This window comes from Paraburkholderia nodosa (assembly GCF_001718195.1).
In the GTDB taxonomy this organism is placed as follows: domain Bacteria; phylum Pseudomonadota; class Gammaproteobacteria; order Burkholderiales; family Burkholderiaceae; genus Paraburkholderia; species Paraburkholderia nodosa_A.
The window spans coordinates 113,511-163,488 of the sequence record NZ_MCNV01000017.1; the positions used below are offsets into that span (position 1 = coordinate 113,511).

39 protein-coding genes and 2 pseudogenes (1 of these 41 running past the window's edge) are annotated in these 49,978 nt (G+C 64.7%); 10 read left to right on the forward strand and 31 right to left on the reverse strand.

The window, feature by feature from the left end; genetic code table 11:
- The 9 genes from BFD71_RS25750 to BFD71_RS25790 all read right to left on the reverse strand — a co-directional run.
- A protein-coding gene (locus tag BFD71_RS25750; protein WP_069267141.1) for a hypothetical protein crosses the window boundary here: on the reverse strand, positions 1-151 show its start. It extends 443 nt beyond the left edge of the window; the window shows 151 of its 594 coding nt (coding positions 1-151); it begins with the start codon at positions 149-151; its stop codon lies off the left edge, out of view.
- Positions 148-714 carry a hypothetical protein gene (locus BFD71_RS25755; RefSeq protein ID WP_069267142.1) on the reverse strand — a complete coding sequence of 189 codons (567 nt, stop codon included), beginning with the start codon at positions 712-714 and terminating at the stop codon, positions 148-150. Before BFD71_RS25755 ends, BFD71_RS25750 begins: the two co-directional genes overlap by 4 nt.
- Positions 711-1,241 (reverse strand): hypothetical protein, encoded by a 531-nt coding sequence (locus BFD71_RS25760; protein WP_069267143.1) that lies wholly within the window; start codon positions 1,239-1,241, stop codon positions 711-713. Before BFD71_RS25760 ends, BFD71_RS25755 begins: the two co-directional genes overlap by 4 nt.
- Positions 1,238-2,128: a hypothetical protein gene (locus BFD71_RS25765; RefSeq protein ID WP_069267144.1), complete on the reverse strand. Its 891-nt coding sequence runs from the start codon at positions 2,126-2,128 to the stop codon at positions 1,238-1,240. The genes BFD71_RS25760 and BFD71_RS25765 overlap by 4 nt, the downstream gene beginning before the upstream one ends.
- Positions 2,109-3,833, reverse strand: coding sequence for a GspE/PulE family protein (locus BFD71_RS25770; RefSeq protein WP_069267145.1), 1,725 nt, complete (start codon positions 3,831-3,833; stop codon positions 2,109-2,111). Before BFD71_RS25770 ends, BFD71_RS25765 begins: the two co-directional genes overlap by 20 nt.
- Positions 3,834-3,851: 18 nt before the next feature.
- Complete coding sequence (locus tag BFD71_RS25775) at positions 3,852-5,051, reverse strand: type II secretion system F family protein (protein WP_069267146.1); 1,200 nt, start codon at positions 5,049-5,051, stop codon at positions 3,852-3,854.
- 55 nt (positions 5,052-5,106) lie between these two features.
- Positions 5,107-5,568 (reverse strand): type II secretion system major pseudopilin GspG, encoded by a 462-nt coding sequence (gene gspG, locus BFD71_RS25780; RefSeq protein WP_069267147.1) that lies wholly within the window; start codon positions 5,566-5,568, stop codon positions 5,107-5,109.
- A 189-nt stretch (positions 5,569-5,757) separates the two neighbouring features.
- Positions 5,758-6,426: a response regulator gene (locus BFD71_RS25785; protein WP_069267148.1), complete on the reverse strand. Its 669-nt coding sequence runs from the start codon at positions 6,424-6,426 to the stop codon at positions 5,758-5,760.
- 30 nt (positions 6,427-6,456) lie between these two features.
- Positions 6,457-7,080, reverse strand: coding sequence for an SCO family protein (locus BFD71_RS25790; RefSeq protein ID WP_069267149.1), 624 nt, complete (start codon positions 7,078-7,080; stop codon positions 6,457-6,459).
- A gap of 286 nt (positions 7,081-7,366) precedes the next feature.
- Between BFD71_RS25790 and BFD71_RS25795 the strand changes: the two genes are divergently transcribed.
- The gene (locus BFD71_RS25795; RefSeq protein ID WP_069267150.1) at positions 7,367-8,497 is read left to right on the forward strand and encodes an ATP-binding protein; all 1,131 of its coding nucleotides are present in this window, start codon (positions 7,367-7,369) and stop codon (positions 8,495-8,497) included.
- A gap of 17 nt (positions 8,498-8,514) precedes the next feature.
- Here the strand turns inward: BFD71_RS25795 and BFD71_RS25800 are convergent, their stop codons facing one another.
- Positions 8,515-9,294, reverse strand: a complete 780-nt coding sequence (locus BFD71_RS25800) for a response regulator (RefSeq protein WP_083245472.1) — start codon at positions 9,292-9,294, stop codon at positions 8,515-8,517.
- Between the two features lie 551 nt (positions 9,295-9,845).
- Between BFD71_RS25800 and BFD71_RS25805 the strand changes: the two genes are divergently transcribed.
- Entirely contained in the window at positions 9,846-10,478 is a 633-nt protein-coding gene (locus tag BFD71_RS25805) for a lytic transglycosylase domain-containing protein (protein WP_069267151.1), read from the forward strand.
- Positions 10,479-10,627: 149 nt separating this feature from the next.
- Here the strand turns inward: BFD71_RS25805 and BFD71_RS25810 are convergent, their stop codons facing one another.
- The 8 genes from BFD71_RS25810 to BFD71_RS25845 form a co-directional block, all read right to left on the reverse strand.
- Entirely contained in the window at positions 10,628-11,137 is a 510-nt protein-coding gene (locus tag BFD71_RS25810) for a DUF1269 domain-containing protein (protein WP_069267152.1), read from the reverse strand.
- A 66-nt stretch (positions 11,138-11,203) separates the two neighbouring features.
- The gene (locus BFD71_RS25815) at positions 11,204-12,916 is read right to left on the reverse strand and encodes a c-type cytochrome (protein ID WP_083245473.1); all 1,713 of its coding nucleotides are present in this window, start codon (positions 12,914-12,916) and stop codon (positions 11,204-11,206) included.
- Positions 12,917-12,918: 2 nt separating this feature from the next.
- Positions 12,919-13,755 carry a hypothetical protein gene (locus BFD71_RS25820; RefSeq protein ID WP_069267153.1) on the reverse strand — a complete coding sequence of 279 codons (837 nt, stop codon included), beginning with the start codon at positions 13,753-13,755 and terminating at the stop codon, positions 12,919-12,921.
- Positions 13,756-13,784: 29 nt separating this feature from the next.
- Positions 13,785-14,711: an outer membrane lipoprotein-sorting protein gene (locus BFD71_RS25825; RefSeq protein WP_069267154.1), complete on the reverse strand. Its 927-nt coding sequence runs from the start codon at positions 14,709-14,711 to the stop codon at positions 13,785-13,787.
- Between the two features lie 43 nt (positions 14,712-14,754).
- Complete coding sequence (locus tag BFD71_RS25830; RefSeq protein WP_069267155.1) at positions 14,755-15,249, reverse strand: hypothetical protein; 495 nt, start codon at positions 15,247-15,249, stop codon at positions 14,755-14,757.
- On the reverse strand, positions 15,246-23,513 hold the full coding sequence (locus BFD71_RS25835; RefSeq protein ID WP_176732960.1) for a choice-of-anchor Q domain-containing protein: 8,268 nt from the start codon (positions 23,511-23,513) through the stop codon (positions 15,246-15,248). Before BFD71_RS25835 ends, BFD71_RS25830 begins: the two co-directional genes overlap by 4 nt.
- Positions 23,514-23,530: 17 nt before the next feature.
- Complete coding sequence (locus BFD71_RS25840) at positions 23,531-25,147, reverse strand: multicopper oxidase domain-containing protein (RefSeq protein WP_083245474.1); 1,617 nt, start codon at positions 25,145-25,147, stop codon at positions 23,531-23,533.
- An 84-nt stretch (positions 25,148-25,231) separates the two neighbouring features.
- Positions 25,232-26,800, reverse strand: a complete 1,569-nt coding sequence (locus tag BFD71_RS25845) for a multicopper oxidase domain-containing protein (protein ID WP_069267156.1) — start codon at positions 26,798-26,800, stop codon at positions 25,232-25,234.
- A 512-nt stretch (positions 26,801-27,312) separates the two neighbouring features.
- Between BFD71_RS25845 and BFD71_RS25850 the strand changes: the two genes are divergently transcribed.
- Both BFD71_RS25850 and BFD71_RS25855 read left to right on the forward strand, forming a co-directional pair.
- Positions 27,313-28,164, forward strand: a complete 852-nt coding sequence (locus BFD71_RS25850; RefSeq protein ID WP_069267157.1) for a hypothetical protein — start codon at positions 27,313-27,315, stop codon at positions 28,162-28,164.
- Between the two features lie 243 nt (positions 28,165-28,407).
- Positions 28,408-29,853, forward strand: a complete 1,446-nt coding sequence (locus BFD71_RS25855; protein WP_069267158.1) for an MFS transporter — start codon at positions 28,408-28,410, stop codon at positions 29,851-29,853.
- A gap of 69 nt (positions 29,854-29,922) precedes the next feature.
- Here BFD71_RS25855 and BFD71_RS25860 read toward each other — a convergent pair whose 3' ends face one another.
- The 4 genes from BFD71_RS25860 to BFD71_RS25875 all read right to left on the reverse strand — a co-directional run bounded on the left by BFD71_RS25860 (position 29,923) and on the right by BFD71_RS25875 (position 33,603).
- On the reverse strand, positions 29,923-30,828 hold the full coding sequence (locus BFD71_RS25860; protein WP_069267159.1) for a LysR family transcriptional regulator: 906 nt from the start codon (positions 30,826-30,828) through the stop codon (positions 29,923-29,925).
- Positions 30,829-31,013: 185 nt separating this feature from the next.
- On the reverse strand, positions 31,014-31,406 hold the full coding sequence (locus BFD71_RS25865; protein ID WP_069267160.1) for a VOC family protein: 393 nt from the start codon (positions 31,404-31,406) through the stop codon (positions 31,014-31,016).
- A 13-nt stretch (positions 31,407-31,419) separates the two neighbouring features.
- Positions 31,420-32,397, reverse strand: a complete 978-nt coding sequence (locus tag BFD71_RS25870) for a hydroxymethylglutaryl-CoA lyase (protein WP_069267161.1) — start codon at positions 32,395-32,397, stop codon at positions 31,420-31,422.
- A 15-nt stretch (positions 32,398-32,412) separates the two neighbouring features.
- Positions 32,413-33,603, reverse strand: coding sequence for a CaiB/BaiF CoA transferase family protein (locus tag BFD71_RS25875; protein ID WP_069267162.1), 1,191 nt, complete (start codon positions 33,601-33,603; stop codon positions 32,413-32,415).
- 395 nt (positions 33,604-33,998) lie between these two features.
- On the opposite strand from BFD71_RS25875, the gene BFD71_RS25880 reads away from it, so the two are divergent.
- Positions 33,999-34,958 carry a D-2-hydroxyacid dehydrogenase gene (locus BFD71_RS25880; RefSeq protein WP_069267163.1) on the forward strand — a complete coding sequence of 320 codons (960 nt, stop codon included), beginning with the start codon at positions 33,999-34,001 and terminating at the stop codon, positions 34,956-34,958.
- Between the two features lie 45 nt (positions 34,959-35,003).
- On the opposite strand, the gene BFD71_RS25885 is transcribed toward BFD71_RS25880, so the two are convergent.
- From BFD71_RS25885 to BFD71_RS25895, 3 genes are all read right to left on the reverse strand, one after another.
- On the reverse strand, positions 35,004-35,252 hold the full coding sequence (locus BFD71_RS25885) for a hypothetical protein (protein ID WP_069267164.1): 249 nt from the start codon (positions 35,250-35,252) through the stop codon (positions 35,004-35,006).
- A 209-nt stretch (positions 35,253-35,461) separates the two neighbouring features.
- Positions 35,462-36,790 (reverse strand): MFS transporter, encoded by a 1,329-nt coding sequence (locus BFD71_RS25890; protein WP_069267165.1) that lies wholly within the window; start codon positions 36,788-36,790, stop codon positions 35,462-35,464.
- A gap of 99 nt (positions 36,791-36,889) precedes the next feature.
- Positions 36,890-38,527, reverse strand: a complete 1,638-nt coding sequence (locus tag BFD71_RS25895) for a gamma-glutamyltransferase family protein (protein WP_069267188.1) — start codon at positions 38,525-38,527, stop codon at positions 36,890-36,892.
- A gap of 154 nt (positions 38,528-38,681) precedes the next feature.
- Here BFD71_RS25895 and BFD71_RS25900 point away from each other — a divergent pair, with 154 nt between their 5' ends.
- Together BFD71_RS25900 and BFD71_RS42300 are read left to right on the forward strand one after the other, a co-directional pair.
- On the forward strand, positions 38,682-39,545 hold the full coding sequence (locus tag BFD71_RS25900; protein ID WP_069267166.1) for a LysR family transcriptional regulator: 864 nt from the start codon (positions 38,682-38,684) through the stop codon (positions 39,543-39,545).
- A gap of 253 nt (positions 39,546-39,798) precedes the next feature.
- Entirely contained in the window at positions 39,799-40,104 is a 306-nt protein-coding gene (locus BFD71_RS42300) for a hypothetical protein (protein ID WP_069267167.1), read from the forward strand.
- 221 nt (positions 40,105-40,325) lie between these two features.
- On the opposite strand, the gene tssJ is transcribed toward BFD71_RS42300, so the two are convergent.
- Positions 40,326-40,880 carry a type VI secretion system lipoprotein TssJ gene (gene tssJ, locus BFD71_RS25910; RefSeq protein ID WP_069267168.1) on the reverse strand — a complete coding sequence of 185 codons (555 nt, stop codon included), beginning with the start codon at positions 40,878-40,880 and terminating at the stop codon, positions 40,326-40,328.
- 311 nt (positions 40,881-41,191) lie between these two features.
- On the opposite strand from tssJ, the gene BFD71_RS25915 reads away from it, so the two are divergent.
- The 3 genes and pseudogenes from BFD71_RS25915 (at position 41,192) to BFD71_RS25925 (ending at position 45,201) form a co-directional block, all read left to right on the forward strand.
- On the forward strand, positions 41,192-42,808 hold the full coding sequence (locus BFD71_RS25915; RefSeq protein ID WP_083245475.1) for a phospholipase D family protein: 1,617 nt from the start codon (positions 41,192-41,194) through the stop codon (positions 42,806-42,808).
- Positions 42,809-42,935: 127 nt separating this feature from the next.
- Positions 42,936-44,035, forward strand: a pseudogene (locus BFD71_RS25920) (purine-cytosine permease family protein).
- A gap of 107 nt (positions 44,036-44,142) precedes the next feature.
- Complete coding sequence (locus tag BFD71_RS25925; RefSeq protein WP_069267170.1) at positions 44,143-45,201, forward strand: porin; 1,059 nt, start codon at positions 44,143-44,145, stop codon at positions 45,199-45,201.
- Between the two features lie 74 nt (positions 45,202-45,275).
- Here BFD71_RS25925 and hutG read toward each other — a convergent pair whose 3' ends face one another.
- From hutG to BFD71_RS25950, 5 genes and pseudogenes are all read right to left on the reverse strand, one after another.
- Positions 45,276-46,085: an N-formylglutamate deformylase gene (gene hutG / locus BFD71_RS25930; protein WP_069267171.1), complete on the reverse strand. Its 810-nt coding sequence runs from the start codon at positions 46,083-46,085 to the stop codon at positions 45,276-45,278.
- A 31-nt stretch (positions 46,086-46,116) separates the two neighbouring features.
- A complete protein-coding gene (locus BFD71_RS25935) occupies positions 46,117-47,535 on the reverse strand; it encodes a formimidoylglutamate deiminase (protein WP_069267189.1) in 1,419 nt (472 codons plus the stop codon).
- 14 nt (positions 47,536-47,549) lie between these two features.
- Positions 47,550-48,782 carry an imidazolonepropionase gene (gene hutI, locus BFD71_RS25940; RefSeq protein ID WP_069267172.1) on the reverse strand — a complete coding sequence of 411 codons (1,233 nt, stop codon included), beginning with the start codon at positions 48,780-48,782 and terminating at the stop codon, positions 47,550-47,552.
- Positions 48,782-49,471, reverse strand: a complete 690-nt coding sequence (locus BFD71_RS25945; RefSeq protein WP_083245476.1) for a HutD/Ves family protein — start codon at positions 49,469-49,471, stop codon at positions 48,782-48,784. The genes hutI and BFD71_RS25945 overlap by 1 nt, the downstream gene beginning before the upstream one ends.
- Positions 49,468-49,978: pseudogene (locus BFD71_RS25950) on the reverse strand (urocanate hydratase); the annotation flags it as partial. The gene BFD71_RS25945 and the pseudogene BFD71_RS25950, both read right to left, overlap by 4 nt.

The window sequence follows — 49,978 nt, forward strand, 5'->3', positions numbered from 1 at the left end:
GCCTCGCATGCATATCGATGCGACGCTGGCTGTCGAGCGCAACGACCTGCGCCGGCATCTGGCGCGCCGCGACCAGCACGCGATACCCTGCCCCGGCGGCCGCGATTGCGCAAAACACCAACAGCACACGCATGGGCAGAGCGGGTTTCATGGCTGGGCGCTCCGGTAAATCAGTTCGAAGCGCACCCGCGCATCGAGAATATTGCCGTCCACCGCGGGACGTTCGACATGGATTTCCCGCAGCGCTGCATTCGGCACGTTGTTGAGCACCAACGCGAGAAAATGCCGGATTGCGCTGTACTGATCCTTGACGGGCAGCATCACCTGGTAGCGTGTGAAGCGCGCGCCCGCGTCCGTGCTCACCTGATACTCGGCAGACCCGAGTGTCAGTTTGCTGCCGCGCGCCTGTTCGAAGATGGACGCGATATCATCCGCACTCTGCGAAAAGCGCGGAAACAGTTCGGGCAACGCCTCGAGCGCGACCGCATCGACCTGCGCATCGTGCTTGCCGATTGCATGACGCGTCTGGGCCGCCTCGACGACATGGGCCGGTGCCTGCATCTCCTTCGTATCGGCTTCCACGCTGGCAATCTCGGCGCACATGAGTACCGCCGCGCCAATCATCAGGATGCCGATCAATCCAGGCAGGCCGAACAGACGCCGCAGCTCGAATCGCAGTGTCAGTAGCCGGTCGCGCAACGGAGCCGCATTCATGACTTCCTCCAGACGGCGGTGATCTGGAAACGAACCGGCTTGCCCGGCACGTTGTTCTCCACCAGATGGTCGTTGAGTACCGCTTCGCGCAGCAACACGCTGGTCTGCAGATACTTCAGATAGGCAATCATCGCGTCGACATTCTTCGCTTCGGCGGTGATACGAATCTGGCTCTGCGCCGGGTTCTGGTCGATGCCGATCAGCGCGACGTCATGGTCCGGATAATCTTCCACGATCGAAAAGAGGTCCTGCCACGGTACGGTCAGTTCTCGCAGTATCGACAGGCTCTGCTTTTCCGCGAGCCTCGCAGCCAGCGTAGGCGGCGGCTTCACCGCGTGCCTTTGCGCGAACGTTCGATGGCGCACGGCGTCGAGCTGCGCCTGCACGCGATCGCTCTCGGCATAGGCACGCCAAAGCCGCGCGCCGCATCCGAGCAGCAGCAGAACGGCGACACACAGCAGGATCAGGCCGCTCGTCCCGGTGCGCGCACGCCGTCTGCCGAAGTCGATATCGAGGACCTGGATCATTGCGCATACTCCATGAGCCGGCGCGCGGGCGAGTTGTCCGTCGCCGGCTGTGCCGGCCGAACCGCGGCCGCAAAACGCGCTTCGAACGGCGCCGGGTCGGTGTCGTTGCCGAACAGATAGATCGTGCAGTCCTCTCGCTTGAGGCCCGCTCGCGTCGCCGAGCGTTCGAACAGTTGCTCGGCCAGTTCGGCAAGCCGTGACGCATTGTCCGCATCGCCGGGAAACAGGCGCTGCGCATCGTAGGCGGCCCAGCCGCGCCGCTCGATCATCACGGCCTGCATCAGTTCGTCTGCAACGAACATCAGCAGTGCGTCGCCGCCCGCTGCAACGTCGATGCAATTGAGCATTTCAGGCAGGCCCAGTTTCAGGCGCGCAATTCGCAGATGTGCGGACGCGCCGGCCTCATGAATGCCGTCATGAAGCGCGCGCGACATGGCGCTCGCAAACAGCGCACGTCCGCCCTGCTGCACGCAGAAGCGCACCAGCAGCGTGGCGCCGTCGACCCCATAGGTGTCGGTGAAATGGGCCAGCGCGACCTCTTCGAGCTCGCGCGCCCGCAGCGTGCGAAAGTCGCCGCGCAATATCGCGTGGATGCCCCAGAAGTCGTCCAGTACCACGTGTGCATTGCGCGTCGGTGCCTTCGTTGCGCGGGGCGCCTGACCATCCGCATCGGCGGCATCCGCGCCGGGCGTGGCGGCGAGCGCCGCGCGCAGCGCGTCGAGCAGACCCGCCTCTGTGCCGTACTGGTCATCGGGAATCGTGAAGCTGGCCGGCTCCGCAGGCGGCAGGTGCTTGCGCGGCCGCAGAAGTCCGGGCGCGCGTACCCCGACGACGATCTCGCGTGTGCCGACTCCGATCGCAACCGGACTATTCGACCATCGTGACACGATTGATCTCCTCGAGAGTCGTTTCGCCGCGCTTCACCAGATCGATCGCGGCGACGCGCAGTGTCTGCATGCCGTAGCGCATCGCCGCAGCCTTGATTTGACCGAGCGGTGCCCGCTCCGACAGCAGTTGCCGCAACTCGTCGTTCATGCGCAGTGCCTCGGCGATCGCACGCCGTCCCCGATAGCCGCTGCCTCGGCATGTGCCACAGCCGGCGCCGCGGCGAAAGAGGTAGCTGCCCGCAGCGTCCGGGTCGATGCCCGAGCGGATGAGCGTTTCCGTGTCCACCCTGTCTTCGGTCACGCAGTCCGGGCAGCATTGCCGCAACAGGCGCTGCGCGACCACGCCATTGAGCGCGGAGACGAAGCTGTAGGGATCGACCTCCATGTTGGTGAAACGGCCGATCACGTCGAACACGTTGTTCGCGTGGACGGTCGTGAATACCTGGTGCCCGGTCAGTGCCGCCTGCACGGCGATCTGCGCTGTCTCCGGATCGCGGATTTCCCCGACCATGATCTTGTCCGGGTCATGGCGAAGAATCGAGCGCAGCCCGCGGGCGAACGTGAGCCCTTTCGCCTCGTTGACCGGAATTTGCAGGATTTCGCCCAGCTGGTATTCGACCGGATCCTCGATCGTCACGATCTTCTCGAGGCCGTTGTTGATTTCCGTGAGGATCGCGTAGAGCGTCGTGGTCTTGCCGCTGCCGGTCGGACCCGTGACGAGCAGCATGCCGTACGGCATCGACGCGAGCTTGCGCATGAAGCGCGTATCGGCCTCCTGAAAACCGAGTGCCTCGAGCGTCAGACCGCCCGCCGATTGCGAAAGCTGATAGCGGTCGAGAATCCGCAGCACCGCATCCTCGCCGAACTGATTCGGCATGATCGAGACGCGGAAGTCGATTTCACGCCCCGCGTACTGCGCCTTGAAACGGCCGTCCTGCGGCACACGGCGCTCGGCGATATCGAGCTCGGAGATCACCTTCACGCGCGAGAGCACCTGGTCCGCGACGTCGCGTCCCTCGGCACGGCCGACCACGGCGAGCACGCCATCCACGCGGCACTTGATCATGAGCCCGTTGGCGCGGCATTCGAGGTGAATGTCGCTCGCCATCATCTTGAGCGCGTCGTAGATCGTCGAGTTGAGCAGCCTGACCACAGGACTGTCGTCGCTGCTGATGCCCTGCAGCGTCAACGCCAGTGAGGCCGGATCGACCGTCTTCTGGATCGGATCGTCGAACGCGAGGGAATCCATCGCGCGCACGTCCTTTTCGCGCACGGTCAGATACGCATTGATGTCTCCCGCGCTCGCGAGCGCCCAGCTATACGGGACGCCCGGCTGCGAGCGCATCCGATGCTCGACCCAGCCGCGCGTGCGCGCATCGAGCGGATCGGCAATCGCGAACAGCAGCCCGTGAGTGGTGTCGCGATCGCGGAAGCACACGCAGAGGCGAGTCGTCGCTTCGACGAACGAAATCACTTCGAAATCCGGCTCGAGCCGATTCAGCTCACGCATGCCGATCGACTTCATGCGGAACAGCGCGGCCAGTTGCACGCGCAGTTCGTCCGCGCTGAGCGCGGTTTGTGCCATCAGCTCCTCGAGCGCGCGAATGCCGGAACCATGCCGCTCGCCGAGCGCTCTCAGTGCGTCGCGCAGATCGGCGCGCGCTTCGGCTTGTGGGCCATCCGGCTGGGCGATGACGGTATCCACGTGCTTCCCCAATTCGGTTTACTGAATGCTCGACGCAATTTCGAAGATCGGCATGTACATCAGCACCACGATCCCGCCTATCACCACGCCGATGAAGATCATCATCGCGGGCTCGATCAAGCGCGAAATCAGATCGATCGTGCGCGATACCTGCGCTTCCTGGAACGCCGCGATGCGGTCGAGCACGGGCCCGAGACCGCCGGTCTTCTCGGCGACCGTCAACAGGCGGTACGCGATCGCGTTGGCGAGCCCCGCCTCCTGAAACGCATCCGAAACTTTCGCGCCGTTGCGCACCTGGTGCAGCGCGCCCGCGAGCGCCGTCTGGTCCGCTCGTCCAACCAGGCCCTGTGCGAGGTCGAAGGCCTTCACGGCGGGAATGCCGCCATCCACGAGCATGGCCGTCGTGCGATAGAACTGCGACTGACGAAACACGCGAAAGTGTTGCCCGATACCGGGCAGCGCCAGCATGCGATCGGCGATCCAGTTGCGCACGAACGGGCGGCGCAAGGCGAAGCCGGTCGCCACGGCCAGCACCGCGACGCTCACGGACAGCCCGGACCCATGCGCGTGCACCAACCCGCCCCAGGCCATCAGCATGCGCGACAGCAGCGGCAGCTCGCGCCCGCTGTGTTCGAGCAGGCTCGCGAAGCGCGGCACCACGAAACCGAGCAGGAAGAGGACGACCGCCGCGCCGACGAACAGCAGGACCGTCGGATAGATCGCCGCGGACACCACACGTGCACGCAACTCGTGGAGCGTCGCGCTGTTGCGCGAGTAACGCGTAAGGCTGTCGGCAAGGCCGCCGGTCTGCTCGCTCGCCTTCACGCACGCAACCAGAACCAGCGGGAAGATATGGCTTGCGTGCTCGAGCGCCGCGGACAGCGAGTGCCCCTCTTCGAGCTGACGCAAGAGGTCGCGATACACTTGCGCCGACGTCTCGCGGCGCTCGTTGCCGCCGAGCGTGCGCAACGCGTCGACGACGCCCACGCCCGCATCGAGCAGCGCGGCTAGCTCGCGCGCAAAGAGTTCGACGTTGAACCGGCCTCCGGGAAGCCCCAGCCGGTTCGCACGTTGCCGCCGGCCGCCCTCGGCGCGCACCGAGACGACGCGCAGACCGCGGGAACGCGCGAGTGCCGTGGCTGCCGCGGGCGTTTCGCTGTCGATGCGAAGCGTCTGGACCGAGCCATTCGTATCGAAGACACGCAGCACGTACTTCACGTCGACTCTCCTTGCAGACAACCCACCGGCGGCGCGACGACCGCGCCGCGCGCCCCTACCACGACGAGATCGTGACGTTCTCGCCCGTGCCGTCACCGCGTCCGTTCTTGCCGAGCGAAAACAGGTCGTAGTCGCCATGGTCGCCAGGCGAACGATACTGATACGGGCGATCCCACGGATCCACGGGCACCGCCTTCTGCAGATACGGCCCGCTCCAGCGCGTGGCATTCTGCGGCTTCTCCACGAGCGCCTCCAGGCCTTCTTCGGTCGTCGGATAAGCGCCGACGTCGAGCCGGTATTGATCCAGCGCCTGCCCGAGCGACACGATCTGCGCACGTGCGATCTTGACGTTCGACTTGCCGACCTGTTCGAAATATCGGGGCGCAACGAGACCGGCGAGCAAGCCGATGATGACCATCACGACGAGCAGTTCGAGCAGCGTGAAGCCGCGGCGCGCATACGTGCGCGCCGGTGCCGCACGACCGGCGCAACGCCGCGGCGCCTTTGACTCGGGCATCGGCACACCGTGTTGGATAGAGGTCGATTCGCTGTGCACGGCTCCCCCCCCTGTATCGACTCACCGCTTCAGCGCCGCTGAAGCCGTTCAATGCATTCTTGTTCAGGTCGATACGGGCAAGTAGTAGGGAGTGCCGTCCAAAGACATGGGTAAAGACCCTCCAGTTGCACGATCGCGTCTGGAGGGATTTCACACATGCTCGTCGTCGGGCAACGACAGCACGCCCATGTCGATCGCAATGCGCACAAGACCGTTCAGGTTCCGGATGCCGAGCTTGCGCATCAGGTTCGCACGATGCTTTTCGATGGTCTTGGGGCTGAGGCTCAGGCACTCGCCCACCTGGCGGTTGGTGTGCCCTTCTACCACGAGCCGCAGCACCGTGCGTTCGCGGCCCGTCAACGCGTTCCAGAGCTGCGCCTTGTGGGCGAAGTCTTCCTGCGATCCGTGCGCCCCTCCGCTGATCCGGTTGGCGCCGGGCACACGCTTGCCCTGCAACACGAAGCGCATTTCCCGCACCAGTTGATCGAACGACGCGTCCTTGACCACGTAGCCGTCGGCGCCCGCGGCGAACGCCTCGCGCACGTGGTCTTCGCTCCAGTGAACGGTGAGGACGATGATCCGGACGCGCGGGAACTCGCGCTTGATCGCGGTGATCGCATCGAAGCCACTGCCGCCGGGCATCGTCAGATCCATCAGGACCAGATCGGGCAGCGTCTCTCTCGCGAGGCGATGGGCTTCGAGCCCGCCGCTCGCCTCGCCGACGATGCAATAGTCGTCCAGTTCGGACACCATGCGGCAAAGTCCGCTGCGCAATAAATGCTGGTCCTCGGCAATCAGCACACGATGTCTTTTTTCCAATTTCGTCGCTCCTTGCGGGACACTGCAGGCCTAGTTGGAAGCGACGACATCGTGATAGGCGGCGAGCAGTTCAGAAGGCGTGGCAAAGCCGTCGATGCGCAGCCAGGGCTTGCCCGGTGCGGCGCGCAGGAAGGCAACCGGCGTGTGATTCATCTTGTCGCCCCGATAGACGTTGAACGCGCGCTGTGCCGCAATGCTCGCCTCGACCGTGCCGGTATAGTGCTGCCACTCGGGGCCGGCTTCGAACCTGGCCGCATAGGCCTTCAGGCGTGCGGGCGTGTCCTCTTCCGGGTCGATCGAGATCGAGACGATATGGACCTTGTTGCGATCGTCGCCCAGATCGTTCTGAAATTGCTCGAGCGTCTGGCTGGTCATCGGGCAGATCGTCGTGCAGGTGGTATAGATGAACGTGACGATCACCGGACGGCCGTCGTTCAACTCGTCGACGAGCGAAACGGTCTTGCCGTCGTCGCGCACGAGGTCCACCGAAGGCAGCGTGTATTGCCCGGTCGTGCGCGTCGTCATACCCGCCATCATGTGATGATGCATGTGAGGATCGGCGGCGGCGTCATCGGCCGGTGCGCTCCATGCCGCGGTTGCCGCGAGTGCCATGCCAGCCAGCACCCCAAGCCTTAATTTTGCAGTCCTGTTCATACCGGTCTCCAGAAGTGAGGAGAAAGGTCGCTTCTCGCGATGCGCAGGTCGCGGCGCTTTCACTCCCTTGCGAGCCCAGTGTCATGAATTTGCCAACGAGCGTCATGGGTGGAGGGACCCCAAACGACGGTAGGGTATGCCCGCTTGATGGAAAACCCGCACCGTGCAATGGGGGGGTCCCCATACTACGAGCCCGCACATTACCCGTTGCGGCCCGCACCGATCACGGCCTAAAATCCCGATATTCTTACGATCTGCTTATATCGACGCATCGGGGGGAGCTCCAATGGATGCGATTCAGCCTGGAGGACCGCAGGTAAGATTGCTCGATCTGATCGAAGCAATGCGCAAGCTTCGTCGTGCAGCCTGCGCCAGTCAGCCCGAAGCCGGCGTCGTCACCGATGCGCGCGGCGCAGCGCTTGCGATTCTCACGCCCGCTGGAATCTTCGTGTCGGCAAACCGCAGCGCGGCCGCACTGCTCGGCTACTCGAGCGCCGAACTCGTCGGCAAGCGTCTCGTCGATCTTGCGCCCGACGACGCTCATGCGGCGTTGACAGACGAATTGTCCGCCAGCGCGGCTCGCGAGTTTCATTCGTTCAAGGCCCTGCTCACTGGCCGAACCGGTCACCCAACGCGGCTTGCACTGCATCAGCAATGGGTGCCCGCGAAGACGATGAATTCGGGCGTCTTGCTGACGCTTTTCGAAGAACCGCTGATCATCGAGCCCGGGTCTGCCGACTCGGAGTTGCTCGACGCAAGCGAGCGGTTGTGCCAGACGTATCTGATGATAGGTCAGCAGAAAGAGCGCCAGCGGCTCGCTTCGGAGTTGCACGACGGCCTCGGCCAGGCGCTCACCCTCGTCAAGCTGATGACAGAGGACGCGCTGATGCGCATACGCCGCGGTCAGGTCGACGATGCGGTGCAGCTGCTGGATTCGACCGTATTCAGGATCCGCGAAACGATTGGCGACGTGCGGCAGATATGCGGTGAACTAAGGCCGCTCATGCTCGACAAACTGGGGCTGCCCGCGGCATTGGGTTCGCTGTGCCGGCGCATCGAACGCGGCACGGGGGCGATGTCGGTCGTGTTCGACTGCGATGTCGCGGATAAGGACGTGCCCGAGCATCTGAAAGCCGACATGTTCAGGGTGGCTCAGGAGGCGCTGAATAACGCCGTCAAGCATGCCGCGGCGACCGAAATCTCGCTCAGCCTGCGCAGCGATGCGGCCCGCCTGATGTTGACGATTCGGGACAACGGCATTGGCTACGAGAACCATCCATTCGCCACGGACGAAGCGTATACAACAGGGTTGGGACTCGTCGGCATGCAGCACCGTGTAGAGATGCACGGCGGCGCGTTTTCGATCGAGTCGTCCGCCGCAACCGGGACCCTCGTCTGCGCGACCTGGACGCGCTAGCGCCGCCCTCGCCGCATTCAGGTTCCCGTCTCGCCCAGCCTGCATTCGGGCTCTTCGCCGCCTGGCCCCGGGCCCGGCGCCGGATCGGCGCGTTCCGGCAAATGCTCGTCGTCCACATCCGGCTCAGCGCATTTGGCGGCGAGCGACGTCAGCAAACCCATGCTCATCGCAACGAGAACCAGTTCGGTCAGGTTGGCGATATGGAGCTTGTGCATCATGCTCGCGCGATACTTCTCGATCGTCTTGGGACTCAGGTTCAGATATTGTCCCACCTGACGGTTGGTGCGTCCTTCCGCGATCAGCTTCAGCACGCTGCGCTCGCGCGCCGTCAGCACATCCCACGCATGCTTCGGTGCGGGCGCTTCGCGGCCGCTGACGAACGAGTCGACCATAAACCCGTAGACGTCCGCACTCAGATGCTTCTTGCCCTGCATGACAGAGCGCATCGCGACCAGCAGTTCCTCGAACGAGACGTCCTTCAGCACGTAACCGTCGACGCCGGCACGCAACGCTTCCCGCACGTACTCCTCGTTTTGATGCACCGTGAGCGCGATGATCCGGATGCCCGGCGATCGCCGTTTGATTGTCGCGCTGGCGTCGATGCCGTTCATCCCCCGCATCGACAGATCCATCAGGATCAGTTGGGGGGCGAGTGTCATCGCCTGCTGGCAGGCCTCTTTGCCGTCACGCGCTTCGCCGACGACGTCGTAGTCGGCTTGCGCACACAGCATCGAACGTAGACCATTTCGCAGCAGATCGTGATCCTCTGCGATTACAACGCGACATTTCATGTTCACGTCTTGTCTCCCGGTACCCGTGCCCTCGGCCGTCTTCACCGCATTAACGCTTCGACGAAATACTTCCCTTCCACACAGCTTTCACTCTTTACATTCGAATTCCTAACTGTTAGCTTTGTGTTATTTTCGGGTTACTGTGTGTACCTGCCCTTCGCAAGGTTCACGCCACTTCGCGCAGAGCAAGCAACGGCGCGCATCTCCACTTGTTGGGACATTCCGGCCGCGCGTCGAGTGCCGAAAAATGTTTCATTTTCGAATCCTTTTTAAATCCCCAGAAGATTAGCTGCCGCAATGGATGGCAGGAAGCCGGTTCATTTTTATCATTGCGTGAAAATTGATCGATGATATTTGCATCCGGCGAGAAGAATCAAGGCGCCAGGCATGACTGCGGAGCGGCTGCCGTTGATTACCGTCCATTACCATTTATTTCGAATGTTAAGTTTCTGCAATGCGCTTTTTGAGCGCGCTTTCGCGTCACAAAGTGTAGGGAGGTGCCCCATTGCCGAGCCGTTTTTTCTTCCACCACAATTCAGGTGCAGGAGAAAACAACGATGCATTGCCACCCGTCATCCAGCTTCGGAAACGCGATCATTGCCGCATTCGCGATGCTCGGTGCGGTGTTGCCGGGACCGGCGTGCGCACAAATTTTCGGCACCGTCGACAGCAACGGCGCCATCGTTCTGACGAACGTGCGCGGCAAGCCGGGATTGAAGGTGATCGTTGCGGGCGAACCGCCAGGCGAACCCGGCGCCAGGCGCCGGTCGCGCAAGTCATCGGGCGGCGCCGACTCCCCCCTGTACGCGGACGTGATCGACGAAGCGAGCCGCTCCTTTCGCGTTCAACCCGAACTGCTTCGCGCGGTGATCGACATCGAGTCGGGATACAACCCGAAGGCGGTTTCGGACAAAGGCGCGCTGGGACTGATGCAGTTGATGCCCGATACCGCTGCGCGATTCTCGCACGGCGACATGTTCAATCCACGAGACAACGTGCTGGCCGGCGCCCGCTACCTTCGCTTTCTTCTCGACCTGTTCAAGGACGATGTGGAACTCGCGCTGGCCGCCTACAACGCCGGTGAAAACGCGGTGATTCGCGCCGGCTATCGCGTGCCGTCGCTGCCGGAAACGCGTCTGTACGTTCCGCGCGTGCTGGCGCGCTACAAGCAGCTCCTCGCGTCCAGTTGAGCCTGATTGCACGCCCCGGAGCATAGCGAACCGGCCGACTGGGGACCAGTTCAGCCGGCCGGACGCCCTCTGCGACGTAGAACGCGAACACTTGCAGCGGTGCTGCGTCCTACGCTCTCCCTCCGTTGTCTACCGCGTGCGGGCACACGTCACCGAAACAAGGCAATGGTCTTGTCCGATCCCTCGCCGTGCGCCTGTACATGGTGAAGCTCGATCATGTCCTCGATCTCCTCCACGCGCTCCTTCGGGACGTCGATCATCATCAAAAGCTCGCCGCGGAGGATCGCTTCTTCGAAGCGCTTCAAGCGCGTATTGCGCACCTCGACGCCGACCACGGCCGCTACCCCGGCGCCGAATCCTGCGCCCGAAAGTGCGAGGATCACCACTGTGCCGCCGGCAATCCGTACGTCTTCGGGCGGGCACACAAGCGCAATCAGCGCCACCAGCAGCCCGATCGCACAGCCCACTGCCGCGCCTCGAGCCAGCGAAGCAAGCAGATCGCTGCGTTGCGCGAGCGATGCCTGCGGCAAGCCGTCGAGCGACACATTCTCGTTGGCGATGACATGCATATGCCGCCACTCGACCCGATGCAAAAGCAGTTCGCCGGCGACCGCGCGCGCGCGCTGTGCGGTAGGCAGCAAAAGATAGACGCGTCGCATTTGAGCTTCCCGCTTTCCTTCGAAAGTGTGCAGATGCACGACACGCCCCGCAAAGCGCCATCGATCTCACGGCACGATCCAGTCCCCATCGGCGACGAGCTTGATGTGGTCCGGCCCGGCAAAGCGAACGATATAGCCGCCCTTGGACGCGAATGTCTGCCCCGGCGCCAGCGTCAGGCGCGGATAGTAGCCCGTCAGGATGCGGCGTTCGAGCATGTCCTGAACCCGCTCCACCAGATAGTCCCTCACGAACGCATCGACCATATGGCTCAGGGTCTCGGCGAGCAGACCGCAGGCGAGGTAGGTGTCCGCCTGCACCTGGGGAGCCACCATCGGTATCTGTCTGATCGAGAACCAGCCGAACGCATAGTCGACGCGCACGCGCCGCCCTTCCGGCAAATCGAACGGGTACGCAAGGCGCGTGACGCCGCGCCAGCTCGTCGGCAAGGGGATACTATCCAGCCCACCCATGAGGCCCGACATGAACACCGTATGCGTCGCTGGAGGGATCCGCGCGAGCGCCGCAATATCGGGCGGACGCAGCCACAACACAAGCACATCCGAGCGCGGTATGCCGTGCAGCGCACCTGCAATGCCCTCGCCCGGGGCGAGTGCGTGATTCGATACCGCAATGCCGTGAGCCGCCAGCGCCGTGGCGAGCGACTGCGCTCCGCGTTCGCCGTTGTCGCCGGTACGATAGACCTGCCAGACGTGTGTCGGCGCCTTCGCCTCTTTCGTGCCCTGCGCCTGCGGCGCGTCGGTTTCATCGACGATGCGCGCCGCAATCAGCTCCGACTCGAGCAGCACGCCCTTCGAGAAGTACACGGAATAGAAGTCGCGATCGTTTTCGATCGGCACCTCGACGTTGGGAAAGAGACACGGCACGGCCTCCTGCTCGCAGAAGTCGTGAATCGGCGCCCAGTTTTTGCCGCCGAGACCCGACAACACCGCGAACACCGGCTGCCGGGCCAGAAACTGCGTGAGTTGCCCGCGCCAGGTGTCCGGCGGACCTTTTAGCTCCCACACATGCAGTTCCCAGCGGCGATTGACCATGAACATCATCTTGCGCGACGAACGCAACGGCGGCACCGCACCGAGCGGAAAGACGTTCTTGTCGGCGAAGTAATGCGTGAGCACATCGAGCATGCCCGCGCGTTTCACCGGGTCGGCATCGGGGGTGATGATGGTCGCGAAGTGCAGCACGGTATCGGTGACACCCGTCGGCCTGCGCCGATCGAGCTGCTTCAGATAACCGATCAGCGCCTGCATATCGGCGTCGTTCAGCGCGTACTGCGGCATCAGGCTGCTGAGCGGCTTGCCTTCGGAGTCGATGCCTTCGCGAATCGCGCGGGCGACCGTCGCCTCGGTGTACGGTTCACGTTCGGCGCGCATCCCGGGAACGTACGGCAAGTCGCGATCCTCCGGAGTTTGCGTGCGCGGCTCGACGAGGTAGCGCCAGCTGATTGGCGGAATGCTGCTGTTGCCCTCCCGCGAGCCGAGGCCACTGCGTCGATGACAGTTCACACAGGCCGCGGCCGCGCCTTGCAGGTGCACGCCCCCGTCGTGCATCGCTTTGAGCGCTTCGCCCGAACCCAGTACGCCCTGCTGATAGAGCGCCTGCCCGGCGCTCGCCGTCGCGACCGGTGGGGCGGCAGGCGCGCAACGCGCCTCGCGCACAGGCACGATCAGCGCGGCGAGCAACGCGCATGGAGCCAACCATCGCGTCGCCCGCGACGGTGCCCGTGTGCGGCCTCTCGGCCCGCTTGCCGTGCGCTTCATGATCAGGGCGACGGATGTCCCGCGCCGGGCAGCGCCGGCGAGGCATCGACGTCGATCGAAACCGATTTGCGGTGCATCTGCGGCGGTGCGGGTCTCGTGAAGATGCCATCGTCCAGCGCCGGATTGAGCGACACCTTGTCGATGGTGAGCTTGTCCTTTTTGTCGGACGCCGGTGCCCCACTCTCGATCTCGAGCGGTATCTGCAGCCCCTCGACGCTCCTGAAGTCGCTGTAGTTCACGTCCACGACGACCGTCTGCCCACGCGGCGTGCGCACCTGGCGGTCGACCTGCACGTCGAGAAACGTTTGAGCGTCGATCCACACATGGCGGATCACACCGGAAGGCAGCTTTGCGGCAAGGCGATACGCATCGCGCCCGCCCACCTGATCCTTGCCCTCGAGCGTAACGGTGACGCCCTTCGCTTCATGGTCGATCAGGAGCCCGTCGATCACCTGCTCGTCGCGCGCGGACGTCGCCTCGTCCATCGAGTACGGCCGCGGCGTCGCGCTGCCCATGCCGTTCGGGCCCAGTTTCCAGCCTTGTTTACCGTCGAATACGCGCACGGACTTCTGGTTGTACACAGTGACCTCGAAGCGTGTCTTGTTCGGGCGTTTCATGGCGAGGACAAACGGCAGGTCCGGCGCGGGCGCATTGGCGCTATCCACGTGACCGGACCAGATCATGGTCTGGACTTTGCGCCACGCGTCGAGCCCGCCTCTCGCGTCGACGTTCTTCTGGACGATCTCATCGGCACTCAGATCGTGCGCGGGGATCTGCTCTCCCGCGAACACGACCGCGGCGACACTGCCGGCGAGCACCCATACTGCGACTGGTTTCATGGCCGTCAACCTCATGGGGCACCCAGCGGCTAATGGCTTGCGCTCTGGCGCGGGCCCGGGTGCGCCCCTGCATTTGCGCCTGGGTTCGCACTCGCCGCCGGACGCGGGCTCAGCGCTGGGTTCGCGCTGACGACCGGTGCGGGGTGCGTGACTTTCGCCACCGTGACCTGCGGCTTGGCAAACGCGGTGTCGTCCACCTGCGGGTTCAGCGCAACCTTATCGATGATCAGCTTGTGCGTGCCTCTTGCGCCGACGACAACCGTTTCGAGCGTATGCGGCATGACGAGGCCGCCCTCCTTGCGATAGTCGCGATAGAAGATCGCAACGTTGTGCATCTTGCCGTCGAGCTTGCGCGCATCGCCGTCGACCTTCAGTTCGAGAAAGCTGGCCGCATCGATCCATACGCGGCGCGACGTGCCGTCTTTCATCGTCAACTTGAGCACATACGCGCGGTGGCCCTCGACCATTTCCATGCCGAGCACGTCGATGCGCGTGCCTTTCGCCGCATAGTCCATGAGCGGCCCATCCAGTTCGGCCCACGACGCGGCCGCCTTGGCCTCCGCGGGCGTGTAGGGCTCCACTTCATTGCGGCCGAGGAACGGCCTGACCTTCCACCCTTGCGCGCCGTCGTAGACCTGGAATGCCGTCTGGTCGTTGAAGCGGACCTCGATACGGCTCTTGCGCGGGCGCTTGAGCGTCATCGTGAAAGGAAGTTTGGTGTTCTTCGTGCCGCCCGCCTCGAGCTGCCCCGACATCGTCATCGTGTTGACCGCGTGCCACGCCTGCAGGCCGCCGCGCGCGGCGACGTTGCGCTCGACGATCTGCGCGGCACTCACGTGCGCCGCGCCCGCAGTCTGGGCGCTCGCCGCAGAAGACCCCGCGAGCGCGAGGGGAGCACTTGCCGCGAGCGTCACCACCGACGCGGTCCGGATCGCCAGCGAAAGAAAGCGGTTCATGAGTCATCTCCTCTTCGTCTGCGCGTGAAAAGCGCTTGTGCATTCATTCGACTATCAGCCCGTCGATGTGGAACGACCCCACGAATACGTCGACGCGCTCCCCGGCCTTGATCAGACCGCCCTTGTTCGAGAACACCATCCAGTACTCCTGACCGGTTTCCAGCGGACCGCTCTGGCGCAGCGCCCCAACCTTGTCCATCACCGGGATTTCGAGCAATGCATGGCTCGTGCGTCCGAACATCACGGCTGTCGCGGTCTTTTCGCCGAGCGGCCGCGCGGCCACCGGGTCCGTCACACGATAGCTGAAGCGGATCAGGTTGCCCGACGCCGTGCGGCGCACGCTCAGGTGGTCGATGCCCTGCATCAGTTCGTAATAGCCCCGCGCGCGCTGCGGCAGGCTCGCCGGCGAGTACGGCGACTGCTTCGCCGCCGCGCTCGCACCGGCCTCGCCGACCGCCGGCTGAAGCGAGGCGGCGACGAGACAGATACTGCCGGCCAGCAGCACGACCCGCGGCGTCCGGCGCAGACGCTGGCTCATGGCAACGCTCCCAGTGTCTTCAGACCCGCCGGCGTCGTGACTGCGGGCGGCGTGCCTACCGGCAGCGCAGGCTGGCCCTGATTGCCCTGTGCGCCTCCGATGCCGGGCAGCCCTCCGCTGTTCGCGGCGTTTGGCAGGATCCCCTGCAACAATCCGAGCAGCGTCACCGGATCGTTGACGCCAAGCGCGAGCGGATACGGCTGCGAGGCGAACACGCCGGGCCTCACGAACTCGACTGCGCCGATGTCGTAGCCACCCAGCTGCGGCCGCGGCGTGCCGAAGATGTCACGATTCGGCGCACCCGCTGCCGTGGCATGGTTGACCGCCGGCGAGGTCCCCGGGATCGTGTAGTTGCCAAGCAGCGTGTTGCGTTGCGCGCCCGTGCGCGCCTCGTTGAACAGCGACAGCGGACCGTACGACATGTTGATCCAGTTGTTGCCCTCGTCCGGCGTCGCCGAAGGCAGCAGGCTGAACAACGGATTCGGCAGCACCGTGTCCGCAATGCCCGGGGGCACCGTGATGCCGATGCCACCCGCCTCCGGCGGCACGCGCGCACCGTTGCAGTACTGATGCACGACGTCCGGATTCGATCCGCTGTTGTTCGCGTTCGGATAATCGCCGGCGTCGGTCAGGATCGAGTACTGCGGGTTCATCGTCAGACCGGACCCATGGTTGGCGGCTCCGGTGTCGCCGAACGCGCCGATGTCCCAGTAGACCGCCTTCGGATCGCAGTAGCCCGTGGCGTGCCCGGCCTGATTCAGCGACGGATTGAGCGTGACCACGTTCTGCAGCCCCGCAATGCCCGGATCCAGTCCTCCCACCGTGATGTAGAACGTGCGGTTCTGCCAGAACAGGTCGTTCGTGAGCACCGGGTTCGAGAACGTCGTGCAGTCCGGGTGGCCCGCCGGGCATTTCACGTTCGGCCTCGTGAATGCCGCCACCAGGTTCTGCGTGTGGCGCGCGGTCTCGAGGCCGGCCGGCTCGTACTGCGACGTCGTGGTCGGCTGGCACGTCGTTTCCGAACCCGAGGTCGTGCAGTTCGGCGGCCCGACATTGGCCTGGGTCGCAGCGGAGGTGTTGAACAGCACACCGGCCGTCGCCGTCGAGTCGTTCGAGACGACCGTGTTGTTGATGAAGCTCACCGCCACGGCATCCTGCAGCGATACGCCGCCGCCCGCCCAGCCCGCCACGTTGTTCGCGATGATGTTGTTCGTCACCTTCACGCGATACCACCTGGAGCTGTCGTTCGGACTACGTTGCACGTCGGTGCCGTTGACGTTCTGCAGCCGCAGGCCGCCGCCCTTGCCGCTTTCCGCCGTGTTGCCGACGATCAGGTTGCCGTCGATCGTGATGTCCGGGCCCGCGCCGTCCGAGAGCTGCGGCGCGCAGTCGACGTCGGTGGCCGAGTTCTCGCAGAAGGTGCCGTCGGGCGGCACACCCTGAACGATCAGCCCGCCGCCGTACGTCGGCAGCGTCGGGTTGTTGCTCTGATTGAACAGGATCCAGTTGTGCGACAGGTCGCCGTTGTAGCTGAAGCCGAAGTGCGCGACGCCGCCGCCGTCACCGCTGCTGATGTTGCCGCATACCCAGTTGTAGTTGAACTTGTAGTAGTCGGCGCCCGAACAGAACGTCACTCCTCCTGCCGAAGACGGCGTGGTCGAGTTGATTTCGTCGCCGTACGAAGCGTTCGACGTGACCTGGTTGTTGTGCACGTTCACGTGGACGTTGTACTGGAACGGCAACTGGGTCGCGTTATTCGCCGCGATGTTACCGTCGGGCACCTCGACCTGGCCGACGATGATGCCGCCCGTGAGCGTTCCCGCGTTGGAGAAGACGCGGTTGTTCGATACCTCCGTGTAGTGGTTCCAGCCATGCAGGTAGATACCGCCGCCGCCTTGCGAGCTGTTCGTGAACGACATGCCGTCGATGCGCGACGGGTTGCACAGGAAGTTGCTCTGATAGGTATTGCAGTCCGCGGCGCTGTTGGTGAGCGGCGTGCAGATGCCGTTCGCGACGCAGTTCTGGTCCTGGGTCAGCACCCCGCCCACCAGCACGTCCTTCACGCCCTTGCCGAGCACGGTAATGGCCGCGCCTTCGTACGCGCCCATCAGCGTCGGCTCGATCAGCGTCTCCGCGAGGTTGCCGTTGAGGTTGAAATCCCAGCCGGAAGTCGGCTCGAACGGAATCCCGTCGATCTTGCGCTGCATCGAGGCGAGGCAACTGTACGCGCCGGTCGGATCGTACGGATTGCTCGCGGAGATCAGGCCGCCGTTCAGCGCATCGCCGAACAGGCACCCTATCTGCCTGCGCCACGGGTCGAGCTTGCCCGACGGATGCGGATTGGCGTCGACCGTCACGGACGTTGCCCCCACGCCTTGCAGCCGCACCGGCTTCCACATGAGCAGCATCTCCTTGTAAGTCCCGGGACCGACGACGATCATGTCGCCGGCGGTGGCATGGTCGATTGCGGTCTGGATTGCATTGCCCGCCGTGTTCTCGCCCCCCACGTAGGTGGGCGCCTTGCCGCCGATCGTCACGGTGACCGCATCGATCGAGCGCTTGCCGCTGGCTGCGGTGACGACGAGCTGGCCGCACTGGGTCGGCGTCGTCACGCCGCGCTGCTGCATCGTGCAGGCCGCATCGGGACCGAGCAGAGGCGGCACGACCACGGTGATCTTCGCGTCGCTCCACGACGTCACCGGCGCCGGGATGCCCGCGATCGTCACGACGCCCCGTTGCTGGCCGAAACCGTAGTTGCGCGTGATGAACTTCTGGTTGAACGGCGCGGCGGTGGCAGCTGGACCTGTGTACGCATGGTTCGGCACCTGCTGCCTGCCGACCGACGTGATCGTCAGTGTCTTCAAGGGTCCACTGACCCACGGGCCCGCGCCGCCGTTGCTGCCCGCGGACGTATTGCCGGCAATCGCGTCGCCCGTCACGGAGGCAATGCCCGGCGTGCCGTCCGGATAGGCGCAGTCCACCTGGTTATACCCGTCCGCGAAGGCCTGGACGGGCACCACCGGCGTATCCATGTACTGGGTCTGTCCGGGCATGAACGGAATCTCGTAGCAGAACTGGCTATATGCCGGGTTATAGAGCGGGTCCTTGATGGTCTGGCCGGAATGCGCCGGGTCGGGCTTGTACGGATCGTTCATGCAGGCGACCATCATCGTCGGCGCGTAGCCCGTCGGGTTCGGCGGGTTGACTTGCCAGGTCGAGTAGGTCAGCCCGTTGAAGATGCCCCACTGGTCGGAATAGGTGCGCGAGATTTCATTGCCCGCGAAGTCCTTGAACGACACCGGCACGTTTGGCACTGCGAACTTCTCGCCGAACTGCGGCGAATACGGATCGAACTCCGACGAGAAATCGTCCAGCATGAAGCCGGTGTAGTGTGCGGCGACGTGCGTCGAGCTGAAGATCCAGAACTTCGCCAGCACCGCGCTTTGGTCGGTGAGCTCCACCTCCTTGCGGTCGCACAGATTCCGCGAAGCCCCCGCGAACGGCGAGACTTCCTGCGAACCCGGGAACAGACTGATGTAGTCCGGCACGATCCGCAGTTCGCCGACACACGGCCAGAAGCGTTCGACGGAGCCGGTGTCGCCTTCGGCATGCGGGGTGGAGCCGAGATTCGAGGTCGGATTCTGCGGGTTGTTCCGGTTGTAAGTGGAGTTCATCGCCGCCTGGTCGGGCAGGATGAAGATGTCGCCGATGCCGCCGAACTGCTGCGTAACCGGTGCGATGTAGTTGTCGCCGATCAGGATGTTCTTGTCCTCCTCCTTCACCAGTTCGTAGCCCGGCGGCACGATGATCTCGACCACATACTTGCCGGGCGGCAGCATCTGCGTGCCGTCCTTCGTGGGATTGGCGCTGCAGATCGTGCAGTTGGTGCCGGTCGGCAGGCCGCTATGCGGATCGCGGCCCGTCACGCTCGGGAACTGGTACATGCCGTCGAACGGCGCCGGCTGCACCTGGTTGAACACGTGCATGCCGTCATAGCACTTGAACTGCGAGTTGTTCGGCAGCGCTCGCTGCTGCGGGTCGAGCCAGTTCGGCGTGTTCCGCAGCGTGTAGAAGTACGGATCGCTGGTGCTCTGGCCCGGACAGTTCATGTTCGGCACGCCGTCCGAACGGAACCCCTGGGCCCAGTCGTCCCAACTCGCGGTCTTCGTCGTGTCGACGAGCTTCAGGCTCGTGGAGCCGTCCGCCGCAACGCCTTCCTGATACAGGTTCACCGTGACGTTCGGCACGTTGGGCGTCCACTTCGTGTGAATCAGCAACGTGGGATCGTCGAACGGGCGCGTGGAGGCATAGACGACTTCGCCGTGGATGCCGCCGTTCTCATTCGCCGCGTAGGGCGTCTTGCCGAACTCGACGAACGAGCTCTGGCCCGAGAAGCCCTGCCAGCCCATCGTGGTCACCCACGGCGGATCGACCCGGCCGGTCGAGGGATTCGAGCCCGAGCGGTCGTTGCAGTCCGCGTCGTTGCAGTACACCGCGCCCGGCACCCGCAGGTTCGTGGGCAGATGGACCGATTCCAGCGTGTTCGCGAAGTTCGCGGCGATCGTCGACTTGCCGCCGCCCGGCGTGCCGTCCGGCGGACCGCCCGCGTCATAGACGACGTGCACGCCGCTCTGCTTGAAGCGCGTCAGGTCGGTATCGACGACGTACCAGTTGAACAACGGGAACTCTTCGTTGAACGACGCATAGCCGCTCCCGTCCGTGACGTTGAAATCCGAATAGCTGCCGTCGCGGAAGCGAATGTTGGTCGACAATAGCGCGAGACCTGGCTTGCTCGGGTCCCCCACGCCGTTGCCGTTCGTGTCGAGGAAGGTCCGCGTATAGAGATTCGTCTGCCACTGAAGCACCGCGATATCTCCCGCGTCCGTCACCGTACCGCCGCCGAGCGTCACGGCCGATGCGAGCCCGTCGACGATCTGGTCGTTCCACTGGTCGAACACCGTGATTCGGGTTATGCCGGCAGGCAGGCCCGTGAAGCTGAACGTGCCGTCCGCGTTGCACTTGGTGAACGCGTAGTCTTCACCGTCCGGATCGCCCACGCTCACGTAGCATTGCGTGAAGCTCAACGGCTTGCGCGACTGGCTGCCATAGAGGTGCTCGTCGGGCGGACGGCTGTAGTGCAGGTTCGTCACCCGGCCCTTGAGCCCGTTGTTGCAGCTCGAGGTGGCGCACAGCAAAGGCAGCCGCGCGTTGATGATCTTCGGATTCGCAAAGCCGATCGACACGTGGAAGCCCGCCGGACCGAATTCCTGGAAGTACGCAGGGCCGCCGATCTTGATGAACGAGTCGTGGGCCTTCTCGCCGTCCAGCGTGTTCGTCTGCAGCCATTCCTCGCCTCGCGCGATGCGGTCAGCAGCGGGCGTCGCGATGATGCCGTACCGGCCCGGCATCAGGTTCGCAATGATGGCCTGACCAACGAGCGGCGACAGCGTCTTGCCATCCGACTCGTATTTCGGGCAGGTCGGGATCATGCCGACGAGGCCATCGGTCGATGTCGAAATCGGGCACGCGTTGAGCCCGCTGACCGGATCGATCGTGCCTTGCAGCGAGTTGGACAGCGGCATGTTGAACATGTCGTAGGTCATCTGGCCGGTCGGCTGGCCGCTGCCGCCCGCGTCGTCCCACAGCTTGATCTCGAAGCCGCCGAGTCCCGGTTCGCGCGCCGAGCCGAAGGTGTCGGTGCCGCCGCTCACGTCCACTTCGCCGTTCAGCGGTGCGTCGTCCTCGAACACGAACACGGAAACCTTCGCAGTCGGGAATGGCGATTCCTCCAGCAACACATTGACCGAAGTCTGCCCGGCCGCGATCGGTGCGCCGCCCATGCCGTTGCCGCATTTGCCCGTGCCCGGCGCGAAGTTCGCGACGCCCGGACAGTCTTTGGAAATGTCGAACTGCCGCTGCGCGCCCGAGGGGTTGGTCGGGTCGACCGGCTGCGGAACGCCGCCGCCGTTCGTGAACGAGTTGTACGCGTTGCCCGGCAGGATCGAAATGTAATAGCGCTTCTTCGGATCGAGCGCCACCTGCGACGGATCCACCGGCACCTGCTGCGCCGCCGTGGTCCGGCACACGCCGTTGCCGACGTCGCACACCGCCGGCAGGTGGGTCTGGCTGACCGGGTCGTAGACCGTCTGCCCCGCTTCGCACGCGGCGACGCCGACACAGCCTGCCGCCACCACCGGCATGTAACTCGTATGGAAGTTTGCACCGAGACTCGGCACAGGCAGCGGCGGACACGTCGCCGGACGCGTGGGCGAATTCACCTGGCACGCCGGATCGATCTGGAACGTGCGGTCTTCCTCGATGATCCAGCGGTAGTCGCTGATCTTCACCGGCGTCTTGCCCGGCTGCGTGCTGGGCGCATCGAGTACGTTGACGACGAGTCCGCTGCCGCCCTTGAACGTCACCGTCACGCTCGCCGTGTTGCTCGCCGTATTCTGCGCATTCACCGCCTTGTACTGGAACGTCACGCTCGCGGACGCCGCGCTGCCCATTGGCGCCGTTGCCGGGCTCGCCGTGAAGGAGCCGTCCGGATTCAGCGTGACAGAGCCGCCCGAAGGGGTGCCGACCAGCGTCGCGGTGAGCTGCAGGCCATTCGGATCGCTGGCGTACGTGAGCACACCGGGCTCGGAGATCTGCAGCCGCGAGGCGACGTTGCTTGTATAAGCGGCATTACCGGCCGTGGGCGGTCCGGACTGACACCCGTTGCCCGTCGTGCACGCAGTGAGCGTCACCGTCGCCGCGGCGTTCGGGTTGCCGTTCGCCTGGTACACGAAGCTGTCGGCCGTCGTGCCTTGACTCGGGGTGTAGACGAACGTGCCGTCCGGGTTCAGCGTGAGCGAGCCGCCAGTCGGTGGCGTCTTCACCTGCACGCCGTAGACGTTGGCGTCCTTCGCCGCCACGCCTCTAGCCGGGTCGGACACGGTCAGCGTCTTGCCGGGTACGAAGAAATAGGTGGAACCGGTGACCGAAGCGTTCGCCACGGCGGCCGCGGACGCCGCGGTGGAGTTGTTCACGCTGATGTAACCCTGCATGCCGCCGTCACGCGCGTTGTTCGTCGACAGACTCAGTTCGCGATCGAACACCGGCAGCGCGGAAGCGGCTGCGGCCGGCATGTTGACCAGCGCGTCATAGGTCTTGCCGGCCGCCATGAACACTTCCGACTGGATCCGCGGATTGCCGGGCAGCACGTTGCCGTCTTCGGCGATCAACGCGAAGCCGGAGACCGGGGTCGTGCCGGTTTGCGCGCCGACCACGGCCGGCACGTGCATGCGCAGACCCGCGTTGACGAAGCGAAGCATCACCGGCCCGGTGGTCGCTGCGCTCGTCGCGGCGAACGTCGAAGCGCCCGGATTGGTGCGGTCGAACGAGACGCCGTTGATCAGGTAGTAGCGCGGATCGTAGTTCACCGTGGGCGGATAGCAGGTGCCGAACGAGGTCGACTTCGAATCGCCGCAGCCGCCCGGCTGCCCGGACCAGGACAGGGTTTCGCTGAAGCCCGGGGTCGCAACCGCGGAGGCGACCGCGGTGTTCTGCACCGGATCGATTTCGCTCAGCACGAGCGGCACGTCGGTGTCGTAGCTGATGCCCGGATACGCCTGTGCAGGCGTCGTGCCGTTGGCCGCCGTTCTCACCACCAGCACGCCATAGAGCCCCATCGGCCCCTGGATCGATGGGTGCGTGCCCGACTCGATCAGATAGGTGCCGGGGTTCAGGTTGCTCCACGTGAGTGCAGTGGTGCTGCCGTGCGCGACTTCGGTCGCGAACGACTGCACGCGGGCCGCTTGCGTCGGCGGCGTGAACGTCGCCCCGCCGGGCGCGGCGGCGGCGGTCGGCCACGTGGTCGCGGTCTGGGTGGGGTGCGTCGGGCTCGGCATGCTCGTCGCCGTCGTGCCCAGACCGCCGCCCAGTTGCCCGACGATCACGAGCGAGGTCGGCACGGAGCCGGGCAGGCTGTTGTTGAGATTGATCGTGAGTGGCCCAGGCGGCACCGTGATGACGACGGGCGACCAGTTCGCCCCTGCCCCGGGGTTCGCCGCCGTACACGTGGCAGGCGCAGCGGCCGCCGTGCAGCCGTAACCCCACATCGGCACGGCCTGCCCGTCGGGCATCACGGCCGTGGTGGCCTTCGCAGTGAGATTGACGGATGCCTGGGCGAATGCCATCCCGCTCGCGCCCAGCAAAACGGAAGCGGCAATCGACGCCTTAAGCATACCTAACAGATTTGCCTTGAGTGTGGTGGATCTCATCGCCGTTCTCCCCGCCTCTAGTTCGATTCGTCGATCAGGAATGCTTGCGGATCAACGAGCATCATCATCATCATTCCGCCAGGGAAGATGTTGTTCGTGGTGATCTCACGTTCATTGTGCGAGTGCCACATGAATGCAAAGCCGGCTTCCGTTTGCGGTGGATTCACCGACGTGCCGCTTGGCGGCGTCGTGCCCGTGGGCGAAGTCGCGCGCATGGTCGCATCGGGGCCGAGATAGGGGCTGCCGCCGTACCAGAAGCCGTTGGTCAGCACGTGCGAGTCGGGCAGCGTCACCGGGCCGCCGCTTCCCACCTTGCCGAACGGATGGGTTTCGAGCGCCTTGTTGTGGTCCGCGCACCACTCGTAATAGTTCGGTGCCGTCGGATCCTGCGTGTAGTAGCCGTTTGCATCCGGGATACAGACGCTGCCGTCGCCGGGATAGTGCCCATAGACGTCCCAGTTGAGCCCCTTGCCCGTCCAGTAGAAGATCCCGTCCATCGCAAGGCCCGGTGTCGTCGTGGTCGTGAACAGCAGCGGGCCGGCGACCTTGGTCGCGTCGGACCTGGCGAGCAGCATGTTGCCGTCGCGCGCGAGCACGCGCACGTGATTGCCGTGCTCATGGAACGGATGCTGCCAGCGCCCCGTGCCGATGATCCGCAGCAGCACCATTTCGCCGGGGTGCATGTGCGGGTTGCCGTTGTATGGCTGATTCGGATATTGCGCCGCGTAGTTCGGGTCCATGTCGTCCGGCATCGAGCGTCCGTTGACCATGAAGTACGCTGGATGATACGGCTCCGTCTCGACCGTCATGCAGCCGGTCGGACTCGTGCAAGCGTTGCTGGCCTGTTGCTCCGCCTGTGCATGAATGCGCGGATCCATTTCGGAAAACTGAAACAGATACTCGCGGTCGTAGCACGCTGCGCTGTGGTTGTAGGCCGCCGCGGCATTGCGGAAGTCGGGCTGGCCGTCCAGCAGCTTGCGCGTCCCCTGGATCGGGTTGCAGCCGGTCGGCACGGCGAGCGTACCGGGCGACGACGTCGGCAACACGATGACCGCGCCATACATGCCCATTTCGATCTGCAGATCGCCCTGCGTGCCGCTGTAGTACGCGTGCGTGCCCGGCGTAGCGGCGATGAAGCTGTAGGTGACCGTGACGGTGTGGGACGCCTCTCGCGTGAGCAGGCCCTGCACGCCCGTCGGCGTGCCGGAGCAGAGCCTCGTCGTCGGGTCGATCGTCCCCATGCATACGTCAAACCCGGGAAAGAGAATCGACGTGTTGCCCGCCGCCGCCGGCAGATTGTTGGTGAGCGTCACCGTGACGATGTCGCCCTGGTTGACGATCAGCGTCGGGCCGGGAATCTGCATGGTCGGACAATTCGCACCGGCGATATTGGGCGGCGAAAATCCGGCCGGCGCCGTATTGCAGCCGTAGCCCCATGAATAGACGCTATTGCCGTCCGGCTGGGTGATGCGGCTCGCCTCGGCGCGCAGGTCGAAATGCGTGCCCGTGATGCCAGGCGCGGCCGCATGCACCTGCATGCAGAAGAGCGCCGCGAGCGCCGCCACGCCGAACCGTGCAAGCCGTCCGAGGCGCGCGAGGGTCGCGATCGCTATGCGGTAAGTGATGTGTCCCACGGCTCTTCTCCTAAGTGCAGGACTTCCTGGCCGGGTCCATGGCAGGGCAGCCATGAACCGTCTTTATCGCGTGCATGATGCGTCTCATAGCGTGCAGACCTTCGTCTTCGGATCCACCGACCTGCAGATGTGCACCTCGGTCATCAGTCCTCCGAAGTTTTCCTGGTCGTTCGCCAGATGGTCCAGATTCGGCGTGTACAGGTAGAAGACCTGCCCTGACTGATACTTTGTCGTGTCGGTGGCGTCGAGGATCAGGTCGAGCGACTCCCCGCCGCCGAGCGTGATCGAGTTCGTGTAGTAGGTCATGTCGTTGCCGGCCATGTCGCGCAGCAGCCGCGCATTGAGCGCGACCACGTGCATCGGAATGCCGAGCGAGGCGAGCGTCTGATATTCGGTGACGTCGAGGTCCGAGATGCGCAGCAGCACCTTGCCGCCGACAGGGATATTGATCAGCGACGGCAGCGGTTGCGAGAAGCGCGGCACGCCGTCCGACGCGGGCGTCGAAAGCGCATTCGGATTGACGGTGTCCGGATAGCTGCGGCCATTCAGCATGAAGAACTTGTCTTTCATGTCGGTGAAGGGCTCCGGATTGAACGTCATGCCGACGAAGTGGAAGTTCGGATCGAAGCCATGGATCTGCACCGGATACTCGACGTCATAGGCGGTCGAGCCATCGCCGTCGTTGTATGCGTAGAGCGTGGGCGTCCCGCTCAAATTGTTCACGTGCAGCACGCCGTTCTGTGGCGGCAGCGGCGTCGTGCAGAGAATGTCGGTGCCGCACCGCGTGCGCAGATCCTGCTGCTGCAAAACCAGCGACTGATACAGCGACTTGCCCGCGGGCACGCGGTTCTGACGCGGACGCACGAAGATCTGGCCGACCATGCCCATCTGCAGGTGCTCCGGGGGTGTGATGTGGCAGTGCCAGAAGTAGGTGCCCGCATCCGGCGCGAGGTAGTAGTACGTGAAGCTCGCGCCGATGTTGATCGCGACCGAGGCGTCCGGCACGCCGTCGTAGAACGAGGAGGCATTCGGATAGCCGTGAAAGTGCACCGTGTGCTTCTCGAACAGGTCGGGGCGCATGATCATGCCGACGTTCGTGAGCGTGAGGAAGAACTCGTCATCCTCGTCGATCGCCATCATCGGCGCGGGCTCGTTGCCGTTCATCACGCCGATGTCCATGATCGGCCGCGGGTCGACATGGCCCGTGAGCTGGCCGGGCGGCGTCGATTCCGGATCGGGCGTGAGACCGACCGCGCCGTTGTAGGTCGGATCCGTTCTCGGATCGCCGACGGTGTTGAACACCGAGGCGAACTGCGTGCCGGGCAATCCGGCCTTGATGTCGGCAAGACCGGACAACGGCCCGAACGCGAACAGATAGGTCTGCACGCCGTTGGCCATCGTCGCATAGCCGTCGCCACCCGAGATCTGCTGGCACTTGATGGCGCCGTTGACGACACCGGTCGATGCCGAGGTTTGGCCCGTGAAGGACGGTCCCGTGTACGGCGGTTCGCCGGCGCCCGCGGGCAGCGCCGACGGATGAGACGGCGTGGTCGGCGGGCATTGAACCATGAACGATTGGGAAAATGAGGGGATCGCAAACATCATGCATAGCAGGGCTGCCACGCTATTGCGACACATGCGGATGCTGAACATATGACCTCCGTCCTTGGGGTCAAGCAGCGCGTCAGGCGCTGAACGTCACGCTCGACTGCAGTTGCGGGCTGATGCATTCGTCACACTGACCCGTATGTGGATTCTGGATATCGGCAGCGGAGCCTGCGATGGGTTACCTCCCTACACTTGCAGTAGGGCAAACCCATCGCGTTGCGCGGCCGTGGTCCTGACGGGCGATGGAGTGTGTCCTGGCCAACACAAGCGGCGCGTCATGCCTCGATTCCGGTCTGCAAGGGGAACGCTCGTGTACCGTCATGGCTTTCATTTTCATTTCGAATCGACGTGATTCTTCGAATCAATCTGAGGATTGAAATGTCGTTCTTATGTGCCCTGTGGCATATAGCGGCGAACTTTCCGATGGGTACAATCCCCCCTATTCACATCACGCGCAAACCGGAATACCGCGGACGATTCTCGATCACGCGGTCAGACGGACGGCACTCACCTCCCGGTCTCATGCCGGCGAGGGACCTGGCGGCGTGGGGGGGAACATGGATTTTCTGGAAAAGAGAGCGGCGGTGAATCTCGTCGAACGCAACGATCACGCTCTTGAACTCGTCGAGCTGGCAAGCGCGAAGCGGACGTACTACCCCACCACGTCGATGTGGTTGAAGCTGGAACAGCTTCAGGTGGCGCAGCAACTCGTCGAGCCGCTGGATCAGGACCGGCAGCCGGTTCTGTCCACGTCGCTCCACGGCGCGGCGCATCTCGACGGCCAGGAGCTTGCGATCATTGGCTTTCCGCAGCTGGCGACGCGCGTGCTTCAGGTAAGCTTCGAAGCCCGCGACGTCAGCACGGCCGACCGGCTTGGCCTGCGCGCACTGGAAGACGAACTGGGCAACTCGATGTCCGATGTGGCGCTCGGCACCGCCCGGCTGGGCTTCAATGCCGCCGATGACGAGACCGGAGAGCCCGATCGGTGGTGGCTCGCGTGCCACATTCCCCCTGCCTGCCTGCAGGTGCTGGCGAAGGCGATCTCGGACGGCCAGCTTGGCGCGGTAGAGCTGGGTCTGGCCATGCGGCACCTCTATACGTCCGAAGATCCCGCGGCCGAGCCGTCACGCCAGCCCCGGCTCTTTCTGCGGCCCGATGAAGGGGACGACACGGTCGAATGGCCGAACATAGCGACTGGCTATGTCACCCATCTGCGCATCGACTTTGCGACGGCTTCATTGCGTGGCTCGGCGGCGAGCAGCGACCCGGCGGGGGCGGCGAAGGTCGTCGCGGAAGCCGTGAGCTCGCTGGGACCGACGCTCCTCAACCTCAGACTGACGGTAAGGTGGATCGGCATCCTCATTGCCGTGCTGCTCTTCCTTGAAGTTCTCGAGCGGCTGCAGATCTGAACCGGCATCTGCCTCGCGATCGCATAAGCAAGCAAAGCCAGACGCATTTCGGGCGCAACGGCGCGGCTATAACGCGCCGCCCCGCCCCAGCCTTTCCCCGCGGGAAAGCACGCTTCACCCTTCCTCAATTTTCGCGCTCGCGAAAATCTCCCACACTTGCCATCACGCCTTCTCCGTACCGTTCGTACGGATTTGCGCCCCGACCGCGGCTCGTGACGCGGCATCGAAAATACCGGAGACAGCATGAACAGCCATCCCCTCGACCTGGGCGGCAGCGCGCCGGGCGAAGCGCCACACCGCCCGCTCGCCGCGGAAGCCCCATTGCCAGGCCACCAGGGCGTCACGCTCAGCAGCTTCATGGACGACATGCCCGTGGGCGCGCTGCACCGCTTCGTGGTGTGGGTGATCGGCATTGGCCTCTTCTTCGACATGTACGAGATCTTCCTCGTCAGTTCGATCGGCGCCGCGCTGCAGAACGAATACGGACTCGATGCGCACAGCCTCGCGTTCAAGCTCTTGCTGGCCTCGGCCTTCGTCGGCATGTTCTTCGGCTCGCTCTTCCTCGGCAGTCTCGCCGACCGCATCGGCCGCCGGCGCGCCTTCCTGTTCACGCTCGTGTGGTACAGCGCGTTCTCGCTGCTCGCAGCGTTCTCCGTGGACGCCACCATGCTCGTGGTCTGCCGCTTTCTGACCGGCGTGGGCGTCGGCGCGATCTATCCCGTGGCCGATAGCTTCCTTTCGGAGATCCTGCCGAAGGAGAAACGCGGCCGGATGGCCGCGTGGGCCTATACCACCTCGTACGTCGCGGTGCCGCTGGTCGGTTTCCTCGCGGTTTGGCTCAATCCGATCCATCCTGCCGGCATTGCGGGATGGCGCATCATCCTCGCCATCGGCAGCCTTGGCGCCCTGTTCGTGCTGGCCGTGCAGCATCGCCTGCCGGAAAGCCCACGCTGGCTGCTGGCGCAAGGCCGCGCCGACGAGGCCTATGCGATGCTGGGCCGCTTCGCGCAAAGCGCCGGCGCGCCGATGCCGAAGCGCTTTGCCGAGCCGAAAACGCGCCAGCATCCGCTGAGCCTCGCCGAACGCATTGCCCTGCTGCGGCGCGCGCCCTATGACAAGCGCTATGTCATGCTCGTCGTGTTTCACCTGTTCCAGGCCTTCGGCTACTACGGCTTCGGTACGCTTGCAGGCGTCGTCGTGAAGAGCCGCGGCATCGACGTGACGGGCAGCACGCTGTTCGTGGCCCTCTCGTTCCTCGGCTACCCGATCGGCTCGCTGCTCTCCGTGCCGCTGCTCAACTGGATCGAGCGCCGCACGCTCGTGATCGCCTCGCTGATCTCCATCGGCATTTTTGGCCTTGGTTTCGCGTACTCGGGGCAGGCCGCGCTGATCGTTTGCTTCGGCGTACTGACAACATGCGCATCGAATGTGTTCAGCAACGCTTACCACGTGTACCAGGCCGAGATTTTCCCCGCCAGCGTGCGCTCGACAGCGATCGGCAGCACCTATTCGCTCTCGCGCATCATGAGCAGCGCCCTGCCCTTCATCCTGTTGCCGGTGCTCACGCAGCACGGCCCGATTGCGATGTTCGGGGTGATCTCCGCCGCGCTCGCCATCGTTGCCGTGACCTTGCGTGCGTTCGGGCCCCTCACCACGCGGCGCAGCCAGGATGAGATCAATCCCGTCTGAGCGTCCGATACCTCAAGCGTCCCAGCGTCACCGGGGCGGCTGCCGCGTCTTGCGGGGCCGCCCCGCTTTTCATTGCTCTGCGCGCGCCGACATGTAGTCGAACAGGCTCACGATGTCCGAGCTTGGCGCGCTATCCGCCTTCATGCCGATCCAGAGCGTGCGCGTCGCCCACGTGTCCGCCAGCTTCACCTTGACGACGCCGGCTTTGCCGCGCTCGTCGCTCACCGCGTCGCGCGGCAGCACGCCGATGCCCAGTCCTGCTTCGATCATGCGAAACACGCCGTCGAAGTTCGAGGCCTGGATGCGCAGCTTCAGCGATCGCTCGACGGCGAATGCCGCGTCCGTCATGCGCGCGAGCAGCGAGCTGCCATCGCTCAGGCCCACGTAGTCTTCGTCGAGCGTATCGGCGAAGCGGATCACCTCGAGTTGCGCAAAGTGATGACTGCGCGGCACGAGCAACACGAGTTCGTCGCGGCGATAGAGGCGCCGCTCGATGCCGGGTGCGGGCACGTTGTCGGCGAACACGCCGAGGTCGGCCTTGCCTGCGCCGAGCGCTTCGACGATTTCGTGGCTCAGCCGCTCTTCGAGACTGACCTTGATGCCTGGATGCTCATTCAGGAAGCAGGCGAGATCGACGGGCAGAAACTGCACGATCGCCGACGTATTCGCCCACATGCGCACGTGCCCGCGCACGCCGGCGGCGTAATCGCTCATTTCGGTGGCCATGCGATTGACCTGATCGACCACGCGCGTGGCGTGCTCCAGCAGCGCATGCCCCGCGGGCGTGAGATCCACGCCGCGCGCGCGACGGATGAACAAGGCGCAGTCGGTCACGCTTTCGAGTTCGGCAATGCGCTTGCTGACGGCCGAAAGCGTGAGCTGCCCGTGCTCGGCGGCCTTGGTGAGGCTGCCATGTTCCGCGACGAGCAGAAAGACCCGCAGCGACTGCAGATCGAAGTGAAGTGGATTGACCATGACGAATGGGGCAAAGCCGGCGCGAGAGACGATTGTCCTGCATCGCGGGCTCGGGAGGAAGTGCAGATGTGGGAACGGAGAGGCGAACGTGCTGCGATGCACGTCCGCGTGCCGGCCATGCGGGCCGGCGTGCTCGCCGCCCAACCGGCGCCCCCCGGCTCGACGGCAAAAACTGGCGAGAGGGATCAACCGGCCTGGATCGGCTCGGAAATTTCGATGAGGTTCAGATCGGGGTCACGCACATAAACGGAGCGAATCTTCTGCGTCGCGCCCGTGCGCTCGACCGGACCTTCGACGATCGGCCAGTTCTTCCCGGCGAGATGCGCGATCACCACATCGAGCGGCACCGCGGCGATGAAGCACAGATCGAGCGCGCCCGGCACCGGCACATGCGCCTTGGGCTCGAATTCCGCGCCACGCACATGCAGATTGATCTTCTGGTTGCCGAAGCGAAACGCGAGCCGCCCCGCACCGAAGGTCTCCAGTTGCATCTGCAAGACTTCCGTATAGAAGTGCTTCGTTGCCTCAGGGTCCACGCAGGTCAGCACCAGGTGGTCGAGGTGGTCGATCAACGCCATGCTTCGCTCCTTGTCATGAGTACGCGCGTTGTGGGGGCATGCCTTGCGCCTGCTCAGGCACCGGATGCAGGTCGAGGCGGCGGCCGGCCTTCAGAATCTGGCTGGGCACGTCATGACCGATCAGGCCGGGCAACAGCGCGGCGGCGTCGAGCACGGCGGCGAGATCGACGCCGGTGTCGTAGCCGTCGAGTTCGAGCATGTGCACGAGTTCTTCGGTGCACACATTGCCGCTCGCACCCGGCGCGTACGGACAGCCGCCAAGACCGCCAAGCGAAGCGTCGAAGCGCACGATGCCCGCCTCGAGCGCCGCAAGCGTGTTGGCGAGCGCCATGCCGCGCGTGTTGTGGAAGTGCAGCGTCAGTTCGAGTGTGCCGAACGCCCGCGCAGCGCTTTCGCACAACGTCCGTACCTGTGCGGGATGCGCCATGCCGGTGGTATCGCAAAGCGTCACGCCCTGCACGCCCAGTTCGGCAAAACGCTGCATCCAGCCGAGCACGTCCTGCACGGGCACGTCGCCTTCCATCGGGCAGCCCATTGCTGTGGAGAGCGAAACATTGATCGCGACGCCCGTGCCGCGCACGGCGTCGATCACGTCGCGCAACTGCGCGAACGACTGCTCGCGCGTCATGCGCAGGTTGGTGCGATTGTGAGTCTCGCTCACCGACATCACGAGATTCACTTCATTGACGTTGCACGACAGCGCGCGCTCCGCGCCGCGCACGTTCGGCACGAGCACCGTATAGACGACGCCCGGCACGCGCTCGATGCCGTGCATCACCGCCTCGGCGTCGCGCAGTGCGGGAATCGCCTTGGGCGACGTGAACGAGGTCACTTCGATCTTCGCGTAGCCGCAGGCGCTCAGGCGGTCGATCAGCGCGATCTTGTCGTCAGTGTCGATGAAGGCGGCTTCGTTCTGGAAACCGTCGCGCGTCGCGACTTCGTTCAGATACAGCACCTTGCCCTTGAAGTTGTCCTTATTTCCGGTCGTCATCTTGCCGCTCTCCGTTCAGATCACACCGCGCGCGCGCCATGTTTCGCGCGTTGCGGCGTCTACGCCTATCGATTCCAGCACCGTTTCGGTATGCTCGCCGAGCGTCGGCGCGCTACGCTCGATCGTGCCGGGTGTGCCGCACAGTTTGGGCACCACGCCCGGCACTTGCACCGCCGTGCCGTCGGGCAAGGTATCGTCCACGATCATCTCGCGGGCGTGGTAATGCGGATCGGCCGCGATGTCTGCGATGTCGTAGATGCGGCCCGCTGGAATACGCGCCTCGTTGAGCGCCGCGAGCACCTGGTCGAGCGTGTGCCGCGCGGTCCATTCGCCGATGGCGGCGTCGATGCGCTCGACCTGCGCGACGCGTCCGTCGTTCTGCGCGAGCGCCGGATCGTTGCCCAGGTCCGGGCGGCCGATGAGTTCCATCAGGCGGCGATAGATGCTGTCGCCGTTGCCTGCAATCAGCGCGTACTTGCCGTCGCTGCAGCGGTAGGCGTTGCTCGGCGCGATGCCGGGCAGGCTGCTGCCTGCCGGCTGGCGCACGGCGCCGAACACCGAATACTCGGGCAGCAGGCTTTCCATCATGTTGAAGACCGACTCGTAGAGCGCGACGTCGACGACCTGGCCCCGTCCGCCCTGCTGCTCGCGATGCCGCAGCGCCAGCAGGACGCCGATGACGCCATGTAGCGCAGAGAGCGAATCGCCGATCGAGATGCCGACACGCACCGGTGTGCGCTCAGGCTCGCCGCTCAGGTGACGCAGGCCGCCCATCGCTTCGGCGACCACGCCGAAACCGGGCCGGTCGCGATACGGGCCGGTCTGCCCGTAGCCCGACACGCGCAGCATGATGAGGCCGGGATTGATCGCGCTGAGTTCGTCCCAGCCGAGGCCCCAGCCTTCGAGCGTGCCGGGGCGGAAGTTTTCGATCAGGACGTCGGTTTCCGCTACGAGACGGCGAATCACGTCCTGCCCTTCGGGCGTGCGCAGATCGAGCGTGATGGATTCCTTGTTGCGCGACTGGGCGGCCCACCAGACCGACGTCCCGTCGTGCAGCAGGCGCCACTTGCGCAAAGGATCGCCCACGCCGGGCGGCTCCACCTTGATGACGCTCGCGCCGAACTCGGCGAGCATGCGGCCAGCAAACGGACCCGCGATGAGCTGTCCGAGCTCCAGAACGCGGATGCCTTCGAGTGGTCGTGGCATGGCTGTGTCTCCTGTCGACCAGAGTCAGGGCAAAGCTGTCGATCAGAGTTAGCGCTTTAGCTGTCGATCAGAGTTAGCGCTTTAGCGCTTACTCTGATCCCATGCAAAGCTCCTTACTCTGATCCCATGCAAAGCTCCTGACTCTGGTCCCATGAAAGGGGTTATTTCGGACTGTCTGCGATTGACGATGGGAGACATGATGAACCGGCCCGCACCCTTTGATAATCGATGCTTGCTCAATCTGGCTTGAGCAAATGGAAAGGCAGCGAAGGCCTGTGGCGCGGCGTCGCTGCGCATTTCCTCACCGGAAACCCAGTTGGCGGATCGAGCAAGCCAGCCGCGCACCCGGTGCGCGACAATCGCGGACTACCCCTCTTTCGCTCAGGCCAGACATCATGCACGTCGTATTTCTCGATCGCGCGACGCTCGCGCCCCAGACGCGGCTGCGTCCGCTGCCGTTCGACCACACCCTGGAAACCTTCGAGCGCACCGCGCCCGAAGAGGTCGCCGCCCGCATTCGCCACGCCGACATCGTCATCACGAACAAGGCGCGCATCAGCGCCGAAGCGCTGGCTGGCGCGACCCGCCTGCGCATGGTCGCCGTCGCCGCCACGGGCACGGACAACGTCGATCTGGCCGCCTGCGCGACGCGCGGCATCGTCGTGAGCAACGTGCGCGACTACGCCGGCAACAGCGTGCCGGAACATACGTTCGCATTGATATTTGCGCTGCGCCGCAGCCTGGCCGCGTATCGCGACGCCGTGCGCGCAGGGCGCTGGCTCGAATCGGGGCAGTTCTGCTTCTTTGATTATCCGATCCGCAATCTCGCGGGTTCGACGCTCGGCGTCATCGGGGACGGCGCACTGGGACAGGCCGTCGCGCAAATGGGACGCGCGCTCGGCCTGCGCGTGCTGTTCGCCGCGCGCAAGACGCGCAACGACGCGCAAGCGGGCTACGTGCCGCTCGAAGCGCTGCTAGAAGAAAGCGACATCATTACGCTGCATTGTCCGCTCACCGTGGAAACGCGGGATCTGATCGACGCCACGGCATTCGCGCGCATGAAGCGGCGGCCCTTGCTGATCAATACGGCGCGTGGGGGACTCGTGAACGAAGCGGCGTTGGTGGACGCCCTGCAAAGCGGAGCGATTTCAGGCGCGGGATTCGATGTCGTGACGCAGGAACCGTTGCCTGCCGATCACCCGTTTCAGGCCATCGTCTCGCATCCGGCGTTCATCCTCACACCCCACGTTGCGTGGGCGAGCGATGAAGCCATGCAGGCGCTTGCGGATCAACTCGTGGAAAACATCGCGGCGTTTTGCGAAGGCACGCCGCGCAATCGGGTCAGTGCGCGTTGAGCGCGAGGCGCGGCAACCGCAGCGGGGTTGCCTGCGCCTGAAACATCAGGCCATTTCCGGCTGCCTGGCGTGCCACCATTCGTCGACGGCCTGCTTCGCCGTTTGCTCGACCACGCTCAGCGCCATCAGCACATCGATCTTCAGCTTGGGAATGGCAAGCTCCACGGAAGGCAGCTTCGCCGTTTCCACCTGTGCGTCGACACCTTCCATAACCGCGCGGCACAGCCATTGCGTGTCCGTCGCGTCTGCTTTCGCATCGACAGTGACTCGAAAGCCACGATATTCGACTGCCATATACTCTCCCGAAACCTGACAAAACGTAATGCTCGCCCCGCCGGACGGCGGTGAGGGGGCGACTATATCACCACTTTCGTGACGCTTCAGCGAGGCCCACACGAAGTCGCGAAGAAGTCGTGCAAAAACGCCGCGCCCGCATTCACGCCCTGTTTAAGGAGCGATTCTGCGGGCGCAAGAACAATCGGGTCAGTTCGGACTTCCGAATTTCAGCTCGCGAGCGTGGTGCGCATCGAAGCCTTCCGCATCGTCCGCCAGCCGACGATCGCGAGCGAAACGCCCGAGATCACGGCGGCAAGCGAGACGTAATACGCGGGAGCGAGCGTATCGCCCGTCACGTGAATCAGCACTTCGGCAATCGTCGGCGCGAAGCCCCCGAAGAGCGTCACGCCAAGGCTATACGCGATGGAAAGCCCCGCAGAGCGCACGCGCACGGGAAAGATCTCCGACATCAGCGCTGGCATCGGGCCCGAATAGGCGGCCTTGAAGATGCCCGCCGCGCCCTGGAGCACGAGCAGCCAGCCGAGCGTGGGGTGTCGCTGCAGCAGCGCGAACATGGGATACGTGAGCGCCGCGAGCAGGATCGACGTGGTCAGCATGATGCGGATGCGGCCGATGCGGTCCGAGAGCGCGCCCATCACCGGCGAAAGCGCGAACTGCAGGCCGCCGTTGAGCACGACCACGCCGAACGAGGTTGCCGCCGCCATGTGGAGCTGCTTCACCGCGTACATCGGCATGTAGAGCTGGAGGATGTACACGCCGACGGTGGACTGCGCAACGATACCCACCGCGAGCACCAGGTTCACCCACTGGCGCCCGAGCCCCGGCTCACTCGTTGCGCGCGCATCCTGTTCGCTGTGCGCTTGCTGGTTCGCGATGAATTCGGGCGTCTCGTCCAGATGCGAGCGAATGTACCAGCCCACGGGCCCGAGCACGAGCCCGAAGAAGAACGGCACGCGCCAGCCCCACGCCTGCAACTGCTCGGGCGGCAGCCACCATGCGAGCACGCCGCCGAACGACGCTGCGAGAATCGCGGCCGCGCCCTGGCTCGCGAACTGCCAGCTCGCGTAGTAGCCGCGCTTCGAGGGGCTGTGTTCGACCATGAACGCCGTCGCGCTGCCGAATTCACCGCCTACGGCAAAGCCCTGCACGAGGCGCGCGAGCAGGATCAGGAGCGGCGCGGCGATGCCGATCGACGCATACGGAGGCATGACGGCCATGGCGAGCGTGCCCGCCATCATGAGCGCAATGGCGAGCGTGAGCGCAGCCTTGCGTCCCTTGCGGTCGCCGTAGACGCCCAGCACGATCGCGCCGAGCGGCCGCATGAGGAAAGAGATGCCGAAGGTGCCGACCGCCAGCAGCGTGGACAGCCATTCGTCGTGCACGGGAAAGAACTGCTTCGCGATGATCGGCGCGAAGTAGCCGTACACGAGAAAGTCGAACCACTCCAGCGCATTGCCGATCGACGAGGAGAACACGATGCGGCGCACCATGCCGCGGCTGAGCGGCGCACCCGTTACCGATGAACCGGTCTCCATGTCAGTCTCCTCCGTTTTTATTTGGTCTACTCATTGATCGTCGTGAACCGCGAGCGAGGTATTCCCGCTCGCGTCAAATACTGCTTGCCGGTTTGCCGCCTAGAAACCCGCTGCGAGCCCGTCGCGGCGCGTGTCGCTCGCGGCCACATAGCCGCGCTCGGGATCGTTGCGATCGAGCTTCCAGATGAACTGGCCCGAGCCGAAGTCCATGTACGGATCGTCGATGCCCTTGATCTCGTGGCCGAGCCCTTGCAGCGCGCGCGCCGTCTGCGGGTTGAAGGTCGATTCGATGTCGAGCGTGAAGTCGCGGTTGACCTTCCAGCGCGGCGCATCGCACGTGGCCTGCGGCTGCTGGCCGTAGTCGAGCATGCGCACGACCGACTGCAAATGTCCTTGCGGCTGCATGTCGCCGCCCATTACGCCGAAGCTCATCACCGCTTCCTGGCGGCCGTCCACCTGCTGCGTGAGGAACGCCGGAATGATGGTGTGAAACGGGCGCTTGCCGCCTGCCACGACGTTGGGCGATGCCGGGTCCATCGAAAAGCCGCAGCCGCGGTTCTGCAGCGCGATGCCCGTGCCCGGCACGACCACGCCCGAACCGAAGCCCATGTAGTTCGACTGGATGAAGCTGACCATCATGCCGCGCTCGTCCACGGCGGACAGATAGATCGTGCCGCCCGAACGCGGCATGCCGAAATCGAAGTGCGTGGCGCGCTTCGGGTCGATCAGCTTCGCGCGCGCTTTCAGATAGGCGTCGTCGAGCATCTGCTCGGGCGTGACTTCCATCGAACGCGGATCGGCAACGTAGCGATAGACGTCGGCGAACGCGAGCTTCATGGCCTCGATCTGCAGATGCTGCGATTCGAGACTGTCGAGCGCGAGCGAGCCCATGTCGAACTGCTCGAGAATGCCGAGCGCGATCAGCGCGGCGATGCCCTGTCCGTTCGGCGGAATCTCGTGGACCGTGTAGCCGCGATAGTTCTTGCCGATCGGCTCGACCCATTCCGGGCGATAGTTGCGCAGGTCGTCCAGCGTGAGCGCCGCGCCGCCTTCGCGCGCAAACGCGGCGATGCGCTCGGCGAGCTCGCCCTCGTAGTAGTCGCGCGGACCGCGTTCCGCAAGACGCCGCAGCGTGGCGGCGTGGCCGGGGAAGCACACGCGCTCGCTCACTTCGGGTGCGCGGCCGCGCGGCATGAACGTTTCGGCAAAGCCCGGCTGATTGTGCAGCTCGGGAATCGCCGCCTGCCACTTGCGCGTGACGATAGTCGCTACCGCATGGCCGCGCTCCGCGATCTCGATGGCCGGTTCCATCAGGTCCGCGAATGGCAGCTTGCCGAACTTCGCATGCAGCGCTTCCCAGCCCGCGATCACGCCAGGCACGGTCACCGTGTCCCAGCCGCGTTTGGGCTGCTTCGCGAGACCGTTTTCCTCGCCGTATTTGCGGCGGAAATAGTCGACGCTCCACGCCGCCGGCGCGTTGCCCGACGCGTTCAGGCCGTGCAGCTTCGCGCCATCCCACACGAGCGCAAAGCAATCGCTGCCCAGGCCGTTCGATACCGGCTCGACCACGGTGATGGCGGCCGCGGCGGCGATGGCGGCGTCGACGGCATTTCCGCCTTTCCAGAGCATGCGCAGCCCGGCCTGCGCGGCAAGCGGATGCGATGTCGAAACGATATTGCGGGCGAACACCGGCAGGCGCGGCGTCGGATAGGGGTTTTGCCAGTTGAAGCGCGTCATGGAAGTCCGGATTCCGGTAATGAACGAAAGCAGCGGCACGCGCACGGCCGCACTCAATTGCGGCGCGCACGGCTCACGCCGATCTGTCGATTATCTTGAAGGATCAAGCGAAAAAATATTAATATTTTATTGTCGACACTTAAGTTTTATTTACATGCTAACCCTACGCATGCTCCGCACCTTGCAGGCCGTCGCACGCAGCGGGTCGTTCGCCACGGCGGCAGAAAAATCGGCGCTCACCCAGGCGGCCGTGAGCCTGCAAATGCGCGGGCTCGAAGAGGCGCTCGGCCGGCAGATCTTCGACCGCCGCGCGCGCCAGGTCGCGCTCACGCGCGAAGGCCGCGAGATCTGCGCGAAGGTCGATCACATTCTCGCGCTGATCGACGAGTTGCCCGCCAGCGCGGGCGACACGATGCGCGGCTCGATCATCATCGGCGCGGTGGTGTCGGTGATCGGCGCGCTTTCGCTGGCCGTCGCGCATCTGAAAACGGGCCACCCGGAACTCGAAGTGCGCCTCACCTCGGCGCGCTCGAACGAACTGGCGCGCATGGTGGAAGACGGCGACGTGGACCTCGCCGTCGTAGTTGGCAGTGCAGATGGTTCGCTTCACGAGTCGCTCGCCTGGACGCCGCTCTACGAAGAGCCCCTCATGCTCGTGACGAGCTGCGCGACGCCCGGCGACGATGCGCGACGCATCCTGCGCGAGCGCAGCTTTCTGCGCTTCGACCGGCGCGTGCCGACGGGCGTCGTGATCGACCGCGCCCTGCGCGAGTTAGGCATCGAACCGCTCGAATACCTGGAGCTGAACTCGATCGAAACGATTGTCTCGCTGGTGCGCAACGACGTGGGCGTGAGTGTGCTGCCCGTCCTGCAAGGCGGCAAATGGCAGAGCGATCCGAATCTGCGACTCGTGCCGCTGCCTGGGCGGCCACTCATCCGCACGGTGGGGATGATTCACCGGAAAGCACACAAGCAGACGTTGCTCACACAAACGATTGCAGACATGCTGCGTCGGTGACAGAACGCGCAACTGCGACCATCTGTCATGCGAATTCCTCAATGGCCTATGAATAGGCGCATTGCGGCCGCACGGCCATTTCGCTAGAGCCTCTCTCGGGTTGACCTGCCTCAACTAGAAAGTAAAATGAAAGCTCAGAAGACAAGAGCGGACGAGGCCACCCGCCTCTGATCGCTCGACAGGCCCCGCTCTCGGCTTTACCCGAGCACGAGAATTAATTAGCAACCCAAACTTATTTTCCGGAGAGAAACTCATGAAAATCAGAACTCGCACCGTTGCCGTCGTCGCCATCGTGGCCAGCGCCCTGTTTGCGGGCCAGGTGTTTGCACAGACCCCCGCACCGGCAAGCCAGGAAGGCCAGCCCGCCACCACGGTGACGCATAACGACCCGATCGTTCAGAAGCGCATGGAAGTTCGCGAGGCCAACCGGCAACAGCGCGCCCGCACGGCGGAAGCGCGCCAGACCTTCAAGCAGGAAGCACGTGACGCCCGGGCCGAGCGCAACCAGTCGGCGCAAGACTCCCGCGCCCGCGCGCAAGCGGCGCTCGACGCGCACTAGGATGCTGGACGCCGGCTTCTCGCTGCCATCTGGGCGTGAAATCCATGCATGGGGTCGAGGCTGGCAAGCACTGTCGCCAGTTGCCCGTGGCAGCGATACGGAGTAGCTCGTATCAGTAGCGAAAGCGGCGAAGCACGTCGCGACAGATGCAGCCGGCGGATTCGCGAATGCCGCCGGAATGCGAGGCCACGCGACTGGCGTGACAAACAGGCGCGCGATTTTCACGGTGCGGGTCGCGCCTTCTGCGTGTCGCCGGCAGCAACGAGATCGTTGCCGACGAGTTCCAGCTTCAGCGGGTCATCAGCCGACAGTTTTTTCTTCGCGAACACACGGCGCCAGCTTGTGCTGGCCGTCGCGTCACGAAAGAATGCCACCACGGCAACATACTCGGCATCGGGCTTCATGGGCTGCGTGACATTTACCGCCCCCCCCGGGGCGACGACGACGCTGGCCATGTCCTGGAGATCCTGGGCCAGCACCGAACGGTCGTCATTCAGGAGGTCGTCGTACGATGCGGCGTCAAACCCCTTGCGGTCCTTGAGCTGATAGATGCGCACAGCGACCGAGAACGGCTGGTTGCCCGAGGTACTGTTCAGCGATGACCGAGCGCTGAGGTCCACGTTGAAGAATCGGGGCTGGTCGTTGACGCAACAGGTACGCATCGCTTCGACCGGTTCTATCGGCTCTCGCCGTGGGCGATCGCCGGACTCGTGTGTGCGGGCGCCGCCATCGTTTTCGTGCTCATCGGGCAAGGTCTCGATCTGCAGGCCTCCCATCTGCTGTCGGCGAAGACCTGATGCCCAATGCGTTGTGAGGATGCGGCGAAACTCGTGCTCCGGACGCGCCTCGCACTGGAACGCCTGCAAAACGGCGAGGTGAATCGCCGTCTGATCAACGATTTATCCAGGCGGTACTGATAACCAACTTTGTCACCGCAGCCTCGCCACCCACGCGTTCGCTCCCGGGCCGTACGCCTGGCGTGGTGCCCGCCACGCCAATCGCGTAAGCTAACGTCGTTGCACGCTCACTCGCGAAGCCCCGCGCTTCGCGCCTCGAAGCGGGATCGACACGGAAAAGCGAACGCTCCATGCAAAAATCGCTCATCGCGCTGGCTGCAAACAGGTGGCGAAAACTGTGCGCCATGGCGTTGCCGCTATGCGCAATCGTGCTTGCCACAGGTCTTGCCGCGTGTCAGCAGTTGCCCCCTCTCGGCGAGCGCCCGGAAACCACGGCGCTCACGTCAGCCGAAGCGCGATCGACTCCACTTGGCAAAGCCGTAGCGGCCGAACTCGCCACCCATCCCGACTTCACCGGCATCGACCCGCTCGCGAACCCGCTGGACGCCTTCGCCTCGCGCGTGGCGCTCGTGCGCAATGCCCAGCGCACGCTGGACGTCCAGTACTACATCTGGCGCAGCGATCTCACCGGCACGCTGCTGCTCGAAGAACTGCGCGAAGCCGCCGACCGCGGCGTGCGCGTGCGCTTGCTGCTCGACGACAACGGCATTCCGTCCTCGCTCGATCCCACGCTCGCGGCACTCAATGGGCATCCCAACATCGAGGTTCGGCTCTTCAATCCGTTCGTCACGCGCAAGCCCAAAGCCATCGGCTTTCTCACCGACTTCTCGCGGCTGAACCGGCGCATGCACAACAAGTCGCTCACGGCTGACGGCGTGGCGACCATCCTTGGCGGCCGCAATATCGGCGACGAGTATTTCGGTGCCACCGACGGCGTCGTGTTCGCCGACCTCGATGTGCTCGCCATCGGGCCCGCCGCCACCGATGTCGCGAACGACTTCGACCGCTACTGGGCCAGCGCTTCGTCATTCCCCGCGTCGCAAATCCTGCCGTACGCGGCGCCCGACGCACTCGCCACGCTCGATCGTGCGGCGCTTGCAGCGCGCACCGATCCGGCCGCGCAGGAATACATCGAATCGCTGCGCAAGACCACCGACGTGCGCCGCCTGCTGGACGGCACGCTGCCGCTCGAATGGGCGAAGACGCAGCTGGTCAGCGACGACCCGGCGAAAGCGCTCGGCACGGCGCCCAAGGAAACGCTCATCCTGAGCCAGCTCCACGAGATCGTCGGCGATCCGCACCGCGAACTCGATCTGGTTTCGCCGTACTTCGTGCCGGGCGAGGTGGGCACGCAATACTTCACCCAGCTCGCCGCCCAGGGCGTGACCGTGCGAGTACTGACGAACTCGCTCGAAGCCACCGATGTGTCCGCTGTCCATTCCGGCTACGCGCGGCGCCGCGTGGCGCTGCTCAAAGGCGGCGTGGAGCTGTTCGAACTGCGGCGCGCGGCGGGCACGAGCAAGGGTTCAGACAAAGCCGCGGGCAAAGGCGCAGGCAGTGGCCCGTTCGGCAGCACGGGCTCGAGCCTGCACGCCAAGACCTTCGCCGTGGATGCAGAGCGCGTCTTCGTCGGCTCGGTGAATTTCGACCCGCGCTCAGCCAACCTCAACACCGAACTCGGGCTCGTGATCGACAGCCCCGTGCTCGCCACCCAGATCGAAAAAGCGTTCTGGACGCGCGTGCCGCAGCTCGCGTATCAGGCGCACCTCGACGAGAACGGCAAGCTCTACTGGACGCGCCTTTCCGATGACACGGTCATCCGCTACGACACCGAGCCGAACACCACATGGAACCAGCGCCTGAGCGTCTGGTTCTTCTCCACCCTGCCTATCGAGTGGCTTTTGTAAGCCACGCATCGACAGGGTAATCCCCAATTTCTCCTAAGTTGTCTATACAACATCATGCGGACATTCCCATCGTCCGCGGCTCGCGGACGCCCTGCACTCACCCCAATGTTCGGAGCCGTCCGTGGCCATGCCTGAATCCGTCGCCAACCTCGAAACCGATGGCCGCAAGATCCTGGAAACGCGCTCGATCGACTACATCCCCGATTCTGAGCGCCACGGCAGCCTGTTCAGCCAGTTCACGCTCTGGCTTTCCGCGAACCTGCAGGTCACCGCGATCATTATCGCTCGATTCACTTCGTCGGCCGCATTGCCAGCGTGATCGGCGTGCTCGCGTTCGTGTTCATGTTCGCGCAGCTCTTTGCGCACCACGATATCGGCGCGCTGTTGGCCAATCGCCATTTTTCGATCGCGAGCTTCCTGCTTTCCATGTCGCTTTCGGCTTCGTGGCAGATCGCATTCGGCCCCTATGTTGCCGACTATTCGCGCTACCTGCCGCGCTCGACTTCGCCCGTGCGCACGTTCCTCGCCGTCGGGCTCGGCTCGGTGGTCGGCGCGCAGGCAGCGATGGTGTTCGGCGTGTTTGCGGCCGCGCTCGCGGGCCACGCGTTCGCGCACCATGAGGTGGCGTATATCGTGAGCCTCGGCGCGAGCGGCGCGGTCGCCGCGATGCTCTACTTCAGCATTGCGTTCGGCAAGCTCACCGTCACCACGCTCAACGCCTACGGCAGCTTCATGTCGATGGCGACGATCGTGAGCGCGTTTCGCGCGAAGCGCGCGATTTCCACGCGCCACCGCTTCCTCTACATCATCGGCATGGTGGGCATCTCGACGCTCGTCGCGCTTGCGGGGCGCCACTCGTTCCTCAAGGAATTCACGGCGTTCATCCTGTTTCTGCTGGCGTTCTTCACACCGTGGAGCGCGATCAACCTGGTGGACTTCTACTGCTTCACGCGCTCGCGCTACGACGTGCCGGCGCTCTCGAATCCCGATGGCCGCTACGGCCGCTGGAACGCCAAGGCCATTGGCATCTACGTGCTCGGCGTGCTGGTGCAAATGCCGTTCATCTCGACGAGCTTCTATACGGGCCCCTTCGTCGACGCACTCGGCGGCACGGACATCTCGTGGATTCTCGGCCTGATCGTGCCGGGCGTGCTCTACTACGCCGCCATGCGCCTCACGCCGCCGGTCATTCCGGAACGCCTGATCCTGCCGGTCGAGCAGGATTGACCCGTGCGGCGCAGCGCGCCGCTTCGCTGATCCACATAGTTCCCATTCGCGCGGGCCTCACCACCCGCGCGTTCGTTTCATTCCTCCGAAAAATAGTTGTACTGATAATGAAAAAGCACCCCGCTACAGCTGTTCGCCCTTCCGCTCGCGCCACGAGAAACTCACTTTGCGCCACCGCACTCGGCCTCTTCGCGCACAACGCGCTTGCCCAGGACGGCGTGACGCTCTATGGGCTCATCGACGAATTCGCCCAATACGTCAACACCGGCAATGGCTACACGGCCGCGCTCGGTTCGAGCGGTCAATGGGGCAGCCGCTTCGGCCTCAAAGGCAAGGAAGACCTGGGCGGCGGGCAGACGCTGTCGTTCGCCCTCGAAAACGGCTTCAACCCCACGGACGGCACGCTGGCCACCAAGGGCTCGCTGTTCGATCGCCAGGCATGGGTCGGCCTCTCGGGCGGCTGGGGCCAGTTGCGCGTGGGCCGGCAAAATTCGCCGCTCTTCAACGATCAAGGCGGCCAGGACGCTTTTGGCGGCGTGACACAGGCTTCGGCCATGGACAACCTCACGGTGTTCACGTTCCGAACGAGCAACACCGTCTCCTATGTCACGCCGGAGTTCGCGGGCCTTCAGGCCGGCATCTACGTGGGCTTCGGCGACGCAGGCGGCCTGCGCTCCGCGGGCTCGAGTCAACAGTTCGACGTGACCTATGCGCACGGCCCATTCGCCACGTTCGTGGCGGGACAGTGGCTCAAAAACAGCGAGGGTAGCGCAACAGACCGCACGATCATGGCGGGCGCCTCGTACGCGATCGGGCGCGTCACGATCTTCGGCGGCTATTCGGACATGAAATGGCCCGACCTGGCGCTGAACGCCTATACCGTGGGCCTTTCCGCGAAGTATCAGTTCAACGTGAACAATGCCGTGTCGCTCGGCTACGCCACCCTGCACGATCGGACGTCGCAAGGGGACAATGCCGATCAGATCGGTTTGATGTACGAATACGACCTGTCGAAAACCACGAACTTCTACGGCGCACTTTCGTTCTTGCGCAACCGTAACCAGGCAAGTTACACGCTCGCCGGCGCGGCGAATCCGGGCCTGCCGCTCGCCTACCCCGGCGCGGACGCGCGTGGCGTGCAGATCGGCATCGTTCACCGCTTCTAAACGCAACAACGGCTCTCGATCGTCGATCGAGAGCCGTTGTGCCCACGCCCAGCCTGGACGGCCGTCGGGAATGCTCAGGCCGCAGCGGCGTTCATCGCCTCGATTTCCGCAAGCGCGCCGCCCACCATTTCGCGCAGCACCGGCTGGACTTTCTCCGCAAGCGCGGGAACGTAGTCGAACGGCGCCGTTTCGTTCATGTAAACCGACTGGCACATCTCCAGCTGGATCGCATGCACGCCGTCCTGCGGCGCGCCGAAATGGCGCGTGATGTAGCCGCCCTTGAAACGTCCGTTCGCGATCCACGAATAGCCGCTTGCCGCCGCCGCGCGTTCCGCGCGCGCCTGCACCGCCGGGTTCACCGTGCGGCCGTCCTGGGTGCCGATGTTCAGGTCGGGCAGCTTGTCGTCGAACAGACGCGGCAGAACGCTCGCGATCGAATGCGCTTCCCACAGCAGCACATTCGCATGCGCCACGCGCAGGCGCTCGAGTTCGGCGGCGAGCGTGTCGTGATACGGCTGCCAGAATTTCTTCACGCGGCGCTGGCGCTCAGGCGCGTCGGGCACGCAGCCGTCGCGGTAGACCGGCTCGCCGCGAAACGTTTCGGTCGGACACAGCGACGTGGTGGTCTGGCCGGGATAGAGGCTCTCGTCGTTCGGCGGGCGGTTCAGGTCGATCACATAGCGCGAAACGCGCGCGCCGAGCACGGTCGCGCCCAGCTCCTTCGCAAACGCGTAAAGGCGATCGAGATGCCAGTCCGTATCGGCGACGGTTAGCGCCACGTCCGTGTACTCGCCGTGCATCGCGGCCGGAATGTGCGTGCCCAGGTGCGGGATCGAAATGATGAGCGGCGCGGTGCCGCGTTCCAGCGAAAAGATATCGGTCATCGAAAGTTGCCTCGTGAATTGGCGCCTGCGTTCAATCATCAGCCAGCAGTCTGGCGAGCGCCGCGCGGTAGTCGGCGTAAAGGCGGGCTTCGTCGCGATGGCGGCGCGCTTCCACGACCTTGACGCCACCGGTATAGACGTCGAGCACGGGCGTTTCGCCATGTTCGCAAAAGACGACCGACGAGAGCCACGTGAGCGGCTTTTGCTCGGCGAGGTTCGGATGTTGAGCGTCGAGCACGATCCAGTCGGCGCGCGCGCCTTCCTTCAATGCGCCAACCTTGCGCCCCGTAGCACTGGCGCCTCCGGCGAGCGCTGCGTCGAACAGGCGGTCCGCAACCTGTGCCTGATGCGTCGAGGCCAACACGTTGCGCTCGCGCCGCGCGAGCCGCTGACCGTATTCGAGCAAGCGAAGCTCCGCGCGCCAGTCCACGCCGATGTGACTGTCCGAGCCCACGCCGAACGCGCCGGTCGCATCGAGATACTCGCGCGTGGGGAAAATGCCGTCGCCAAGATTCGCCTCGGTCGTGAGGCACAGACCCGCAATCGCACCGCTCTGCGCAAGCGCGGCGGTCTCCCTTGCATCGATATGCGTGGCATGGACGAGGCACCAGCGCGAGTTGACGTTGAAGCGGTCGAGCAACCATTGCACCGGCCGCGCGCCTTCGATCGCCATGCATGCCTCGACTTCGGCCGTTTGTTCGGCGATGTGAATATGCACCGGTGCACCGGGAAGCGCTCGATCCAGGCCTTCCAGCAGCGCGCGCAAGGAGTCGTGCGAGACGGCGCGCAGCGAATGGGGCGCGACGCCGTAGCGCAACGCGCCGTGCTCGGGCTGCCACGCACGCAGCGCTTCGACGATGCCGAGCAACTGTTCCGGCGTGTTGATGAAGCGCCGCTGATCGTCGCGCGGCGCTTGCGCGCCGAAGCCGCTGTATTGATAGAGCACGGGCAGCATCGTCATGCCGATGCCGGTCACGTTCGCTGCGTCCACCACGCGTTGCGCCAGTTCGGCGGGGCTCGCATACCGCTGGCCATCCTTGCCGTGATGCACGTAGTGGAATTCGCAAACAGAGGTGTAGCCCGCCTTCAACATCTCGACATACAGCCAGCGCGCAATCGCCCCGAGATCGTCGGGTGTGATGCGCGCCGCGAAGCGGTACATGAGGTCGCGCCAGCTCCAGAAGCTGTCGGTGGGGTTCGCGCGATATTCGGTGAGGCCCGCCATGGCGCGCTGAAACGCATGCGAATGAAGGTTAGGCATGCCAGGCGTGATCGGGCCCGACGCACGCGCGACGCCTTCAGGCGCTTGCGCCAGATCGGGCGTCACGTTGCGCAGCGTTCCCGCGGCGTCCCATTCGAGCAGCACGTTGCGGCGCCAGCCGTCAGTCAAGTAAGCGTACTCGGCGAAGAGCGCGCGCGAAGTCGGATTCGTTTCGATGGTGTGATTCATGCTGAAAATTGCGCTCAAACGCGACGCTCAAATGCGCGACGCTCAAAGACGGTCTCGCCGCCGCGCACCACGCGCGCGCAGAGCGGACGGCCAATCCAGTAAGCCAGCTCCGCGAGTGACTGCACCGACCAAACGGCAAAGTCTGCGGGACGGCCAGCCGTGAGCGTGCCATGACGCTCTGCGTCGCCAAAAGCCTGCGCGGCGTGCCGCGTCACGCCCTGCAACACCTCGGGCACGGTCATGCGAAACAGCGTGGTCGCCATGTTCATCATGAGCAGCAGCGAAGTGGCGGGCGACGTGCCCGGATTGCTGTCGGTCGAAATGGCGATCGGCACCTCGTAGCGCCGCAGCAAGTCGAGCGGCGGCAGCTGCGTTTCGCGGATGAAGTAGTACGCGCCCGGCAGCAGCACCGCCACCGTGCCCGCCTGCTTCATGGCGGCGACGCCCGCTTCGTCGAGAAACTCGAGATGGTCGGCGGACAACGCGTTGTAACGCGCCGCGAGCGCTGCGCCGCCGCTATTGGAAAGCTGCTCGGCGTGCATCTTGACCGCAAGCTTGCGCCGCGCGGCCGCCTCGAACACGCGCTCGCTCTGCGCGAGCGAAAATCCGATTCGTTCGCAGAACACATCGACAGCGTCCACGAGCCCCTCGTCGGCCAGCGCAGGAAGCATACGTTCGCACACTTCGTCGATATAGTCGTCGGCGCGGCCGGCGAACTCCGGCGGCAACGCATGTGCGCCGAGAAACGTCGTCCGCACCGTGACCGGATAACGCTCGCCAAGCTGACGCGCGACGCGCAGCATCTTGCGCTCGCTCGCCAGATCGAGGCCATAGCCCGATTTGATTTCGACTGCCGTTACGCCTTCGGCGAGCAACGCTTCGAGACGCGTTGCCGACTGCGCGAACAGCGCGGCTTCGTCGGCCGCGCGCGTGGCGCGCACCGTCGAGACGATGCCGCCGCCCTGCCGCGCGATTTCTTCGTAGCTCACGCCCGCAAGGCGCTGCGCGAATTCATCGGCGCGCTGTCCGCCATAGACGAGGTGTGTGTGGCAATCCACGAGGCCTGGCATGACCCAGGCGCCGCCCAGGTCTTCGCACGGCCAATCGGTGAATGGCGCGGGCAATTCGGCAGCGGCGCCGAGCCACGCGATCTTGCCGTCTTCCACAGCAATCGCCGCGTTCTCGACGACGTGGCCCGGATCGCCATGCGGGCACAGGTTGAGGTTTTGCCAGAGTGTGCGTTTCATCAGGTATGCACAGCATCGCGCGATGCCGTTTCCGTAGTGTCTTGCGGCGGCTCTTGCAGCACATCTAGCGCAACGGCGAGCAAGGCGCCCGCGCCGCGCGTGTCGATGTGCAAAGCGCGTTGCGCATCGAGCGTATCGATGCGCAGCGTGTCACCCGCTTCGAGGCGCACGTGACGTTCGTTATCCACGCGCACATCCTGCCCGCCTTGCGCGCAGTAGAGCAATACCGTTTGCGCATGCATGCTGCGCCGCTCGTTTGCGCGCCACACTTCGAGCGTGCCGCGCGCCGCATCGCGGCGCACCATCAGGTTGAAGTCGCGCGTGGCGCCGTTCACGAGGCGCGCGTCGATCGCGGCTTCTCCCGCGAAATGCGCGACGTCGAGGGGCTGCGTGAGCACATGCGTACGCCCCGCTTCGTCGAGCAGCATGCCCGCGCCGTCGAGCAGCACCAGCGTCCGATCGACGCCCTCGAAGCGCGAGAACGGCCCCGCCTGCGCGACATCGGCCACGCTCACGCGCCACGCGAACGCGTCCAGTGACGCGTCGGCACGCGATGCCACGTGCGCCACCGCGATTTCGCGCGTGACGCCGCCGCCGTTCTTCCACGGCGACGCCACGAGCGCCGCGCCACGCAGCAGCGTGAGCCTGGCGCCCCCCGCCGCGCCGCCTACCGCTTTTTCGCCGCTCATCGGCCGAGCATCGGCAGCTTGAGACCCGCCTCGCGCGCGGTCTGCTGCGCGAGTTCGTAGCCGGCATCCGCGTGGCGCATCACGCCCGTGGCCGGATCGTTGAGCAGCACGCGGCCCAGACGCTCGTGCGCCGCCTGCGTGCCGTCCGCCACGATCACCACCCCCGAGTGCTGCGAGAAGCCCATGCCGACGCCGCCGCCGTGGTGCAGCGACACCCACGACGCACCGCCCGCCGTGTTCAGCAGCGCATTGAGCAGCGGCCAGTCGCTCACCGCGTCCGAGCCGTCCTTCATCGATTCCGTTTCGCGGTTCGGGCTCGCCACCGAGCCGGTGTCGAGGTGGTCGCGGCCGATGACGACCGGCGCCTTCAGCTCGCCGTTCTTGACCATTTCGTTGAACGCCTGGCCGAGACGATAGCGATCCTTCACGCCCACCCAGCAGATACGCGCCGGCAGGCCCTGGAACGCGATGCGCTCGCGCGCCATGTCGAGCCAGTTGTGCAGGTGC

Excerpts from the sequence above, each read along its gene's own strand:
- hutI (WP_069267172.1), bottom strand. The coding sequence starts at position 48,782 with ATGAAACGCACACTCTGGCAAAACCTCAACCTGTGCCCGCATGGCGAT.
- BFD71_RS25795 (WP_069267150.1), top strand. The coding sequence starts at position 7,367 with ATGGATGCGATTCAGCCTGGAGGACCGCAGGTAAGATTGCTCGATCTG.
- BFD71_RS25870 (WP_069267161.1), bottom strand. The coding sequence starts at position 32,397 with ATGACGACCGGAAATAAGGACAACTTCAAGGGCAAGGTGCTGTATCTG.
- BFD71_RS25825 (WP_069267154.1), bottom strand. The coding sequence starts at position 14,711 with ATGAACCGCTTTCTTTCGCTGGCGATCCGGACCGCGTCGGTGGTGACG.
- BFD71_RS25865 (WP_069267160.1), bottom strand. The coding sequence starts at position 31,406 with ATGGCGTTGATCGACCACCTCGACCACCTGGTGCTGACCTGCGTGGAC.
- tssJ (WP_069267168.1), bottom strand. The coding sequence starts at position 40,880 with ATGGGAGGCCTGCAGATCGAGACCTTGCCCGATGAGCACGAAAACGAT.
- BFD71_RS25830 (WP_069267155.1), bottom strand. The coding sequence starts at position 15,249 with ATGAGCCAGCGTCTGCGCCGGACGCCGCGGGTCGTGCTGCTGGCCGGC.
- BFD71_RS25900 (WP_069267166.1), top strand. The coding sequence starts at position 38,682 with ATGCTAACCCTACGCATGCTCCGCACCTTGCAGGCCGTCGCACGCAGC.
- BFD71_RS25850 (WP_069267157.1), top strand. The coding sequence starts at position 27,313 with ATGGATTTTCTGGAAAAGAGAGCGGCGGTGAATCTCGTCGAACGCAAC.
- BFD71_RS25805 (WP_069267151.1), top strand. The coding sequence starts at position 9,846 with ATGCATTGCCACCCGTCATCCAGCTTCGGAAACGCGATCATTGCCGCA.
- BFD71_RS25885 (WP_069267164.1), bottom strand. The coding sequence starts at position 35,252 with ATGGCAGTCGAATATCGTGGCTTTCGAGTCACTGTCGATGCGAAAGCA.
- hutG (WP_069267171.1), bottom strand. The coding sequence starts at position 46,085 with ATGACCGATATCTTTTCGCTGGAACGCGGCACCGCGCCGCTCATCATT.
- BFD71_RS25835 (WP_176732960.1), bottom strand. The coding sequence starts at position 23,513 with ATGAGATCCACCACACTCAAGGCAAATCTGTTAGGTATGCTTAAGGCG.
- BFD71_RS42300 (WP_069267167.1), top strand. The coding sequence starts at position 39,799 with ATGAAAATCAGAACTCGCACCGTTGCCGTCGTCGCCATCGTGGCCAGC.
- BFD71_RS25925 (WP_069267170.1), top strand. The coding sequence starts at position 44,143 with ATGAAAAAGCACCCCGCTACAGCTGTTCGCCCTTCCGCTCGCGCCACG.
- BFD71_RS25945 (WP_083245476.1), bottom strand. The coding sequence starts at position 49,471 with ATGAGCGGCGAAAAAGCGGTAGGCGGCGCGGCGGGGGGCGCCAGGCTC.
- BFD71_RS25880 (WP_069267163.1), top strand. The coding sequence starts at position 33,999 with ATGCACGTCGTATTTCTCGATCGCGCGACGCTCGCGCCCCAGACGCGG.
- gspG (WP_069267147.1), bottom strand. The coding sequence starts at position 5,568 with ATGCCCGAGTCAAAGGCGCCGCGGCGTTGCGCCGGTCGTGCGGCACCG.
- BFD71_RS25820 (WP_069267153.1), bottom strand. The coding sequence starts at position 13,755 with ATGAAACCAGTCGCAGTATGGGTGCTCGCCGGCAGTGTCGCCGCGGTC.
- BFD71_RS25890 (WP_069267165.1), bottom strand. The coding sequence starts at position 36,790 with ATGGAGACCGGTTCATCGGTAACGGGTGCGCCGCTCAGCCGCGGCATG.
- BFD71_RS25790 (WP_069267149.1), bottom strand. The coding sequence starts at position 7,080 with ATGAACAGGACTGCAAAATTAAGGCTTGGGGTGCTGGCTGGCATGGCA.
- BFD71_RS25855 (WP_069267158.1), top strand. The coding sequence starts at position 28,408 with ATGAACAGCCATCCCCTCGACCTGGGCGGCAGCGCGCCGGGCGAAGCG.
- BFD71_RS25875 (WP_069267162.1), bottom strand. The coding sequence starts at position 33,603 with ATGCCACGACCACTCGAAGGCATCCGCGTTCTGGAGCTCGGACAGCTC.
- BFD71_RS25845 (WP_069267156.1), bottom strand. The coding sequence starts at position 26,800 with ATGTTCAGCATCCGCATGTGTCGCAATAGCGTGGCAGCCCTGCTATGC.
- BFD71_RS25815 (WP_083245473.1), bottom strand. The coding sequence starts at position 12,916 with ATGAAGCGCACGGCAAGCGGGCCGAGAGGCCGCACACGGGCACCGTCG.
- BFD71_RS25935 (WP_069267189.1), bottom strand. The coding sequence starts at position 47,535 with ATGAATCACACCATCGAAACGAATCCGACTTCGCGCGCGCTCTTCGCC.
- BFD71_RS25810 (WP_069267152.1), bottom strand. The coding sequence starts at position 11,137 with ATGCGACGCGTCTATCTTTTGCTGCCTACCGCACAGCGCGCGCGCGCG.
- BFD71_RS25915 (WP_083245475.1), top strand. The coding sequence starts at position 41,192 with ATGCAAAAATCGCTCATCGCGCTGGCTGCAAACAGGTGGCGAAAACTG.
- BFD71_RS25760 (WP_069267143.1), bottom strand. The coding sequence starts at position 1,241 with ATGATCCAGGTCCTCGATATCGACTTCGGCAGACGGCGTGCGCGCACC.
- BFD71_RS25755 (WP_069267142.1), bottom strand. The coding sequence starts at position 714 with ATGAATGCGGCTCCGTTGCGCGACCGGCTACTGACACTGCGATTCGAG.
- BFD71_RS25860 (WP_069267159.1), bottom strand. The coding sequence starts at position 30,828 with ATGGTCAATCCACTTCACTTCGATCTGCAGTCGCTGCGGGTCTTTCTG.
- BFD71_RS25895 (WP_069267188.1), bottom strand. The coding sequence starts at position 38,527 with ATGACGCGCTTCAACTGGCAAAACCCCTATCCGACGCCGCGCCTGCCG.